The 57671-nt window shown below is 66.4% G+C and carries 48 protein-coding genes (2 of these 48 cut by a window edge); 20 read left to right on the top strand and 28 right to left on the bottom strand.

All coding sequences use genetic code 11. The features are described from left to right. Positions 1-528, bottom strand: partial view of a M20 metallopeptidase family protein gene (locus BLJ79_RS11085; protein ID WP_071214788.1) — the beginning only. The gene continues 705 nt to the left of window position 1, outside the view; only the first 528 of its 1233 coding nucleotides appear in the window; its start codon is at positions 526-528; its stop codon lies off the left edge, out of view. Positions 529-687: 159 nt separating this feature from the next. Here BLJ79_RS11085 and BLJ79_RS11080 point away from each other — a divergent pair, with 159 nt between their 5' ends. Next, the gene (locus tag BLJ79_RS11080; protein WP_083411212.1) at positions 688-1674 is read left to right on the top strand and encodes an Lrp/AsnC family transcriptional regulator; all 987 of its coding nucleotides are present in this window, start codon (positions 688-690) and stop codon (positions 1672-1674) included. Between the two features lie 186 nt (positions 1675-1860). Here BLJ79_RS11080 and BLJ79_RS11075 read toward each other — a convergent pair whose 3' ends face one another. Then, on the bottom strand, positions 1861-3297 hold the full coding sequence (locus tag BLJ79_RS11075; protein ID WP_071214906.1) for an MDR family MFS transporter: 1437 nt from the start codon (positions 3295-3297) through the stop codon (positions 1861-1863). A gap of 163 nt (positions 3298-3460) precedes the next feature. On the opposite strand from BLJ79_RS11075, the gene BLJ79_RS11070 reads away from it, so the two are divergent. Further along, positions 3461-4000 (top strand): NUDIX hydrolase family protein, encoded by a 540-nt coding sequence (locus BLJ79_RS11070; protein WP_071214786.1) that lies wholly within the window; start codon positions 3461-3463, stop codon positions 3998-4000. Between the two features lie 15 nt (positions 4001-4015). On the opposite strand, the gene BLJ79_RS11065 is transcribed toward BLJ79_RS11070, so the two are convergent. After that, positions 4016-4636 carry a maleylpyruvate isomerase family mycothiol-dependent enzyme gene (locus tag BLJ79_RS11065; RefSeq protein ID WP_071214785.1) on the bottom strand — a complete coding sequence of 207 codons (621 nt, stop codon included), beginning with the start codon at positions 4634-4636 and terminating at the stop codon, positions 4016-4018. 52 nt (positions 4637-4688) lie between these two features. Further along, positions 4689-5762 (bottom strand): FUSC family protein, encoded by a 1074-nt coding sequence (locus tag BLJ79_RS11060; protein WP_071214784.1) that lies wholly within the window; start codon positions 5760-5762, stop codon positions 4689-4691. A gap of 176 nt (positions 5763-5938) precedes the next feature. Between BLJ79_RS11060 and tgt the strand changes: the two genes are divergently transcribed. Further along, positions 5939-7240, top strand: coding sequence for a tRNA guanosine(34) transglycosylase Tgt (gene tgt / locus BLJ79_RS11055; RefSeq protein WP_071214783.1), 1302 nt, complete (start codon positions 5939-5941; stop codon positions 7238-7240). Between the two features lie 16 nt (positions 7241-7256). Here the strand turns inward: tgt and BLJ79_RS11050 are convergent, their stop codons facing one another. The 4 genes from BLJ79_RS11050 to BLJ79_RS11035 form a co-directional block, all read right to left on the bottom strand. Then, entirely contained in the window at positions 7257-7847 is a 591-nt protein-coding gene (locus tag BLJ79_RS11050; protein WP_071214782.1) for a DUF4126 domain-containing protein, read from the bottom strand. Between the two features lie 68 nt (positions 7848-7915). Then, on the bottom strand, positions 7916-9589 hold the full coding sequence (locus BLJ79_RS11045; RefSeq protein WP_071214781.1) for a DUF6297 family protein: 1674 nt from the start codon (positions 9587-9589) through the stop codon (positions 7916-7918). 7 nt (positions 9590-9596) lie between these two features. Beyond that, a complete protein-coding gene (locus BLJ79_RS11040) occupies positions 9597-10289 on the bottom strand; it encodes an ABC transporter ATP-binding protein (RefSeq protein WP_071214780.1) in 693 nt (230 codons plus the stop codon). Positions 10290-10452: 163 nt separating this feature from the next. Beyond that, positions 10453-11178: a queuosine precursor transporter gene (locus tag BLJ79_RS11035; RefSeq protein WP_071214779.1), complete on the bottom strand. Its 726-nt coding sequence runs from the start codon at positions 11176-11178 to the stop codon at positions 10453-10455. Between the two features lie 292 nt (positions 11179-11470). Here BLJ79_RS11035 and BLJ79_RS11030 point away from each other — a divergent pair, with 292 nt between their 5' ends. The 5 genes from BLJ79_RS11030 to BLJ79_RS11010 all read left to right on the top strand — a co-directional run bounded on the left by BLJ79_RS11030 (position 11471) and on the right by BLJ79_RS11010 (position 18701). Beyond that, a complete protein-coding gene (locus BLJ79_RS11030; RefSeq protein WP_175475463.1) occupies positions 11471-12118 on the top strand; it encodes a TetR/AcrR family transcriptional regulator in 648 nt (215 codons plus the stop codon). A 184-nt stretch (positions 12119-12302) separates the two neighbouring features. Beyond that, positions 12303-12959, top strand: a complete 657-nt coding sequence (locus tag BLJ79_RS11025) for a hypothetical protein (protein WP_071214777.1) — start codon at positions 12303-12305, stop codon at positions 12957-12959. A gap of 91 nt (positions 12960-13050) precedes the next feature. After that, the gene (gene thiD / locus BLJ79_RS11020) at positions 13051-13875 is read left to right on the top strand and encodes a bifunctional hydroxymethylpyrimidine kinase/phosphomethylpyrimidine kinase (RefSeq protein WP_071214776.1); all 825 of its coding nucleotides are present in this window, start codon (positions 13051-13053) and stop codon (positions 13873-13875) included. A 497-nt stretch (positions 13876-14372) separates the two neighbouring features. Next, a complete protein-coding gene (locus BLJ79_RS11015; RefSeq protein ID WP_071214775.1) occupies positions 14373-17660 on the top strand; it encodes a S8 family serine peptidase in 3288 nt (1095 codons plus the stop codon). A gap of 141 nt (positions 17661-17801) precedes the next feature. Further along, positions 17802-18701 carry a serine hydrolase domain-containing protein gene (locus BLJ79_RS11010; RefSeq protein ID WP_175475462.1) on the top strand — a complete coding sequence of 300 codons (900 nt, stop codon included), beginning with the start codon at positions 17802-17804 and terminating at the stop codon, positions 18699-18701. 6 nt (positions 18702-18707) lie between these two features. Here BLJ79_RS11010 and BLJ79_RS11005 read toward each other — a convergent pair whose 3' ends face one another. Continuing rightward, the gene (locus BLJ79_RS11005; RefSeq protein WP_286135351.1) at positions 18708-19718 is read right to left on the bottom strand and encodes a glycoside hydrolase family 3 N-terminal domain-containing protein; all 1011 of its coding nucleotides are present in this window, start codon (positions 19716-19718) and stop codon (positions 18708-18710) included. Positions 19719-20205: 487 nt separating this feature from the next. Here BLJ79_RS11005 and BLJ79_RS11000 point away from each other — a divergent pair, with 487 nt between their 5' ends. Continuing rightward, positions 20206-20586 carry a hypothetical protein gene (locus BLJ79_RS11000; protein WP_071214773.1) on the top strand — a complete coding sequence of 127 codons (381 nt, stop codon included), beginning with the start codon at positions 20206-20208 and terminating at the stop codon, positions 20584-20586. Here BLJ79_RS11000 and BLJ79_RS10995 read toward each other — a convergent pair. From BLJ79_RS10995 to BLJ79_RS10955, 9 genes are all read right to left on the bottom strand, one after another. Then, complete coding sequence (locus tag BLJ79_RS10995) at positions 20583-21857, bottom strand: Y-family DNA polymerase (RefSeq protein ID WP_071214772.1); 1275 nt, start codon at positions 21855-21857, stop codon at positions 20583-20585. The genes BLJ79_RS11000 and BLJ79_RS10995 overlap by 4 nt on opposite strands. Before the next feature lie 84 nt (positions 21858-21941). Further along, positions 21942-22229 carry a hypothetical protein gene (locus BLJ79_RS10990; protein WP_071214771.1) on the bottom strand — a complete coding sequence of 96 codons (288 nt, stop codon included), beginning with the start codon at positions 22227-22229 and terminating at the stop codon, positions 21942-21944. 107 nt (positions 22230-22336) lie between these two features. After that, complete coding sequence (locus BLJ79_RS10985; RefSeq protein WP_373458083.1) at positions 22337-22723, bottom strand: LexA family protein; 387 nt, start codon at positions 22721-22723, stop codon at positions 22337-22339. A gap of 108 nt (positions 22724-22831) precedes the next feature. Continuing rightward, positions 22832-23725: a cytochrome c biogenesis CcdA family protein gene (locus BLJ79_RS10980; protein ID WP_071214769.1), complete on the bottom strand. Its 894-nt coding sequence runs from the start codon at positions 23723-23725 to the stop codon at positions 22832-22834. An 18-nt stretch (positions 23726-23743) separates the two neighbouring features. Beyond that, positions 23744-24487 (bottom strand): DsbA family protein, encoded by a 744-nt coding sequence (locus BLJ79_RS10975; protein ID WP_071214768.1) that lies wholly within the window; start codon positions 24485-24487, stop codon positions 23744-23746. 239 nt (positions 24488-24726) lie between these two features. Further along, positions 24727-25548, bottom strand: coding sequence for a MerR family transcriptional regulator (locus BLJ79_RS10970; RefSeq protein ID WP_071214767.1), 822 nt, complete (start codon positions 25546-25548; stop codon positions 24727-24729). Positions 25549-25601: 53 nt separating this feature from the next. Further along, positions 25602-27209, bottom strand: coding sequence for an SH3 domain-containing protein (locus tag BLJ79_RS10965; protein ID WP_175475461.1), 1608 nt, complete (start codon positions 27207-27209; stop codon positions 25602-25604). Positions 27210-27402: 193 nt separating this feature from the next. Then, positions 27403-28992, bottom strand: a complete 1590-nt coding sequence (locus BLJ79_RS10960; protein WP_071214765.1) for a long-chain-fatty-acid--CoA ligase — start codon at positions 28990-28992, stop codon at positions 27403-27405. A 147-nt stretch (positions 28993-29139) separates the two neighbouring features. Continuing rightward, positions 29140-29652 carry a nucleoside deaminase gene (locus tag BLJ79_RS10955; protein ID WP_071214764.1) on the bottom strand — a complete coding sequence of 171 codons (513 nt, stop codon included), beginning with the start codon at positions 29650-29652 and terminating at the stop codon, positions 29140-29142. A 113-nt stretch (positions 29653-29765) separates the two neighbouring features. On the opposite strand from BLJ79_RS10955, the gene BLJ79_RS10950 reads away from it, so the two are divergent. Beyond that, positions 29766-30395, top strand: coding sequence for a uracil-DNA glycosylase family protein (locus BLJ79_RS10950; protein ID WP_071214763.1), 630 nt, complete (start codon positions 29766-29768; stop codon positions 30393-30395). Beyond that, a complete protein-coding gene (locus BLJ79_RS10945; protein WP_071214762.1) occupies positions 30392-31246 on the top strand; it encodes an NAD-dependent epimerase/dehydratase family protein in 855 nt (284 codons plus the stop codon). The genes BLJ79_RS10950 and BLJ79_RS10945 overlap by 4 nt, the downstream gene beginning before the upstream one ends. Before the next feature lie 278 nt (positions 31247-31524). Here BLJ79_RS10945 and BLJ79_RS10940 read toward each other — a convergent pair whose 3' ends face one another. The 3 genes from BLJ79_RS10940 to BLJ79_RS10935 all read right to left on the bottom strand — a co-directional run bounded on the left by BLJ79_RS10940 (position 31525) and on the right by BLJ79_RS10935 (position 33610). Further along, the gene (locus BLJ79_RS10940; protein ID WP_071214761.1) at positions 31525-32802 is read right to left on the bottom strand and encodes an NAD(P)/FAD-dependent oxidoreductase; all 1278 of its coding nucleotides are present in this window, start codon (positions 32800-32802) and stop codon (positions 31525-31527) included. After that, entirely contained in the window at positions 32780-32947 is a 168-nt protein-coding gene (locus BLJ79_RS23360; RefSeq protein ID WP_175475460.1) for a hypothetical protein, read from the bottom strand. The genes BLJ79_RS10940 and BLJ79_RS23360 overlap by 23 nt, the downstream gene beginning before the upstream one ends. A gap of 90 nt (positions 32948-33037) precedes the next feature. Beyond that, entirely contained in the window at positions 33038-33610 is a 573-nt protein-coding gene (locus BLJ79_RS10935; protein WP_071214760.1) for a metallophosphoesterase family protein, read from the bottom strand. 111 nt (positions 33611-33721) lie between these two features. On the opposite strand from BLJ79_RS10935, the gene BLJ79_RS10930 reads away from it, so the two are divergent. Then, positions 33722-37093 carry a DEAD/DEAH box helicase gene (locus BLJ79_RS10930; protein WP_071214759.1) on the top strand — a complete coding sequence of 1124 codons (3372 nt, stop codon included), beginning with the start codon at positions 33722-33724 and terminating at the stop codon, positions 37091-37093. Positions 37094-37162: 69 nt separating this feature from the next. After that, entirely contained in the window at positions 37163-38329 is a 1167-nt protein-coding gene (locus BLJ79_RS10925; protein ID WP_071214758.1) for a hypothetical protein, read from the top strand. 87 nt (positions 38330-38416) lie between these two features. Here the strand turns inward: BLJ79_RS10925 and BLJ79_RS10920 are convergent, their stop codons facing one another. Then, positions 38417-39040 (bottom strand): malonic semialdehyde reductase, encoded by a 624-nt coding sequence (locus BLJ79_RS10920; protein ID WP_071214757.1) that lies wholly within the window; start codon positions 39038-39040, stop codon positions 38417-38419. Between the two features lie 444 nt (positions 39041-39484). Next, positions 39485-40744 (bottom strand): sensor histidine kinase, encoded by a 1260-nt coding sequence (locus BLJ79_RS22405; RefSeq protein ID WP_175475459.1) that lies wholly within the window; start codon positions 40742-40744, stop codon positions 39485-39487. A 369-nt stretch (positions 40745-41113) separates the two neighbouring features. Between BLJ79_RS22405 and BLJ79_RS10910 the strand changes: the two genes are divergently transcribed. Together BLJ79_RS10910 and BLJ79_RS10905 are read left to right on the top strand one after the other, a co-directional pair. Beyond that, the gene (locus tag BLJ79_RS10910; protein ID WP_139194827.1) at positions 41114-41785 is read left to right on the top strand and encodes a response regulator; all 672 of its coding nucleotides are present in this window, start codon (positions 41114-41116) and stop codon (positions 41783-41785) included. A 227-nt stretch (positions 41786-42012) separates the two neighbouring features. Further along, positions 42013-43794 (top strand): BCCT family transporter, encoded by a 1782-nt coding sequence (locus BLJ79_RS10905; protein ID WP_083411205.1) that lies wholly within the window; start codon positions 42013-42015, stop codon positions 43792-43794. Positions 43795-43898: 104 nt separating this feature from the next. Here BLJ79_RS10905 and ctaD read toward each other — a convergent pair whose 3' ends face one another. Next, complete coding sequence (gene ctaD / locus BLJ79_RS10900; RefSeq protein ID WP_071214754.1) at positions 43899-45629, bottom strand: aa3-type cytochrome oxidase subunit I; 1731 nt, start codon at positions 45627-45629, stop codon at positions 43899-43901. A 186-nt stretch (positions 45630-45815) separates the two neighbouring features. Further along, a complete protein-coding gene (locus tag BLJ79_RS10895) occupies positions 45816-47069 on the bottom strand; it encodes an APC family permease (RefSeq protein ID WP_071214753.1) in 1254 nt (417 codons plus the stop codon). Positions 47070-47217: 148 nt separating this feature from the next. Between BLJ79_RS10895 and BLJ79_RS10890 the strand changes: the two genes are divergently transcribed. Further along, a complete protein-coding gene (locus tag BLJ79_RS10890; protein WP_286135350.1) occupies positions 47218-48444 on the top strand; it encodes a 3'-5' exonuclease in 1227 nt (408 codons plus the stop codon). A 123-nt stretch (positions 48445-48567) separates the two neighbouring features. Beyond that, positions 48568-49812, top strand: coding sequence for a hypothetical protein (locus BLJ79_RS10885; RefSeq protein ID WP_071214751.1), 1245 nt, complete (start codon positions 48568-48570; stop codon positions 49810-49812). A gap of 21 nt (positions 49813-49833) precedes the next feature. Here BLJ79_RS10885 and lhgD read toward each other — a convergent pair whose 3' ends face one another. Then, the gene (gene lhgD, locus BLJ79_RS10880) at positions 49834-51033 is read right to left on the bottom strand and encodes an L-2-hydroxyglutarate dehydrogenase (RefSeq protein ID WP_071214750.1); all 1200 of its coding nucleotides are present in this window, start codon (positions 51031-51033) and stop codon (positions 49834-49836) included. Between the two features lie 121 nt (positions 51034-51154). Further along, positions 51155-51724 carry a histidine phosphatase family protein gene (locus BLJ79_RS10875; protein WP_071214749.1) on the bottom strand — a complete coding sequence of 190 codons (570 nt, stop codon included), beginning with the start codon at positions 51722-51724 and terminating at the stop codon, positions 51155-51157. Positions 51725-51879: 155 nt separating this feature from the next. Between BLJ79_RS10875 and BLJ79_RS10870 the strand changes: the two genes are divergently transcribed. The 3 genes from BLJ79_RS10870 (at position 51880) to BLJ79_RS10860 (ending at position 57466) form a co-directional block, all read left to right on the top strand. Continuing rightward, positions 51880-53040 (top strand): helix-turn-helix domain-containing protein, encoded by a 1161-nt coding sequence (locus BLJ79_RS10870; RefSeq protein ID WP_071214748.1) that lies wholly within the window; start codon positions 51880-51882, stop codon positions 53038-53040. Between the two features lie 97 nt (positions 53041-53137). Continuing rightward, positions 53138-54928 (top strand): flavin-containing monooxygenase, encoded by a 1791-nt coding sequence (locus BLJ79_RS10865; RefSeq protein ID WP_071214747.1) that lies wholly within the window; start codon positions 53138-53140, stop codon positions 54926-54928. 60 nt (positions 54929-54988) lie between these two features. Then, entirely contained in the window at positions 54989-57466 is a 2478-nt protein-coding gene (locus BLJ79_RS10860; RefSeq protein ID WP_286135349.1) for a DEAD/DEAH box helicase, read from the top strand. Here the strand turns inward: BLJ79_RS10860 and BLJ79_RS10855 are convergent. Beyond that, positions 57444-57671, bottom strand: the 3' end of a protein-coding gene (locus tag BLJ79_RS10855; RefSeq protein WP_071214746.1) for a sialidase family protein. The gene runs 1371 nt beyond the window's last position; only the last 228 of its 1599 coding nucleotides appear in the window; its start codon lies beyond the right edge, outside the window; the stop codon is at positions 57444-57446. The genes BLJ79_RS10860 and BLJ79_RS10855 overlap by 23 nt on opposite strands.

Here is a 57671-nt window from a genome sequence, read left to right as displayed (position 1 = left end):
CACGTGCAGGCCGAAGGCCGCATCGACCTTCCTGCCGCTGGCCTCCAGCACGCCTTCGCGGACCATGTGGCCCGCACCGTCCCAGCCTTCCTCGCCGGGCTGGAACATCAGAACCACGTCCCCGGGCAGGGACTCGCGGCGCTCGGCGAGCAGGGTGGCCGCGCCGGCCAGCATCGCGGTGTGCAGGTCGTGGCCGCAGGCGTGCATGGTGTCCCCGGTCTGCGAAGCGAACTCGACACCCGATTTCTCGGTCAGCGGCAGCCCGTCCATGTCCCCCCGCAGCAGCACCGCGGGGCGCTCGCCGGCGGGGGCGTTCGATGCCCCGCCGCGCAGCACCGCTGCCACCGAGGTGAGGTCCTGGCCCAGGGAAATCTCGAAGCCGAGGGGCTCGAGCCACTGCAGGACCCGTTCCTGGGTGCGCGGCACTTGCAGCCCGACCTCGGGCTCGCGGTGCAGCGCGTGGCGCAGGCGGACGATCTCGGGGGCGAGTTCCCGTGCGTCCTGCAGGATGGCGGTGGTGGTGCTCATGCCCTGTGGTCCCTTCCTTCATTCCGTCGCCCACCCGGTGGTGAGTTGTGTCACTTTCGATAGTGGGGCCCGGGAAGGATAATGGATGAAGATTCAAAGATAATTGCGCAGGATGGCCTTCAAACTGCGAAAATGTGCACGGTTGAAAAAAGGGGTTCCATGGAGCTGCCGGTCGAGGACCTGCAATTGGTGAACGCGCTGCAGATCGCACCGCGGGCAAGCTGGGCCGAGCTGGGGACGATCCTTGGCCGGCACCCGGCGACGCTGTCGGCGCGTTGGAACCGGCTGCGGGAGGACCGCATGGCCTGGGTGCTGGGGCACCTGGGCGGCCACCCGGAACAACATTGCACGGCATTCATCGAGGTCGTGGCCGACCCGGCCCTTGTTCAGGAGGCTCGGCAGGACCTCTGCGCCATCTCGGAGGTGCTCACCGTGGATGACGCGACTAGCAGCGCCGACTTCCGGCTCACCTGCCTGGCCGCGGATTGGCTGGGCATGGCCCGGGAGGTGCTTCCGCGCATCCGCGCCGCCCGCGGCGTCAGGCGCACCAAGGTCTCGCTGTGCACCAAGCTTTACGCGACAGGAAACGTGTGGCGCCTGGATGTGCTTTCCACCGCACAGCAGGCGCAGCTGCAGCGCCTGAGCCATCCGCCCTCGGCCGCCCCGACGCTGATTCCCGACACGTTCTGGCCCATGCTGCGGGTGCTGATGCGCGACGGCCGGGCCACCGCCTCGGAGATCGCCCAGGCCACCGGACAGCATCCCTCGACCACGGGCCGGGCCCTGAAGACCGCCTTGGAAACCGGGATGGTGACGTTGCGCTGCGAACTGGCCAGCCACTACACCGGCTACCCGCTCACGGTCCAGTGGTTTGCGAAGGTCCCGGCCGGCGCCGCGGATGCCGTGGCAGCGTTCCTGCGCGAACAGCGAACGCTGCGGCTCTGCGCCTCCACCACGGGGGCAGCGAACATGACGTTCATGATGCAGCTGCGCACCGCGGCGGACATCGCCGATGTGGAGGCCCGGTTGGCCCAAGCGGTGCCCGGGGTCGACATCATCGAGGCATGCGTGGGCGTGCACTCGTTCAAGCGCATGGGCTGGATGCTCGATCCCGATGGCAGGCCCACCGGGGAGGTCGTCACCTGAGGTTCGGCGCGTTGGGATCCGGTGCCGTTCCGCGGCGCCGGTGAACACGGCCATGGGGCCGGGCAAGCCCGCGGCCCGGCATCACACGCCATCGGCGGGGCAGTCACCATGGACACCCCCACAAACAACAATGCCTCCGAATCCGGGTAGCAGCCGCGGATCGAAGGCACGTCGATGGAGCAGGGTCTAGTGCGCGTGCACCTCGACCTCGGCCGGGTCCTTGGCCTTGGTCAGGAAGAGGGCAAGGACGACCATGCCCGCGGCGCAGATCGAGGCCACCGTGAATCCGGCGGAGAACCCGTTGATCTGGGCCTGGATCGGATCGATCCCGGCCTCGGCCCCGGCGCCGATGCGCGAGGCCAGGACCCCGACCAGCAGGGCCGTGCCTGCTGCTCCGCCGAGCTGCTGCAGGGTGGACAGCACGGCCGAACCGTGGGAGTGCAGTGAATGCGGCAGCGGGTTCAGCGCGGTGGTGAAGGCCGGGGTGAAGATCAGGGCCAGGGCCAGCGACATGGTCAGGTGCAACCCGATGATCACGCCGATGGCCGTCTCGGCGCCCAACAGGCGCGAGTAGCCAAAGAGCACCCCGGTCAGGATCACGGTGCCGGGGATCATCAGCGGGCGCGGACCCACCTTGTCGAAGAGCCGCCCCACGAACGGCGCCAGCAGGCCCATGAGCAGCCCGCCGGGCAGCAGCATCAACCCGGTGGCCAGGGTGTCGAGCCCGCGCACGTTCTGCAGGTACAGGGGCAGCAGGATGATGACCCCGAACAGCGCCACCATCGCCAGCACCATCAGCGACAACGACAGCGTGAACGGCCGGTAGGTGAAGGTGCGCAGGTCAAGCAGCGCATGGTCCTTCTTTTGCAGGCGCAGCTGCAGCATCGTGAAGACCACCAGGGCCATCACCGCAATGACGAGGACGACCAGCGTCTCGGCATCCAGCCCGTTGGCCGAGAGCCTGCTGAGCCCGAAGACCAGGCCGCCGAAGGCCGGGACGGACAGGATCACCGAGGGGACCGACAGCGGCATCTTCGAGGCCTCTGCGACCTTGTTCAATCGCGGCGCACCGATGAACAGGGCGGCCAGCGCGATGGGGGCGACGATGAGGAACATGTAGCGCCACGACAGCGAATGCAGGATCAGCCCGGAGATCGTCGGACCGATGGCCGGGGCCACGGAAATCACGATCGACACGTTGCCCATGATGACCCCGCGCCTGTTGGCCGGCACCAGGTCAAGGATGGTGGTCATCAGCAGCGGCATCATGATCGCGGTGCCGGAGGCCTGGATCACGCGGGCGGCGAGCAGCAGGGAAAAGCCCGGGGCCGCGGCGGCAAGGAGCGTACCCAGGGAGAACAGGCCCATGGCCAGCATGAACACCCCGCGGGTGCTGAAGCGCTGGAGCAGGAAGCCTGTGGCGGGGATGACCACGGCCATGGTGAGCATGAAGATCGTCGCAAGCCACTGGATGGCTTCCTCGCTGACCTGGAACTCGTGCATGAGCACCGGCAGCGCCACGTTCATGATGGTTTCGTTCAGGATCACCACGAAAGCGGAAACGATCAGCACCGTGATGGTGGCCAAATCCTTGGGGTTGAGTTTGGTGCTGGTCTCGGTCACGGGCGTGGCCTCTTCCATGGGTGTTGGAATGGTATTTTTCAGAACATTTCATTCTAGCGTCAGGGAACGTCAGATGATTCCCTGAAAACGAAAACATGTCCGGGATTACACAACACGGCCGCCGACGTGGCCCGGCGGCGTCTCGATGGGCGAAGATGGGAACATGAACGTTCGCACTCCGGATCCCTATCCCGGCTGGTTGTCCGATGAAGACCTCTACGAGGCCCGCGCCCGGTTGCCCATGCTTTACATCGAAGCCATCCCGGTGCGCCTGGATCCGCTCGGCTATGTCACGGAGATCGGCCTGCTGCTCACCGCCGATCCCGAGGGCAGGATGCTGCGCACCTTCGTCTCGGGCCGGGTGATGTACCGCGAGACCATCCGTGCGGCACTGACCCGCCACATCGAGAAGGACCTGGGGCCCATGGCGATGCCGCAGCTGCCGCCCAGCCCAGCCCCCTTCACCGTGGCCGAATATTTCCCGTCCCCGTCGGAGACCGGGTTGACCGACGAACGGCAGCACGCCGTGGCACTGGCCTACATCGTGCCGGTCCGCGGGGAGTGCTCCCCGCGCCAGGACGCACTGGAACTGACCTGGTTGACGCCCGAGGAGGCGCTGAGCCCGAACATCCAGGAGGAGTTCGCCGGGGGCCGGGAGAACCTGGTCCGCCAGGCCCTGGCCCATGTGGGGCACGTCGGCTAAAGTGCAGCACCGTCCCTAGCGGCGTTCGAGTCGGCCGGCCAGGATCGCCTGGCCGGGTCCGATCAGTTCCGCGGTGATGCCGCGGCGCCCCGCCATCGCCATGAGCAGCGCCTCGCCGGTGCCCGCCAACTCGGGGCCCTTGCCATGGGCGAAATCCAGGTCGGTTGCCACGAGGCGCAAGCCGCGGATCCATCGCCAGGGCGCGAGCCGCGGGTTGCCCGGGGTCATTGCGAGCACCCGCAGCAGCCGTTCCTCGGGGATCTGCCGTTCCATCCCCAACGGTCGCCTGATGTCTTGGTGGTGGATCATGCCGTCGGACAGTCCGATCTTCCCGCCCAGGCCGGCGGCCAAACCGCTCGGGCGGGCATGGGCGCGGAGGTTGGCCAGCAGCTCGGCGGTGGTGGCGTCCTTCATGGCGTCGACTCCAACCTGGTTGGCGCGCACCACCCGGCCCTTGGCGAAGCGTCGCAGCAAGCCCAGGGCACCGAGGTCGTCGTAGGAAACCACGTGCGCCACCACGTCGCGCACGCGCCAACCGGTACACGAGCTCGGCGCGTCCCATTGATCGTCGGCAAGGCCTTCCAGGAAATCGGCGAGGTCGGTTCTTTCGGCCTGGGCCAGGTCCATGTCGTTCATGGGGCCATTCTTCCACCACTCCGGCGACGGCTGGAACGGCGCAGGGAGCCTGCTACGCCTTCTCGGGCATCAGCCTGCGCCGCAGCCAGGATCCGTAAAGCGCACCGAGCAGCACCACCAGCATCCCCACGAGGGCGCCGATGATGGTCTCCAGCATCCGGTCGTAGAGGAGCACCGTGTTGAGCCCGGTCCCGAAGGAAACGCCTACCAAGGCCAGCGGAGTGACGAAGATCTGGGCCAGGAAATAGTTGCGGGCGATGAACATCTCGGCCGCAAACTGCAGCAGCCCGATCATCGCCAGCAGCACCCACACGGGAGGCGCGAAGGCGATCACGGCCGCCATCAGCACCAGCCCGGTCAGGGTCCCGAGGATACGGTGGACGCCGCGGCGCACACGGTGCCGGGTGGTGTGCCCCACCAGCGGAACCACGGCCGCCACCATGGCCCAGTAGCTGTGCCCGGTGGACAGCGCCGGGGCCAACAGGTTCGCGATGGCACCGGCCAGCCCCGCGGCGAGCAGGTACATCAGCGCCTCGATCCAGATGGCCAGGCGCACCGGTTTCGAAAGCGGCGCCGGGGCCGTGTACCGGCCCCACGACGCCCCCTTGACGAACACGATTCCGGAGAAACCCAGCACAATCGACAGCAGCACCGCGGCGGTGGCCGCTGCCATCGATTCCGCCGGCGGCGGCTGGTGCGGCATCGAGGCAATGGCGGCGAAAGCGAAGATGTGGAAGAGCGAGCCGCCGGGACGCAATTGCAGGTACCCGGTGACGACCGAGCAGATCCCCGACACCACGGTGGTGAGCCCCACGACCATCCACGCGCTCGCCGCCACGTCGTCGTGGTCGACGAGGTAGTGCGAGGCAAGTGCCGCGGCCAGGATCACCACCAGGAACAGGCCCCCGGCCTTTGCCTGGGCCGCCAGCCGGTTCGCGTAGCCCGGCACCCGGCCATAGACCCCGGTGAAGGCGCCGAAGATCACGAACACCATCAAATCCAGCCGGTCGATGGCCAGCAAGCCGAAGAGCGGGACGAAGATCCCCACGGCCGTGCGCAGCGCGATCCACTGGTCGTTGTTGGCCGGGCCCAGCGTCAACAGGCTTCCGAAATTGTTGGTGCCCATGGTTTCCTTTGGTCGTTGCTTGCGTTGCTTGTGGCCCCGAGCCGCTGCCGGCCGGATGCCGAGATCGGCACCCACGGATTAACGCTACGCCTTGTCACGCGGCGCTGCCCGGTCCTATGAGCCATCCCACGCGGGCATTTTGCCGGGGCCACGGGTGCATGCGGCACACTGGATAGGTGCCCCACGAATCTTTTGACCCCACAGCGCCCCATCCCCGCCAGTCCGACTTTTCCTTTGAGGTCGGCACCCGCCTGAACAACCCCGACGGTTCGGTGTCCAACGGACGCACCGGCGTGATCACCACCCCGCACGGGCAAATCAAGACCCCGGCCTTCATTGCCGTGGGCACCAAGGCCACCGTCAAGGCCATCCTGCCCGAAGCCGTGGAGCAGCTCGGAGCCCAGGCGGTGCTGGCCAATGCCTACCACCTGTACCTGCAGCCGGGCTCCGACATCCTGGACGCGGCCGGCGGACTGGGCCGGTTCATGAACTGGTCCGGGCCCACCTTCACCGATTCGGGCGGATTCCAGGTCATGAGCCTGGGCTCGGGATTCAAGAAGGTCATCGACATGAAGTCCGTGGACCAGTCCGGCCCGGACGACGCGGTGGCCCCGGGCAAGGAGCGCCTGGCCAACGTGGACGACGACGGGGTCTGGTTCAAGAGCCACATCGACGGCACCAAGCACCGCTTCTCCCCGGAGATCTCCATGCGGGTCCAGCACGAGATCGGCGCGGACATCATGTTTGCGTTCGACGAGCTGACCACGCTGCAGAATTCCCGCGGCTACCAGGTCGAATCCCTGGAGCGAACCCGGCTCTGGGCCGAACGCTGCGTGGCCGAGCACTTCAACCTGACCGACGATCGCGTCGGCAAGGACTACCAGGCGCTCTTCGGAGTCATCCAGGGCGCCCAGTACGAAGACCTGCGCCGCAAGGCCTGCCGGGATCTCGGGGCCATGGCCTTTGACGGCTTCGGCATCGGCGGGGCGCTGGAGAAGGAGAACCTGGGCACCATCGTGGGCTGGTGCGCGCAGGAGCTTCCGGAGAACAAGCCGCGCCACCTGTTGGGCATCTCCGAACCCGACGACATCTTCACGGCAATCGAAAACGGGGCCGACACCTTCGACTGCGTCTCCCCCACCCGGGTGGCCCGCAACTCCGCGTTCTACACCCCGCACGGCCGCTTCAACCTGTCGGGCACCCGCTACAAGCGGGATTTCACCCCGCTTTCCGAGGACTGCGACTGCTATACCTGCGAGCACTACACCCGGGCCTACATCCACCACCTGTTCAAGTCGAAGGAGCTGGTCAGCCACACGCTGATCTCCATCCACAACGAACGCTTCGTGGTGAAGATGGTCGACGACGCCCGCCAGGCCATTGAGGACGGCACCTTCTTCGAACTCAAGGAGAAGGTCATGTCCAGCTACTACGCCGGGGAACCGGATCCGCAGGGCCTGGCAACCCTCGCCGTCTGACCCGCGGCGGCGATTGCTAGGCCGTGGTGCCCGAACGCCGGGGCCGCAGCCTGCGCACGCCGACGAAGAGCAGCACCGCCAGGGCCGCCGCGGCCAGGAGCACCAGCACCGGTAGCACCACGGCCAGCAGGCTCAGGCCCAGCGCCGCCCCGTCTTCCGCGGTGCTCACCACCGGGGCGGCGACCCCGGCGGTGCCCAAGTTCAGCAGCGGCCTGGCCCCGGATTTCAGCAGATGGAAGACCAGGGCGATCCCCGCGCCGATGAGCAACGGCACCCACGCCGTGCTGCCGAACGTGTTCCCGGGATCCGCCACCGCAACGGTCTGGGCACCCACTCCGGAGGCAAAGACGAGCCCTCCGGAAGCCGGGCGCACCACCGTTTGCAGCGCGTCGTTGACCGAGTCGATGACGGGGATCTTGTCGGCGACCACCTCGATAAGCAGCAGCACCGCAAGGATGCCCATCGCCCAGCCGTTGGACAGCCAGCCCCAGCCCTCGGGCAGCGCCACCCACGAGGTGAAGCGGTTCAGCAGCCCCAGCACCAGCAGGGGGATATAGGCGTTCAGGCCCGCGGCCGAACTCAGCCCGGCGGCCGTGAGTAGTTCCATGGCTTCAGCGTAAGTGCCGCGGCGGTGCAATCACCGCATTGGTGGCGGTGCCGCGCGCGGAACACCTGCTACCGCTGCGAACGGTGGACGTTGGACCCGATCGAGGTCGAGGTGCCCACGCCCCAGGCCACGGCGGCCACCACCGCGCCAAGCAGCAACACCACCGGCGGGATCGGCGCCAGCAGCAGGCCTGCAACCAGCGCGACGACCGACACGGCCATCACCTCGTACCCGTAGGTGAAATGCAGGACCATGGGGCCGGCGGCCTTGCCCATGGCAGCCATGAGCATCACCGACCCCCAGTCGATTGCCGGCCGAAACGCCATGCGCACTGCACCCGCGGCAAGCCCCGCACCGGCCAGTGCACCCAGGCCGAGCAGCACCGGGATCTGTGCCGCGTCGATTCCCACGGCCCACCCCAGGAATCCGGCCAGGCACACGCCCCACGGAACCAGCAGCAGCGCCGCCACCAACGCGTGGGTTTGCCGCACACCCACACGGCCCAGCGGGATGATCGCATCCAGCGACGGCACGTCCGCTGCCTGCGCGGCCGCCTTGGATGCCGCCCGTGCGGCCAGCACCGAGCCGACGAGCACCAAGACGGCCAGGACCAGAGGTTGACCGCCGGGCACGGCGAAGACCCCGGCGGCCGGGACGTACCAGCCGGCCAGCATCCCGCGCCAGGTCTTGGGCGTGCGCAGCAGCACCAGCAGCTCGGCACGCACCAGCGCCGCATGGGGGCCGCGGACCCAGCGGGCCGGAAGCATGCGCGCGAAGGAATCCGAACCGCGGGCCCGGACCCGTTCCCGCCTGGCCCGGGCACGCTTGCCTTCCCGGGCGCCCGCGACATCCAGCGCGCTGCCCAGTGCCTTGTCATCCAGCAACGCCAGTGCCGCTCCCGCGTGCTCGCTCGCGGCCCCGCTCGAAATCAATTCCCTGCCGGGAATACGTTGCAATTGACCCGCCAGGGCGGCAAACCCTCCCGCGCAGAGCACCGCCAGCACCGCCGGAACCCACCAGGCCCCGGCCTGGGCCAGCAACGGCAGGGAGGACGGCAGCCACACCCACAGTGGCTCGAGGCTGCCCCGACCGGTGATGCGCAGCAGCACGTCGAACAGGTACGCCAGCAACACCGCGATGGCCGCGGCATCCAGGGCGGCGCGGAAGCGCCCAGCCGCCTGGCGGGTCTGGAACCATGCCGCCAGCAGCGAAAGCCCCACGAACAACAGTCCCAGGGCCGCGGCACCCAACAGCACCCCGGCGAACGACCCCCGGGCCAATCCGCCGAGCACGGTTCCGTAGCCGATGGGCAGCCACAGGAAGGCCCCATACAAGAAGGTGCTCACCAGGCGTTGGCCCAGCAAGCGTGCCAGGAAGCCGGTGCGTGCCACCGGAAGGCTTAGCCACCAGAATCCCTGGGCCCGGTCCACCGCCGTCGGGCCAAGCTTGGAAATCAGCAGCAGGGCCCCGAGCATTCCGAGCATCACCAGGGCGGAGGCCGCCGAGGAGCCGGGAACCACGCCGACACCGGCGCGCACGATGCCCGACCCGGGACCGCCCCGGAGGTTGTCGAAGAAGGCCAGAGCAAGCCCGGCCGCATAGCCAAAGACGATGGCGGCGGCCAACAGGGCGATGTAGGCATCGCCCATGCGTTCCCAGAAGTCCTCTCGCTTGGCGCGTTTCTCGACCACGCGGTTTCGCGCCCACGGATCAAAGTCGACCGGCTCGTTGTCCAACGGCATGCTCGGATCAACCGTGCGCAATGGCCGCAGCCCCCTGGGCGACGCTGGCCGGGATGACCTGCCCGCCGGAAACCAGCAGCACGGAGTCCGCAACGGTCGCGAGGAAGACCGGGTCGTGGGTGACGACCAGCAGGGCGGTTCCCGCGGTGGCCAGTGAACGCAGGCGGGCGGCCAGGGCCACCCGCATCACCGGGTCGAGCCGCTGTTCGGGTTCGTCGAGGACCAGCAGGCTGCAGGGGCGCAGCAGGGCGGCGGCCAGCAGCAGGCGGCGGCGCTGCCCGGAGGAAAGCCGGTGCGGATATTCCGTGCGGGCCGCTTCCAGCTCGAAGAAGGCCAGCTCATGCTCGACGGCAGCCTGCGGTTCGGGCATCCCGTGCCCGCCGGCGATGAGCTGGAGGTGTTCCTCGACGCTCAGCGAGGGGAAGAAGGCGTCCTCGTCGAAGACGACGGATACGGCCTTGCGGTAGATGAAGCTCGAGTCGTCGGTGAAGGATCCAAGGATCACTGATTCCCCCGCCACGGGTTCCTGGTAGCCGACAAGGGTGCGCAGCAGCGTGGATTTGCCGGCGGCGTTGAAGCCAACGATCCCCAGCGCCTGGCCAGGTTCCAGCAACAGGTCCAGCGGCCCGCACACGTCCTGACCGCCGTAGCCGGCGACAAGTCCCGTGGCCCTGAGCAGTTCGCGGTTCATGGTGTCCATGGTTTTGACGCTACCAACCGGCACCGCCGGCGCACCTCAGCATTGCGGATGACATCGCACCCTCGTGCGGATGGACTGGGTGCGGGAACAAGAAGGCGGTGGCCGGCTTCGCCAAGTGCAGACGAAGCCGGCCACCGCCCACGGAATGTTTCGCGGCTGCCCCCTATGCGGCGGTGCCCTCAGCCTGCGGCCCGAAGGCGTAGCTGGGTTCGCGGCGCTTGAACCAGCGGATGACCAGCGTGGTCACCGGCACGAAGAGGAATTCCACGGCCGTCTTGTAGACGAAGCCGACCAGCACGTAATTGATGAACGTGGGCATGTCGGTGATGCCGATGACCGTGGCGGCGATGGAACAGAAGATCAGGGTGTCGGCGAATTCGCCCACCCCGGTAGAGCCCATCAGGCGGCCCACCAGGCCGCGTTCGCCGAAGCGTTCCTTCATCTTCACCAGCACCCAGGAGTTCAGGGTCTGTCCGACCAGGAAGCCGAGCAGCGAGGCCAGGACGATGAGCCAGACCGGACCCAGGGTGCGTTCGAGGGCTTCCTGCCCGTCGTACCATTCGGCCGCGGGCAGGTGGATCATGATCCAGAAGCAGGCAGTGGAGAAGGCCGCCAGCGCGAAGGTGGTGATGATGGCCCGGCGGGCGACCTTGAATCCGTAGACCTCGGAAATGACGTCGCCGATGATGTAGGCCAGCGGGAAGAGGAAGAATCCGCCGTCGGTGACGATGGAACCGAAGGTGACGCCCTTGGCGGCACCGATGTTGGAGAGGATGACCACGACGGCCATCAGTGCGAGCACGGTGGAGAAGTAGGGGCTTCCTGCGGACGCAAAAACGGCGCGCGAGGCCTGTGAACGTGATGAAATGGAGGCGGTTTTTTCGCCCATGGTGGTTCCCAATCGAAGAAGTGGTTCGCCAAGCCGGTCCCGGGGGCCTCGATTCCGGCTCCGCGCAAACGGGACGGGGCGGTCGAGGCGGGTGGGACCGCTCGCTGTATTAGCACTTGAGGTTCAAGTATCCCACGACGGCTTCCCAACCACTTTGCGGTTTCCCCCTCGCAAAGCCCGCTTCTCTCCGCGGCAATGGCCGTACCGCCGCTTTCTGCTTGGAATTATCAATTTTTGAACATGTTCAAAATTGGTTATCATGGAGACCAGGCCAACAATGGAGGCAAGTGCCATGAGGACACCAACCGCCAAGAGTTCCCAGACCCGCCAGCTGCTGCTGGACACGGCACTGGAACTTTTCGCCACGAAGGGCTTCTCCGGGACAACGATGCGCGCGATTGCCGCGGAATCCGGGCTTTCGCTGGGCAACGCCTACTACTATTTCGAGTCCAAGGACGCCATCGTCCACGAGCTTTTCCGCAACCTGCTCGAAAGACACCGGACCGCCACCTGGCCGCTGCTGGTGCCGGGAAACAACCTCGAGACCAACCTGCGCATTGCCCTTGACCAGGCGCTGGAAATCATGGCGCCGTTCCACGAGTTCGGACCTGCATTTATCCGCACCGCATTTGCCGGCGCCCACACCGAGCTCGGCGACATCCACCGCGCCCTCGAATTCGGGCTGTGGCGCCAGGTCGTGGCAGCCAGCAGGCCGCTACCCCCGCTGGCCATCCGCAACGACCTGCCGGAACTGCTGTGGCTGATACAGCGCGGGATCTTCCTCTTCTGGGCCTACGACTCCTCCCCCGGGGCCGCTCGCAGCCACCGGCTCATCAAGAATGTCGCCCCCGTGACGGCCCGTCTCGTCGTGCTCTCCCGCATGCCGGTGGTCCGCAGCATTCTCGACGACGTGCTTTCACTGGTTCGCACCGCGTCCTGAGCCGGGCAGGTCCCCGGATCCCGCGCATCGCGCTGTCGCCCAACTTGGAATCGGCCGCCGCAGGCGTAGAGTCGGTAATGAACCGTCAAAGGGACGCGAAGGCACACCGTCACCGGTGATCAGTCATGCATTTGCGCCCCCGAAGAGGTTCTTCATTGACCGTCCTTGGAACAGGAGCCGCCAGATGCCATTCGAACCTTCAAGCCTTCCGCGCTGGGTCCACGCCTTTGCCCTGCTGCGGGACCGCACCGTGACCTGTGAAGATTCCGGCCGGCTGCACAGCGTCGCCGAAGACGGGAGCAACTACGAGATCACCTGCGCCTGGCCTGGCCCCGGCGGCCTTGCCTCCCTGCTGGGCGACGCCGATGGTTCATCCCACCAAGGCCAAACAAGGCTCACGTTCCTGGGCACCCCGGACGAGTCCGCCGGCCGTGAGCTCGTTGGCCGGGGCTGGAGCCTCAGCGACCGGCGCGTGCTGCTTGCCGCGCTGGCCAACGATGTGGAACAAGTGGTCTCGCTGCCGGAAACGGCCACGCTGTTCGAAGCCCCGATGGCCGAATACGACGTGGTTGAAATCGCCGATTTCGACTCGACCGCAGGCCGCGGCCGGATCCGCTTTGGCGAGGACTTCGCACTGCTCGGCGACCCGAGCATCACCGCAACCTCGAACACCGAGCAGTTCCGCGCCGCGATCCTGGCCAACCTGGCCGCGGCTGCGGCACGCCAGGGGCTGTCGGTGCTGTTCATGGTCACCAGCGCCGACACAGCCACCGGATTGCGCGCCGAACGCGCCGCCGGCTGGTCCAACGCAACCCAACTGACCACCTTCACCCGGGCCTGATCCGGGTTGCGGTGCCCCGACCGGCACCGAGGAGTGGCAGCGCCCGCCCGGGTGGAAACGGCGGGCAGGAAAACCACCCTAAAATGGATGCATGACTTCTGCCACCACCGGGACCCGTCCCGCCATCACCTTGACCATCGCCGGTTCCGAAGCAACCGGCGGAGCCGGCGCCCAGGCCGACCTGAAGACCTTCCAGGAACTGGGCACCTACGGCATCGTTGCCCTGACCTGCATCGTTTCCTTCGACCCGAACGACAACTGGAACCACCGTTTCGTCCCGGTTGAGCCGCAGGTCATCGCCGACCAGCTCGAAGCTGTCCAGACCTGCTATGCAGCGGACCTGAAGACCGTCAAGCTCGGCATGATGGGCTCCCCGGCCACCATCAACACCGTTGCCGCCGCGCTGAAGAACCAGGCATGGGACAACGTCGTCCTGGACCCGGTATTGATCTGCAAGGGCCAGGAACCGGGCCACGCCCTGGACACCGACGAAGCACTGAAGGCGAACCTGCTGCCGCTGGCCACCTTCGTCACCCCCAACCACTTCGAGGCCGAGTCGCTGTCCGGGATGAGCATCAACAACGTCGAGGACCTGGCCGAGGCCGCAAGGAAGATCCACGCACTTTCCGGCGCGGCCGTGCTGGCCAAGGGCGGGGTCCGCCTGGCCGGCTCCGAGGCCGTGGACGTGTTCTACGACGGCGAAACCCTTGAGATCCTCTCGGCCCCGAAGGTCGGGGAAGTTGCCGTGTCGGGTGCCGGTTGCTCGCTGGCCGCCGCCATCACCGCCGAGCTGGCCAAGGGCGAGAGCCCGCTGCAGGCTGCACGCAATGCCAAGATCTTTGTCACCGAGGGCATCAAGAACCGCGTGGCATCCGCCGCCCCGTTCGACGCCCTGTGGCAAGGCGGAACACGGTAAGGCCGCCGCAACCCGAAGACCTTCCAGGCAGAACGCTGGTCCCATGCACGCATGGGACCAGCGTTTTTGCGTTTCCCCCCAGAAACGCCGCCGCCTCGTCGGCGCGCGGACAAACAGGTTCGCGGCAGCGGCGTCCTTGCCCGATGCCAGCCGTCGCTTCCCCGTCCGTCCCGCGCCCGCGGTGCGGGCGGTGGTTCCTCCCCAAGAGGCCCACCGACTGCCCAAAGGCTATCGGCGACCTCCGACACTTTGCCGGGCCCGGGTCCTGGTCTTCCCTCCAGCGTCTGCGGGCACTGAACCAAAACGGTTTCCCGGGTCCGGATCCCCCCTCCCCGGATCCGGCCAATTCCCCGCGACATTTTCCAAGGAATCTCAAACAACCCCTTGATATGTGCCGCGCCTCACATAGGATGTGGCGTGGGACGGTGCCCATCAATCCGCTCGCGGGAATCCGTCCTCATCACTCCCAGTCACTCCCACCGGATTCAAGGAGAACCATGTCCAACCCGCGTCGTCACAGACTTGCGCGGACGATCTTGGCGTCGGCTTCGGGGCTCGCCCTGGCCGTCACCATGTCCGTCCCATCCCTTGCGGCACCGCCGACGATCGACCCGGCACCGGGTGCCGATTCGCCGTCCCTCGGCGGAACCGTCCCCAAGTCGCTGAAAAACCTGAAGGTCTCCGGCCCGCTGGCCGCGGCCCAGGGCGATGTCTCCGTTTTCGTCCAGTTCGATGGAGAAGGCGCCTTCGAAGCGACCCAGCCGGACAGCGCCAAGTCGCCACGCGGCAAGTCGGTCAAGAACCCCGACAAGGTCAAGAAGATCCGCGACGGCATCAAGGCCCAGGGCAAGTCCGCCGCCAAGGCCGCCAAGGCCGAGGTCATCTACACGACCACCAACTCCCTGCCGGGCGTGGCCCTGCGCGGAGACGCCGACGCCTTGCGCGCCCTGGCCTCGCGCCCCGACGTCAAGAAAATCACCGCGATCGTCCCCAAGACCCCCGACAACAAGGGCTCGGACATCGACACCCGCGCCCTCCAGGCCTGGAACACCCTGCAGGAGACCGGCGAGGGCATCACCATCGCCGTGCTGGACACCGGCATCGACTACACGCACGCCGGCTTCGGCGGCCCGGGCACCCTCGAGGCCTACGCAACCGCACAGGCCTCCAAGGACCTGCCGTCCAAGACCTCGGGGCTGTACGACCCCGAGAAGTTCATCGGCGGCTGGGACCTGGTGGGCGACGACTACAACGCGGACCCCAGCGCGCCGAGCTACCAGCCGGTTCCCAAGCCGGACTCGAACCCGCTTGACTGCGCCTCGGCCGGACACGGCTCCCACGTCTCGGGCACCGCTGCCGGATACGGAGTGAAGGCCGACGGCACCACCTTCACCGGCGACTACACCAAGCTGACCGCAGACGAGGTGGGCTCCATGCTCATCGGCCCGGGCTCCGCCCCGGAGGCATCGCTGGTCGGCATCCGCGTCTTTGGCTGCGAGGGTTCCTCCTCCGTGGTCGGACAGGCACTGGACTACGTCCTGGACCCGAACAACGACGGCGACTTCTCCGACCGCGCCCAGATCGTGAACATGTCCCTGGGCTCGGACCACTCGCCGGTCGAAGACCCCGAGAACGACATCGTCAACACCCTCACCGGCCTGGGAATCCTCTCGGTGGTCGCCTCCGGCAACGCCGGGGACGTCACCGACGTCGGCGGCTCGCCGGGCAACGCCCGCTCCTCCTTGACCGTGGCCAACTCCGTGGGCACCAAGGTCACCCTCGACGGCATCAAGGTCAACGCACCGGCCGACGTCGCGGGAACCGCGGCAGGCCAGTACTCGGCCAACTTCAACTACACCACCGCCGACCCGGCCACGCTGACCGGGGATGTCGTCATGGCACCGGCAGCCAACGCCTTCGGTTGCGCCCCGTTTGAGCCCGGCTCGCTGGCCGGCAAGTGGGTCTGGCTGCAGTGGAGCGAGAACCTCCAGTTCCCCTGCGGCTCTGGCACGCGCTTCAACAACGCCGAAGCCGCCGGAGCCACCGGTGTCATCCTGGACTCCGAGGTGGCGGTCTTCGAGGCCGGCATCGCCGGCAACGCCACGATCCCCGGCGCCCAGTTCACCAAGGCCTTCTCGGACCAGTTGCGCCCCGCGGCCCAAGACGGCACGCTGAACGTCACCCTGGATCCGAAGCTGGTCGGCACCGCCTCGGTCGAGTCGGGAATCGGGGACACCCTGAACTCCTCGTCCTCGCGCGGTGTGCATGGCTCGGAGGGCATCGTCAAGCCGGACGTGGCCGCACCGGGCACGCTCATCGGTTCGGTGGGCGTGGGCACGGGCAACGGCCCGGCCGTCATGTCCGGCACCTCCATGGCAACCCCGCACACCGCGGGCATTGCCGCACTGGTGGCAGGCAGCGGAAAATACACCGCATTGCAGGTCAAGTCCCTGATGATGAACACCGCCACGGTGGACATCCTGGCCGCCAACGGCGAGGCCTACGGGCCAAACCGCGTGGGTTCCGGGCGCGTCATTGCCGATGCGGCGATTAATTCCCCCGCCTACGCCTTCGCCACCGCGGACCCGGAGCTGGTCTCCGTGACCTTCGGCGTCATCGAGGTCGACAAGACCAAGTACAAGGCCGCCAAGTCCATCACCGTGGTCAACAAGTCCGACAAGACCCAGACCTACAAGGTGAAGTACCTGCCAGCCACGCAGATCCCGGGTGCGGGCTACTCCCTGGACAAGAAGACCGTGACGCTCGCGGCCGGGGCAAGCACCCAGGTCAAGGTCACCCTTGACGTGGATGCACGCAAGTACGCCAAGACCATCGATCCGACCATGGACCGCACACAGCTTGGCCTGCCGCGCGCCTGGGTCGCCGATGTCTCCGGCCGCGTGGAGCTTTCCAGCTCCACCGCACCGACGCTGCGCGTCCCGGTCCAGGCGGCACCGAAGCTGGTTGCCGACATGGGCGCCAAGAAGATCAAGCTCGACGCCGGCGCCACCTCCGGCACCGTCGACCTGGCCGGCGACGACATCCGGGCCGGTTCCGCCGACACCCAGGTGGTATCGCTGCTCTCCGCGTTCGAGCTCGGGGCCTCCTCGGGCAAGCTGCCCGGCAGCGCCGACGCGATCCCGGGCGCACGCTCCATGGACCTGCAGCACGTCGGTGCCTCCTCCACCGCCCCCACCACGGGCGCGGCCGACGGTCTGCTGAACTTCGGTGTGAGCACCTGGGGCAATTGGGCCCACCTGGCCGGAGCCACGGAGATCGACGTCGAAATCGACACCAACGGCGACGGCGCGGCGGACTTCGTCACCTTCAACAGCTACTTCGACGAGTTGGATGCCGACCTGGCCGCGACCTTCGATCTGCGCACCGGTTCGCAGGTCGACCTGCAGTTCCTCAACGGGCTGGGCGGCGATGTCGACACCAACACCTTCGACACCAACGTGGCATCCCTCCCGGTGTCGCTCGCGGCGCTGGGCCTGAGCGGTTCCAGTGCACCGATCAGCTACCGCGTGAGCACGTACTCCGTGTACAACGCCGATGAATCCGGTGCCCTGGCCCCGGTGGATGAAACCGATTGGATCGCCTTCAATGCGATCGCCCCGGGATTGTCCTTCGTTGGCGGCGGAACCGCGTTCGCGGACCTGGACAAGGCCAAGCTGACCGCGGCCGTCGCCTCGGACGGCACCGATGCCAAGGCGCTGTTCCTGCACCTGCACAACGCCTCGGGCAACCGCGCCCAGGTAGTGGATGTGGAGGTGCGCAAGTAGCACTGCGGCCTGGTGCAGCAACAGGCACCGGCGGCGCGGCCCGTCGGATGGCGGTGAAGTGGTTTCCACCGCGCATCCGGCGGGCCGCGCCGTTTCCGCATACCGGCAACCGGCGGGCTTAAGCTCGAAACCATGGATGGAATGCCACTCCCCGCTTCCCTGGGCCGGATGCTGCCCCCGGGTGCCGCCGCCGCCTGTCGCGGAGGCGAGGGAGCCATGCAGGTTTTCGGTACGTCGGAGCCCCTGCCGGTCTTCAGCGTAACCAAGATGTTCATAGCCGCAGGCGTCCTGCGTGCTGTCGATGCGGACCGCTTCACGCTCGCGGATCCGCTGGCTTCCCGGCTGCCCGGCGCCCCGGCCGGCCGCACGATTTCCCAGGTGCTCACGCACACCGCGGGGATGGGCAATTACGCCTCAAACCCCGGCTACCTGGCTGCCGTCCGGGACCGGCCAGCGGACCCGTGGTCGCTTCAGGACATTGCCGCCGCCGGCGACCTGACCGGGCCCGGGCCCTTCGCCTACAGCAACACCGGCTACTGGTACCTGGGTGCGCTGCTCGAGGAGGTCTCCGGGATGTCGCTGGGCCAGTACCTGCATCGGGAAATCTTCGAACCGGCGGACATGGCCTCGACCCGCTACCCGGATCCGGAAACCGCAGTGACGGATTCGGGCTACTCGACGCTGTGGGCCGGGCCCGCCGGGGCCGCGTTCTCCACGCCGGCCGACCTGCTGCGCTTCGGCGACCTGGTGACGGAGCGCAACCCGCTCTTCCCCTCGTCCCTGTCCCCCGCCATGCGTGCCGCGTTCATGGACTCGGTTCCCGTGGCTGCGCCGGCCCCGTGGCGTGCACCGCGCTACGGGGCCGGGGTCATGATCGACACGGACCTGCAACTGTGGGGGCACGGCGGCGCCGGGCCCGGGTACCGCGCCGCGGTCTTCACCTCCCGGGCGACCGGGATCTCGGCCGCGGCGATTGCCCCGGAATCCAGCGGTTTCAGCCCGGAGGAGGCCTTGGTGTCGCTGCTGGGGCCCCGGGGCTGACTCCGCTCAGCGCCGTTCGTCCTTGACCCGCAGCACGTGCAGCGCCGCGGCGTCGATGAGGCGGGCGAAGGCGGGGTCCTTGCTGGCCTTGGCATGCAGGGCGTTGGCGATCGCCGGCATCTTCGGCGCGTCCACGCAGAGCATCATGGTCCCGCCGGCCTCGAAGAAGCGCAGGGCCCGGGTGCCCAGGCCCCAGGGCGCCAGCTGCTCGGCGTCGCACATGTCGTCCGAGACGATGATGCCGTTGAACCCCAGGTCCTCACGGAGCATCGAACGCATGATGGTCGAGGAGAACGGGGCGATGTTCTTCGCGTCGATCCTGGAGTAGTAGGCGTTGGAAACCATGACCCAGTCGTCGCCCGCGGCAACGCCGTCGCTGAAGGGCTTGAGGTAGGCATCATGCCGGGTGGTCTTGGTGTCGGTGACGTTCCGGGAGATGTCGGTGTTCTTGGTGACGCGTCCGAGCCCCGGGAAGTGCTTGATGACCGGGTCCACGCCCGCGGCCAGCATGCCGGAGGAGAAGGCCCGCGTTGCGGCCGAGACCGTTGCCGGGTCGTACCCGTATTCGCGCTTCCAGTAGCCGATGGGCGCATTCGACGGGGCGAAGGACGCCGAGGGGACGGTGTCGGCCACCGGGGCGAGGTTGACGTTGATCCCGGCCCCGGCCAGTTGCCTGCCCCAGGCCTCGGCGCGCCCGCGCAGCGTCGCGGTGCCCCAGCTGCCCTGGACCAGCGCCGTGGGCAGGGTGGAGAAGCCGCTGCCCTTCAGGACCTGGACGTAGCCGCCCTCCTGGTCCGTGGCCACAAACGCGTCGACGTCCACCGACAACGACTTCGAGATGGTTGACTCGACCCGCTGGACCGCGCTGGCCGTGCCGGCAGTCCCGGCGCTGCTGCGGCCCTTCAGGAAGAAGTTCCCCAGCTCGTGGGTGGAAATGGTGGACCTGTCGGCAATGCTGCTGCCAGTTGCCGGGACGCCCACCATCAGGACCTGCCCGATTCGTTCCTTCAGGCTCATGGCGGCCAGCGTTTTTTCGGCCGGGCTGGGCGGCGCGGTCGGGCCGGGCTTGGTGCTGTGCGTCGGCGTTGCGCCGGGTTTGTGGCTCGGGGCCACCGACGGCGACTGGCTTGCGGACGACGGGCTCGAGGACGGTGCCGAGGTAACCGACGGTGCGGGGGCGCTCGAGGTCGTTGCGCTTGGCGGCGGGGGCGCCGGCGTCGGGGCGCAACCGGCCAGGACCATAGTGGGTAGAACCAGCAGGGGAAGGACCACCCGATGCCCAAAATTCCTTGCTCGCGAATTGTTCATGGTCCACAGCCTCTTTTCTCCACCACATCCAGCGTGCCAGAGATTCGGGCGCCCGGAAGCCAATGGGACCGAAATCGTGACCTGTGTATCAGTTGTCCATCGTTGCGTGGCACATGGGCCCGCGCGGTCGCAGGAACTGCGGAACCTGTCGGTGGGCGCACCTAAGCTGGGCACAGGACTATTGAAGGAGGATCCCATGGCATCGGAAGGTCCTTGTGACACCGAGTTAGTTCCCGAGGTCTGGACCATGCCGTCCCGCGGCATCGAGTGGTGCGACTGCGGGCGCCACCATGTGCTGGACCGGGGCATCGTGCTCGGTTTTGCCCAGGATCTGGTTGAAGACCCGGACTGGATGACGCACGACGAGGTCATCGACACCGCCATGGACCTGTGGAACTACGTGTCGGTTTGCGAGTTCTTCCTGTTGGCCATCCGGCGCTCGGCGAGCGCCGTGAACGGCGGGCCGGCACCCAGGTACCGCTTTGAGCGCGGGCTGGAAATCGTGGCCTATTTTTCCAAGACCTGGCAGGGGTGCCCGGAGGAAATCTGTTCCCCGTTGCGCGACCGCGAGGACTAGGCCTTCACCACCGGGATGTCGGCCCAATCGGTGGTGAACTTGGGCGAGGAGTAGTCCCGCTTCATCGACCATCCCGGTTCCACGGCCAGTCCGCCCGAGCCCAGCCCAATGGACTTGTTCCCGAATTTGGCCTTGACCGCGCCCAGCACGTCCCCGACGTGCGTTTCGGCCATTTCCTCTTCAAAGATCCCGAAGGCTGCCTGCCCGGGTTCGGGCTGCAAGCCGGAAAGCACGACCCCTCCGCGGACGTACGAGGCCCCGGGGTGCATGATTTCACGCATGGCCCCGACCGCGAGGCGGGTGAGCAGGATCGGGTCCTGGGTGGGCGAGGGCAATTTGAGCGTGATCGAGGGAAACGAGGCCTCCCCGGAGGCGAAGCGGCTGGTTCCCGCGGTGACGGTCAGCAGGGTGGCCCACAGTCCGTCGGACATCAGCCTGGCGGCCCCGCGCTGCGCATAGATGGACATGACCTCGACCATGTCCTCGATGGTTGTCACCGGGTTGGAGAAGGACCGCGAGTACATGATCTGTTGCTTGTCGGCGCGTTCCTCGTTGTGGGGAATGCACGGGGTCCCGTTCAGCTCAAGGACCGTGCGCTGGAGCACCACGGAGAACTTCTTGCGGATGTCGGTCACGTCGGCCGCCTTGAGGTCGGCGATGGTGGAGAYGCCCATGCCCGACAGCCTTGCTCCGGTGCGGGCCCCGACACCCCACAGGTCGGTGACGGGAACCCTGGACTGGATGTCCCCAACCACATGCGGGTCCATGGAATCCAAGGAGCACACACCTTCCAGGTGCGCATTGCGCTTGGCGACGTGGTTGGCGAACTTGGCCAGGGTCTTGGTCGGTGCCACGCCCACGCAGACCGGGACCCCGACGCTGCGGCCGACCGCGGAACGGATGCGAGTGGCCAGTTCGCCGAGTTGTCCGGGGTTCCCCTGGACGCCGATGAAGGACTCGTCGATGGAGTAGACCTCCTGCCAGGTGCCAAAGCGCGAGAGCACCTCCATGACCCGGGCGCTCATGTCCCCGTAAAGTTCGTAGTTGCTCGAGCGCACGGCCATGCCGTGGCTTTGGATGAACTGCTTGACCTTGAAGAAGGGTGCGCCGGTGGTGATCCCCAGGTCCTTGGCCTCCTGCGAGCGCGCCACCACGCAGCCGTCGTTGTTGGACAGGACGACCACGGGCCTGCCGATGAGCTTCGGGTCGAAGACCCGCTCGCAGGACACGTAGAAGTTGTTCACGTCCACCAGCGCGATCCGCTCCGTCATGGCGTCTCCTCCGGGTGGCGCAGCCGCAAACCGGCGGCCGGGGACGTGCGCGGTTCCGCAAGCAGGACGCTCAAGTTCCCTGGTTCAGAGCGGCCGCCCGTAGGGATAGTCCACCCACTGCCCGGTTCCCTCCTCGGGGCATTGCTGCTCGGCACCGTGGCGCACGCACCATGCGTCGGCGGGGTAGCGCCACCCTTGAAGCGCGGTGTCGATCTTGACGTCTTGTTCTTCCCGGCCATCGGCGAATCGTGCATCGTACTGGATGCTCCTGTACCGGGTCCTGGGCCAGTGGCGCCGGCGCTTCCAGGTGGCACTGGCTCGAACGGCGACGGGCAGCTCGGCGTTTTCATCCCGTTCCTGCTGTGGTTTCATGCGGGGAGGTCCTCGTGTCGATGGCCGGTGTTCCCAGGTGCGGCGCTTTTCGTTCCCGGGCTTGCCGCAGCACCGGCGGTTCCTGCATAAAGATGCTGTTCCGGAGTTTACACATGGTGCAGGCAGCGGGTGACGACGCCCCAGATGGTGGTTTCCTCGGTGATCGCCTCGGCCCGCTCCACCGGTTGCTCGTCGCTGGACAGGACCATGGCGCCCCGGCGGGACACAAGCCGTCGGATGACCAGTTCCCCGTCCTGGACGGCGATGACCACCGAACCGTCGCGCGGGGCCACTGCGCGGTCCACGATGACCTCGTCGCCGTGGCTGATCCCGGATGATGCCATCGAGTTGCCCGAAACCCGCATGAGGAAGGTCGAGGTCCGGTCCCTGATCAGCAGGCGGTTCAAGTCGATTCCGCCGCCATAGTAGTCCCGCGCCGGGGAAGGGAAGCCCATGGCTTCCACCGCGCCGACCGGCCCCTGGGATTCCGGCATCGGGGCGGGTGGCTGCGGCAGGTCCATACCAAACATGAGCCCCCGACTTTCATAGAACATAGATTCGATGCCAAGCCTACCAGCGGAGACCGCGGGTGCGGGGTCCGGCTACCGTTTTTCGGAGACGTTCGCTTCCCGTGGCATCTGGTCGGATGCGGGGTCCTCCGCTGGTGCAGCCGGTGCTATGCCCGCGGTGCGGCGCACGGCCGCGCGGAGCCACCAGGCCAGAAGCAAGGCGCAGACCAGGGCGGTCCAGGCCCACGATGGAACCACCGCATCCAGTTGCCGTCCCAGGTTTTCGACCGCAGCAACCACACGCGGGGGCAACAGCTCGGGGACGGCCGCCATGCCGTTGGTGAAGATCATCAGCCACCCAACGGCCGCGGTGATTGCTCCCATCAGCAGCGCGGTCGTGTGCAGGCGCAACCTTCCCACTTTGAGCCGGCGGCCCCGCAGCCAGCGCACGGAGCGGTGGCCGAGCCTGCGGATCACCATCGCGATGAGCATGATCGGCAGGACCATCCCCACCCCGTAGAGCCCCAGCAGCGCYCCGCCGCGGGCCGGGCTCGCGGAGGTCAGCGCCAGCGTGAGGATCGCGCCCAGCACCGGGCCGGTGCAGAAGCCCGCCACCCCGGATACCGCGCCGAGGGCAAAGGTGCCGGCCAGCGAGCCGGCCACGGGCCGGGGCTTGCCCGGGAGGAACCGGGCGAAATCGATGCCGCCGCCAAGTGCGGTCAACACGCCCAGGGCAATGAGCACCCACCCGGCACCGCTGAGCAGGAGCCCGCGGTCCAGGACGATGGTTGCACCCAGCCACCCCAGTCCCAGGCCGAGCGGGACCAGGGTGAGGAGCAATCCGGCCAGGAAGACGGAGCCCAGGCTCAGCMGCCTGGCACGGGAGGTGGAGATGGTGGCAAAGAGCGCAGGCAGCAGCAAGGCGTTGCAGGGGCTGAAGACCCCCAGCATTCCGCCGACCAGTGCGTATCCGAGCCCGATGTCCACCGGTTTCCCCCTCCGGCCCTAGCGGGCCAGTTCCTCGTCAATGGTTTGCACGAAGACTTCCAGCGGCTGGGCGCCGATCAGCGGGCGTCCGTTGACGATGAAGGTCGGGGTTCCGGTGACTCCCAGGGCGCCGGCCTCGTCGTGGTTCTTCTGCACCAGGGCCGCGGTGTCGGCGTGCGCTGCGTCCGCGGTGAACTGCTTGGCGTCGACCCCGATGCGTTCGGCCAGTGCCGCGATGCCCTTGGCGGAGTAGTCGGCATCCTTGGCGGTGGCACCCTTGGCGAAGATCGCGTCGTGGAATTCCTGGTACTTGCCCTGCTTGCCGGCCGCAACGGCCAGCTCGGCGCTTTGCCGCGAGTTTTCGCCGAAGAACATGATGTCGCGGTACTCGATGCGCAGCTGTCCCCCGGCGACATAGCTGTCCAGGATGGTCGGCAACGATTCGGAAGCCCACTTGGCGCAGTAGCCGCATTGGTAGTCGGAATAGGTGACCATGACAACCGGTGCGTCGAGTTCGCCGACCGCCGTGGGGTCGTTGGCATCGCGCCGCTCCACGTTGATCCGTTGCTGGGATTCCGAGGGTGCTGGCTGGCTCGGGCCCGGGCTTTCCTGGGTCGCCGCGGCCGCCGGGGACGGGGCTGCCTCCCCGGGTGCGGCAATTTGCAGGCCAATCACGATGCCCAATCCGAGGGCCACCGGAATCGGGAGAATCCAGAACCACGGCAGTTTTGCCTTGGTTGGTGCTGCAGGGGATTCCGTCATGTCCGAGACACCGGTTCCTTCCCGGTTGGGCCCTCGTGCCCCCGTGGCGCTTCGGCGTCCCCACGGGGAGGGGAAGGCCGGTTGGCGCGGAGGCTGGGCGGGGGTGTTTTCCTCCCTTGAACGTATCGAAGTGAAGTGCGGTTGGCGAATTGGCGTCGGGGCACCGCCGCGGAGGCCGGCATATCTGCATGCGGCCCGCCGCGGCGGCTCCCCCTGCATCGAACGGCCTAGGCTTGCTCCTACGCGTAGGGCCAGGCCACCGTCATATCCGCCGGTTCGTCGGCCCACGGCAGCACATGCCAGATTTCGTGCGGTGGTCCCACCATGGTGGCACCGGCCTCCTCGACCCAGCTGCAGGTCTGGTCATAGGCCGCCAGGATCGCCGGGAAGGCCGTCTCGGCACCGGAGACACGGATGCTGGCGTAGCGGCCTCCGGCCAGTCGGTAGCTGCGCACCGGTGCGTCGTTGGCGCCGGCGGCGAGTCTGTCCACCGGAAGGCACACTTCCAGCGGCCCGTCGGAGTCCGGGGTGATTTCCTGGTGGAAGATGCCAAACGGGTCGCCGGTGACGGCCAGCCCTTCGGCATCGGCGAAGGCCTGCAGTTGTTCCAGGCTTTGCTTCATCCCGGTGTCAAGGCCGTCGACGAAGGTGTGCAGCATGATGGAGACCAGGCGTCGCTCTGGTTCCAGCACGGTATTGACGTTATCCATGTCCTGTCCTTTGAGGTGCGCCCGCACGGCGGCGAGCAGGGTGGAAGTCGATTCGGTGTTGTTCCGGAGTGCGGATTCGTAGGCGGCAAGCTGCTCCAGCGCGCCTTCGGGGTCCACCGAGCCAAGATCCAGCAACCTCGAGATGCCCTCGAGCGGCATGGACGCCGCGCGCAACATCGCGATGATGCGGCCCCGGCTGCGTTGGTCCGGATCATAATAGCGGTATCCGGTGAATCGGTCCACGGACACCGGCACCAAAAGCCCACGGTCGCCATAGAGCCGCAGGGCCTTGGGTGAGAGCATGGTCGCCTGGGCAAAGGCGCCGATGCCTAAGAGCTTTTCGTGGTTCATGGCTTCAGTCTTTTCCTTGGCCCTGGGTCAAGGTCAACCGCCATGGGCCATGGTTATTTGTTGGCCCGGGCAGACGAGATTTCCGCGTGGATGTGGTCCATGTGCAAGGTGGTCGCGTTCCATCCGCGCGAGGATTCCAGGTGCTTTCCCCAGCCGCCGGTCGAGTACGGTCCCCACTGGCCGTCCTCGGCAAGCCAGAGCTTGTCCCGCCAGATCAGGTAGCTGATCCGCAGCCGTTCGTGGTTTTCCACCAGGTACTCGGCGATCCGGTCCCCGGCCTTGATGCCGGCGGCCGAGGAATAGTCCTTGATCATGAAGTCCGCGGCCAGCCCCGAGCTGTGCCCGATGGATCCGGCGCGCGAGCCGCCGACGCTGCTGATGCCGGCACCGAATCGCTCCTGCACGTCCTGGATCATGGCCCGGGTCATGGGCTGCAGCGCCTTGGGCGCCCGGTATTCGACGCTGGTCAGCAGGGTGTTCTTGATCCAGCCCGTGCCCTTGGTGGTCTTGACCCGCGACCATCCGTCGGAGGTCTTCAGGTAGGCCATCTTTTCGTTTGCGGGCAGGATCCCCAGGGAGCTGAAGGAGGTCGAGGGGCCGGTTCGGACGTTTGCGGCGTAGGCGGTCCAGCGATACGAGGTGGAGTTGTTGTTCGGTTCGCTGGTGGCCAGCGACGAGCTCGGGATCCAGCCTTGGCCGGCCGGCGTATCGATATATGACCAGTTTCCTGCGGTCTTGACCAGCCGGACCTTGGTGCCGTCTGTTTGCACGGCCAGGCGGCTGGAGGACAGCGAGGCCTTCGCGTACATCGGTTGCGTGCCGTCCACCCAACGGTTGGCGCCGGCGACCGGATTGGAATCGGGTGCCTGTCCGGAGGCCTTCACCAGGTAGTGGGAGCTCACCCAGCCGGTCCGGGACCCGGCCTTCACCTCCCACCAGGCGCCACTGGCCTTGCCCGTGCGGGCGACAGCGGTGCCCTTCGCCAGCACCACCAGCGACTTGAAGTGGGTGCCGGGGTGTTGGCGCAGGTTCAGGTTCGCACTGGTCCGATGGGTTGCGGTGGGCGCGGGCGCCGGTGCGGGTGCCGTGCCATCGGACTTCACCAGGTAGTTGGAGCTCACCCACCCGGTCCGCGACCCGGCCTTCACTTCCCACCAGACGCCGCTGGCCTTTCCGGTCCTAGCGACGGCGGTGCCCTTTGCCAGGACCACCAGCGACTTGTGGTGGGTGCCGGGATTCTGCCGCAGGTTCAGGTTCGCATTGGTTCGATAGCCACTTGTGACCTGGGGCGCGGGAGCGGCAACGGTGCTCTTGGCCAGGTAGTGCGAGCTTACCCACCCGGTACGCGAACCGGCCCGCACCTCCCACCAGGCCCCGCTGGACTTGCCCGTCCGGGTCACCGCGGTGCCCTTTTTGAGCACGGCCAGCGAGTCGAAATGGGCACCGGGGTTTTGCCGCAGGTTCAGGTTCGCGGTCGTTCGAATGATCGTGGTGGTTTGTGCACGCGGCGCTACCGGCTTCTTCGCCAGAACCAGATGTGTCTGGGGCGTCATCGCGGGTGCCGGCGCTGCCATCACCGCGGGGGACAGTGCTCCGACCGCCATCGTGGCACCGAACGTTGCAGCCGCAAGACGCAGGGATAGAAGTGGTTGTGTGCCCATGGTGCAGACTCCTTCAAAAGGGAATTGACCGTGAGGCATCAATCCCTGTGGATCGGTTCGCGCTTGGGTACACCTTATGTGGCCAGAGTTGCAATTGTCACGGTTGGGACACGAGTGAATACATGTTGGACGGTCTTTCAGGGACGATTTCCCGGGAAGACCGACCATGGAAACACACCAAGGCGCTGCGGCGCTAGGCCTGTTGCCGCAGCACGTTCTTTTGCACCTTTCCGGTGGAGGTCCGGGGCAGGTCCTGCGGGAAGTGGATGGTCTTGGGAACCTTGAAGCCCGCCAGTTGCGTGCGGGCGTGGGCCTGCAGCGCCGACGCGTCGACCTGCGAGCCGCTGGCCCGGATCACGTAGGCCACCGGGGTTTCGCCCCACTTCTCGTCCGGCACGCCGACCACGGCCACGTCAAGGACCTCCGGGTGGCTGGCGAACGCCTGCTCGACCTCGATGGTCGAGATGTTCTCCCCGCCGGAAATGATGATGTCCTTGGCGCGGTCCTTGAGCTGGATGTAGCCGTCGGGGTGCATCACGCCCAGGTCCCCGGTGTGGAACCAGCCTCCGGCGAACGCCGCGGCGGTGGCTTCCTCGTCCCGGTAGTAGCCGATCATCACGTTGTTGCCGCGCAGCACGATTTCGCCCATGGTTTCACCGTCGGCGGGCACGTCGTTCATCTCCGCATCCACGATGCGCGCCGATTCCGCCTGGACCATGCCCACGCCCTGCCGCGAGACCCTTTCGGCCTTGGCCTCGTCGTCCAGATCGTCCCAGGCGTCCTGGTATTCGCAGATCGTGTATGGCCCGTAGACCTCGGTGAGGCCGTAGACGTGGACGACCTCGATGCCCAGCCTTTGCAGTTTCCGGATGATCGCCGGCGAGGGAGGGGCCCCGGCGGTGGTGATCCTGATGCCGCGCTCCAGCTCGTGGGCCCGGGGCGAGTCGGCGATGATCGAGCAGACCGTCGGGGCGCCGCACAGGTGGGTGACCCCGAGTTTGTCAATCGCGTCCCAGACCGGCTCCTCGCGGACCGCCCGCAGGCACAGGTGCGTGCCGCCGGCCGCGGTGACGGCCCAAGGCGTGCACCAGCCGTTGCAATGGAACATCGGCAGGGTCCACAGGTAACGGGTGTGCGCGTCGAAGCCCTGGTGGAAGGCCTCCCCCATCGAGTTCAGGTAGCTCCCGCGCTGCGAATACAGCACGCCCTTGGGCTTGCCGGTGGTCCCCGAGGTGTAGTTCAACGTAATCGGCGCCCGTTCGTCGGGGATCGCGAAGCCAAGATCCGCCCCGGCGCCGGTGGCCATGAACTCCGCGTAGGTGCCATCCACCCGGATATCTGGCCTCTCTCCGGTGAATTCGGCGTCCTGGATCTCGATGAGCGCCTCGAGGGTCGGGACCTCGGCGCGCAGCGCCGCGGCGGCGCCGAGGAGCTCCGAGTCGGCAAAGAGCAGCTTCGTGGCCGAGTGCTCCATGATGTAGCCGAGCTCGCGGGCCGCAAGCCGGGTGTTCAGGGCCACGAGCACGCCCCCGGCCAGCGGGACGGCATAGTGGGCAATCAGCATTTCGGGGATGTTCGGCGCCAGCACCGCAACCCGGTCCCCGGGCTCGATGCGCGCGGCCAGGGCCTTGGCGAATTGCTGCACCTCCGCCCCGAACTGGGCATAGGTGTAGGTTCGCGCCCCGTGCACGATGGCTTCCTTAGTCGGATACACCTCCACGGAGCGCTGCAGGAATCGCAGTGGTGTCAGCTCCGAGTGGTTGGCCAGTGGTTGCGCACCCATGTGCTCCTCATTCCGGTCGTCAGCTATGTGTCCGGCCACGGTCGCCAAGGCGACATGTGACGCGGGCTACCTTTACCCCGCACCAGACTAAGGCCTTGGAATCAAGTTTCACAATCCGGCATCGAGTTCCAATTTCCGTATTGGCACTCAGGCCCCCGCGGCAGAAGCCGTTCCGCGCTGGGATTCCTGGAACGACTGGAAATGCAGGTAGCGCAACCGCGGCACCAGTTCGTCGGCCGGCCCGTCCACCCGGATGCCGGGCACCACCAGGTTGATGGGCAGGGCTGCCACCGCCCCGGGAGCGGCACCCCACTCCCGGCGCCAGGAATCCAGCATGGCCGCCGAGGCGGCAAAGACGATGCGCCCCAGCCCGGCCCAACCATGGGCGCCGGCGCACATCGGGCAATGCTCCCCGGAGGTGTACACCGTGGACGCCGCCCGGCGCTCCGGCTCCAGGTTGCCCAGCGCCCACTGCGCAATGGCCAGCTCGGGATGCGCGGTGGAATCCCCTCCGGCCACGTGGTTGCGGCCCTCGTAAAGAACGACCCCGTCCGCATCGACGAGTATCGAGCCGAAAGGCTCGTCGCCGGCTTCCAGGCCCTCTTCGGCCAGTTCAACACAGCGGGTCAAATGGTCAATGTCCAAGCGAGTCAGTTCCATGGCCCCATCATGCGACATGGGCGTCGTTTTGCCCACAGGGGCATGCCGCGTGGGCGCGGAATGCACCAAAGCCATATTCGGCGTAGGCTCAACGGGAGGGCGAAAGGTGAATAATGAGCCAATCCGAGTACTTTGAAGAACAGCTGAGCAAGGTGGAGGACGATTCCGTCGCCGAGCTCACGGCATTATGTCGCAAGCTGCAAGACCAACAGCCCGGTTCCCGGGTTCCGCTCATCGATCCGGTGCACGATGTCGATGAGGCTCGGGTCATTTCCTTGCAAATCGCGCCGGGCCCCGGAACATCTTCGGGCTTCCTGTCCTTGCGCAACGACGATCCCACCGCGGCACGGCTTGCTGCAGTCTATGAGGCTGCCGGGCTGGAGCCGCGTTTTGGCATCCCGTKGAACGTCTTTCCCTGGGAGCTGCCCGACGGCGGCACCAAGCTGACCCCGGACCAGGTCAAGGCCGGCATCCGCCCGCTGAAGGAGCTCATGCGCATCGCGTACCGCACCTCGGCGATCGTGGCCCACGGAACCGAGGCCAAGCGCCTGGTGCAGGCCTGGATCAAGGCCGGCGGCCAGCAGGTCATCAACCAGCGCGGCATCAAGATCTATGAGGTGCGTTCCACCGCGGACCGCGCCTTCCTGGGATCGGCCGAAAAGCAGCAGGCCTGGTTCGATGAAATGGTTGCCGCCTACACCGACGCCATGGCGCGGGCCGGATTGCGGCCAGCGGGCAAGTGAAGATCCTCGTTATCGGTGCCGGGGATCTCGGCACCGAGGCGGGGCTCCGCTTCATTGCGGCCGGCCACCGGGTCACCGCGTGGCGCCGCCGCCCCGAGCTCCTGCCTGCCTCCTTCGGCACCCGCCGGGTCGACCTCGGCGATGCCGGCACCGAGTTGCCGACCATCGATGCCGACACGGACATCGTGGTTTTCACTCCCGCCGCGCCCGAGCGTAGCGAAGACGCCTACCGGCGCACCTATCTTTCGGCCGCGCGTCGCGTGTTCGACGCGCTGGCACGCGACGGCGTTGACCCGCAACGCTTCCTGCTGGTCTCCTCCACCGCGGTCTACGGCGACGCGGCCGGCGGCTGGGTCGACGAGGACACCCCGATCACCCCGCGCACCGCAACCGCGCGGATCCTGGCCGACACCGAGGCGCTGGTGTGCAAGCGCGCCTCAGCGCCCATCGTCCTGCGCCTGGCCGGCATCTACGGGCCCGGCCGCAACCACCTGATCACCCAGGTGCGCGACGGGGCAGCCCGTGTCTCGGGAAAAACCGTGTGGACCAACCGGATCCACCGCGATGATGCAGCCTCGGCCATCGTCCACCTGTGCAGCGCGGTGCCGGCACCGGATCCGCTGTACCTGGGTGTCGATCTCGAACCGGTGGACCTGGCCGAGGTGCAGCGCTTCATTGCCGCCTCGCTGGACGTGCCGGCACCCGGGCCCGGGGACGCCCAGGTGAACCGCGGAGGCGACAGGCGCCTGTCCAATGCGCGGCTGCTGGCCACGGGGTTCCGTTTCGCGTTCCCGACCTACCGCGAGGGCTATGCAAGCGTGCTGTCCGGCGAGGGTGCCCGGCACCCCTGAGGGTCACCGCCGCCCGGCCTCGGCCCAGTGTCCCGCCGGCAAAGACCAGCATCATCACGATGCAGGCGCCGAGTTGCAGCCCCCGGTAGTCGGCAGCGCTCTATTTCAGCGTCTTGCACTGGGCGGCGGTCATCTCGCCGCGATCGTCACCCATTCCCGCATGGTTTCACGATTGGAGTGGCCTCCCTCCCGTGAAAAAGCCCCGGGGGCCGGCACGGAACCACTGGTCCGTGCCGGCCCCCGGGGCCTGAAAGCAAGCCGGCTTGCCCGTTGTGGGCCTAGAAGCCCTTGCGCAGCGGATCGAAGTGGCGCGCCACGGACGGCTTTTCCTTGCCGAGGATGCCGGCGGCGATCATCTTGCCGGTCAGCGGGCCAAGGGCCACGCCCCACATGCCGTGTCCGCCGCCAACGTGCACGCGCGGGGAACGGGTGGCGCCGACCAGCGGCATGCCGTCGGCGGTGCAAGGGCGTCCGCCGACCCATTCCTCCTTGCGATTCTCCCAGTTGATGCCCTTGTAGACCGGGGCCGCTGCGGCGACGATGGCCTCGATGCGCTTGGGCTCCAACGGGTGGTTGGCGTCGCGGAACTCCATGGTTCCTGCGATGCGGAAGCGGTCTCCGAGCGGGGTGCAGGCCACGCGCTGGGACGGGAAGTAGATCGGGTGGGTCGGCATGACCTCGGGCTGGACGGTGAAGGAGTAGCCGCGGCCCGCCTGGACGACGACGTTCACGCCGAACTTCTTGGTCATGTCGTTGAGCCAGGCGCCGGTGGCCATGACCACGTGGTCGGCGGTGATCGAACGCCCCTCGGAGCCGATGACGGTGACCGAGCTGCCGTTGTCCCGGATGTCGGTGACGTTGTAGGAACCCACGATGTCGCCGCCGCGGGCGATGACGGACTCGGCAAGGGACTCCATGTACTTCGGCGGGTTCAGGAAGCGCTGGTTCTTGATGGCCACGCCGGCAGCCACGGAATCGGAGAGGGTCGGCTCGATGGCGCGCAGCTCGTCTCCGGTGAGCAGGTCGAACTCGACGTTGCCGCCGGTCTTGCGGATCATGTCGAACTCGTGGAGCAGTCCGTCGCGGTCCTTGAGCGACTTGAAGCCGGTCAGGAACGGGTTGGCCGGCTTGGTCTTCTCGATCACGCCCGGGCCCGCGTTGGTGCCCTCGGCGATCTCGTCGAAGGCGTCGAGCCCGGTGGTGCCGAGCTCGGAGTAGATGCGCATGGCCTCCTGCCACTTCTTCGGGGTGCTGTGCCAGGTGAACCCGATCAGGAAGCGAAGCAGCTTGGCGTTGGCCTTGAGTGGAATGTACAGCGGCGATGCCGGGTCCATCATCATCTTCAGGCCGCTGGAGAAGATGGAGGGTTCCGCGATCGGCAGGGTCAGCGCGGGGGTCAGCCAGCCGGCATTGCCCCACGAAGCGCCGGAGGCCACGCCGCCGCGGTCAACGACCGTGACCTTGACACCTTCTTCCTGCAGGTACCAGGCGGTGGACAGGCCGACGAACCCGGCGCCGACGATGACAACATGCTCAGGCGTCGTTACGCTGGCCATGGTTCACACTCCATTCAAGATTTTTCCAACACTTGGGCTCAACTTTGGCGCGGAATGCGGCGCGAAGCAACGGGACTTCGTTTTTCATCGGTGACGCAGACCACAACACCTTCTTGTTTGCATTAAATGCGGTAAAGGCGATCATTTTTTATTTTTTCTGCGTCGAGTCGTTCGGAGGACGGGTTTCTGACCCGTCATGCGGTGTCTGGCCTCCCTTCATCCTCGATCGAATCGATCACTTGCGCCAGCGCCTGGGCACCGACGGGGCGAAGCCATGCACATCGACCCCGACGTTGATGCCGCGGCCCGAGACCAGGAAGGCATTGTGGACGTGTCCGTGCAGCAACCAGGCCCCCTCGTCACGCAACCGGAACTGCGCATAGCGGTCACCGCCATGGGAGTCCCCCGCGTACGGGAAATGGCTGAGCAACACCTTGCGCCCCGGCGCATTGTTCACCGTGGCGGGGAGCTTGACCCGTGCAAAAGCCTGCACGGAGGCGAAGCCCGCATCGAGGAACTGCCGGAGGTGGCGCTGCGCTCCGATGCGCCCGGGCCAGCAGGCGTCGTGATTGCCGGCCACCAGGTGCTTGGTGCCGTGCAGTTCGGAGACGATCTCGAGCCCGCGGGCCTTGTCACCCAGGGCCCAGTCCCCCAGCACCCAGACGATGTCCGCGGCACCCACCACCTGGTTCCACCTCCGGATGATCTCGGCATCCATGTCGGCGGCGTCGGCAAAGGGCCTGTGGCAGGACTCGATGATGCGGGCATGTCCGAAGTGGGTATCCGAGGTAAACCAGGTGCTTCCCATTGTTTCCGCCTCTTTCCCCGCCACCCGGACGTTTCCGGCGGGTTTCAGCCCGCAGGCCCACTGCGGCCATTTTGGCTCCGTGGCGTGGGTGCCCGCCTTTAGACTATTGACATGTCTTCCGTTGCACCACTGCTCAACTCCACCACACTGATCAGTGAGCTTGTCGGCCCGCTCAGCCTGGATCGCGGGGCGGCCTACGCAAGCCAGGGCAGGGTGCTGGACGTCAACTGGGTCGAGCCCATGGGCATCGTGCGCGCTTCGGTGTTGGGCTCCGGCGGCATGGTCTACCGCACCGCTGTCCACTCCCAGGTGCGCCACGGGCTGCTCATGCCCCAGCTGGGGATCTGCACCTGCCCCGTGGGCTCGAACTGCAAGCACGCGGCGGCCGCGCTTTTCGCCTATATGTGGGACGAGACAAACTACGAGGACCCCGATCCGCGTGCCCCGTGGGAGCGCACGCTGGACTCCCTTATCGGGGACGGCGGTGACCCCGGACAGGAAACCGAGCAGCGCACCCTGGGCATCCAGTTCGAGCTGCGTCCGAAGACCCTGCAGCGCTACCAGGCCTCGGCCATGGCGAAGATCAAGGACGGGAACATTCCGCACACCTCCAAGCTGGAGCTGCTGCTGCGCCCGGTCCAGCTCAACGACAAGGGCCGCTGGGTCTCGGGCAACCTGGCCTGGCAGCATTTCCGCTACACCCGCACCGGCGGCATCCCGACCCTGCCCTTCGACTACTCCTACGACCCGGAGCAGGTCGAGTGGTTCTGCACGCTGCTGCAGCTGAACTCCTTTGTCGCGTGGAACGGGACCCACCTGTCGGCCAGCGATTTCCTGACCCCGATGGTGTGGAACCACCTGACCCGGGCCGCGGCGCTGGGCATCGAACTGCGCGGCCAGTCGGCAAAATCCTCGGTCCGGGTGCACGATCCGGTCGCGGTCCGCACCGACATCGCCTCCGAGGGCAAGAAGCTGCGGATCCGTCCCTCGGTCGATGTGCTGCCGCCGGGCTTCGACAGCGACTTCCTCGGCGCCGTGGCCGACCACGGGGTCTTCTGGTGGGACGCAACCGAGGGCATGAAGAACGTGGACCTGCACCTGGCGCCTTCCCGCTCCAAGCTCCCCTCATTGGTCACGGGCTTGCTGGCCACCGACAAGAAGGTCACCGTCCCGGCCAACGGGCGGGAAAGCTTTGAGCAGCAATACCTGCCCAAGCTCGCCAAGGCCTTCGAGCTCTCCTCCGTCGACCACTCCGTCGAGGTGCCGACCTCGCTTGAACCGGTCATGCTGCTGCGCGTCGAGCACTTCGCCGGCCAGCAGAACCCGGTCCGCAAGCAAAAAAAGGACGAAACCTCGGTCCCGGGCATCAACCTGCATTGGGGCTATTCCTACGGCAACCACCAGGTGCCCCTGGAACTGGTGGCGGGAACCGAACGCAACCCCAAGGCCGAGCTGGCCATGCAACGCGAAGTCGCCGCGGCGATCGCATCCTTCCCCCAGGCCTATGCCGATGCCTTCGCCAATCCGCAACGCAACGTTGCCGCCACCAGGGTCGCGCCGCGCCTGCATGGCGTCGCGGCGGCACGATTCATCACCGATGCGCTGCCGGCATTGCAGGCCGTGGAAAACCTGCGGGTGCACATCGATGGCGAACAGCCGGAGTTCGAGGAACTCACCGCCAACCCGCTGATCACCATCTCGACCGAGAACACCGAAACGAACGATTGGTTCGACCTGGGCGTCGAAGTCGCGATCGACGGCAACAAGGTCCCGTTCACCGAGCTCTTCCAGGCACTGGCGCACGGCGATGAATACCTGATGCTGCCCGACGGCAAGTACTTTGCCCTGGACCGCCCGGAATACGAGCAGCTGCGCCGGCTCATCGAGGAGGCCCGGGCACTGTCGGATGCCACAAGCGACGGCACCATCCGGATTTCCAAGCACCAGGCCTCGCTCTGGGAAGACCTCAAGGACATCGCCACCAACGTCGAGGCGTCGGCCGCGTGGAAACACTCCACCGAGGGACTGAGCAACATCCTCGAGGTCGACCACGCCCCGCTGCCGGCCGGTATCGATGCGACATTGCGCCCCTACCAGCTCGAGGGCTTCGAGTGGCTCTCCTTCCTCTACGACAACGGGCTGGGCGGGGTGCTCGCCGACGACATGGGACTGGGCAAGACGCTGCAGACCCTGGCGCTGATCCAGCACGCCAAGGACAACCACGACGAGTCGACCGGAAAGATGCCGCCGTTCCTGGTGGTGGCCCCGACCTCCGTGGTCTCCAACTGGACCGCCGAGGCGGCACGCTTCGCCCCGAACCTGCGCAGCGTCTACATGACCGAGACCGTGCGCCGCGGCGGGGTCCCCGCCCACGAGATCGCCGCGGAGGTCGACATCATGATCACCTCCTACGGCCTGTTCCGCATCGACCAGGACGAATACGCAGCCACCAGGTTCTCCGGGCTGATCCTGGACGAGGCGCAATTCGTGAAGAATCCCGCCACGCAGGCCTCCAAGCAGGCCCGCGACTTCCCGACGCCCTTCAAGCTCGCGATCACCGGCACCCCCATGGAGAACAACCTCTCCGAGCTCTGGTCGATGTTCGCCATTGCCGCCCCGGGGCTCTTCCCCGCACTCAAGCGCTTTGACGAGACCTACCGCAAGCCCATCGAGAAGGACGGCGACAACGAGGCGCTGGGACGCCTGCGTCGCCGGATCCGCCCGCTGATGCTGCGCCGCACCAAGGAACTGGTGGCCACGGACCTGCCCGAGAAGCACGAGCAGGTCCTGGAACTCGACCTGGCGCCCAAGCACCGGGTCATCTACCAGCGCCACCTGCAGCGCGAACGCCAGAAGGTGCTGGGCATGCTCGAGGACATGGACAAGAACCGCTTCGCGGTGTTCTCCTCGCTGACCAAGCTGCGCCAGCTGGCCCTGGACGCCTCGCTCATCGACGAGGAGTACGCCTCGGTGCCCAGCAGCAAGCTCGACGCCCTGCTCGAGCAGCTCGAGGACCTCACCGCCGAGGGCCACAACGCCCTGGTCTTCAGCCAGTTCACCTCGTTCCTGTCCAAGGCCAGCGACCGGCTGACCGAGGCCGGGATCGAGCACGCCTACCTGGACGGCTCGACCACCAAGCGCGCCAAGGTCATCGAATCCTTCACCTCCGGCAAGGTCAAGGTGTTCCTGATTTCGCTCAAGGCCGGCGGGTTCGGCCTGAACCTCACCCAGGCCGATTACTGCTTCCTCATGGATCCATGGTGGAACCCGGCCTCGGAGAACCAGGCCGTCGACCGTGCGCACCGCATCGGGCAGAAGCGCAACGTCATGGTCTACCGGATGGTTTCCAAGCACACCATCGAGGAAAAGGTCATGGCGCTGAAGGACAAGAAGGCCAAGCTCTTCACCGCTGTCCTCGATGACGATGCGGCCTTTGCCTCGGCGATCAGCGCCGACGACGTTCGCTCGCTCTTCGCGGATTAGCACGGAGCCGGAAGGCACCACCCAAGCAGCACCCAAGATTTTCCAAGCCCAGAGGGGGACGACACCAACATGTCGAAATCGAAATCCGCCGGCAAGCCACGCAGCGGGCACCCGGGACGCAATCCAAGCGCCGGCGCCTCCAAGTTCGAGGACCAGGTCCGCACGGCCATGCGGCCCTACACCGCGCAATTGCGGGCCTTCTTCAACCAGCGCCACACCCCGGACGACTCGGAGGCCGGCATCGAGGGCCTGGTGACCCTGCTGACGGTCCATGCCCGGCTGCGCGGGAAGGTGGCGGTGTCCGAGCTTGACCATGACGCGCTGGCCATCCAGTTCACGGACCTGCGCGAGCTTGGCGACGAGGTCGCCGTCGCGTGCGCCGCCATGCTGCGCGAGTTCATGCTCTTTTTGGCCGAAACCGGCCGTTGGAGCGGAGAGGTGGAGGAATTCAAGGCCGTCTTCGACCTGCTGTCGGCCCAGGGTGGCCAATCCCCCGTTGTGGTCCCCGAGCTTGACGAGGCCAGCGCGGACGAACGCTGGGCCAAGCTGCCGATGGTGGCCACGGCCCGGGCCTTGCTGGCCTGGCTGGGCGAAGGCCGCGAGGTGGCAGAGGACGGATTGCTGCTGCCGACCGACCTGGTTTCGGCCGCCGCGGCCGTCGGGCTCGAGGTCCGCCTGGACCCGGAATCCGAGGTTGCACGGCCGGGTTGGGCGCCCGAGACCGGATCCTCGGTTGCCACATTGGCTCAGCTTCCGAAACTGGGCACCTATTGGGATGCGCTGTTGCGTGCCGGGGTGCTGAGCTTCCAAGAGGGAAGGGCACTTCCCAACCCCGTGGTGGCCGAGGCTTTGAACGCCGATTCGGGATTCAGCGCCCGCGGGGCGAAGGACCTGGTGGCCGAGGGAATCTACGCCCACATCCTGCTCAATGCCGTGGGTCCGGATGCGGACCACACCGTCACGCAGATGGCCGCCGCGTTGCTGGCCAAGGCCGGATCGGCGAATCCCCCGCGCACCGAGGCAGCCTTTTCGATTCCCGCGCCCGGGGAGCTGGAGCCGGAACAGGCCCACCTGCAGCCGCTCTTCGCAAAGACCGTGCCGGCCGCCGAGGCCCTGCTGCGTGCCGCCGAGGCCGAGGGACTCGTGCGCATCGGCAAGCACATCCGCGTGCCGCGCGTGCTTCGTGCCCCGCTGGAACGTGCGCTGACCCGCGTGGCCGAAGAGGTCTTGTCCTAGGTTCCAATGCTTAACTCCGTGGGGCGGTGAAGATGCCTGGCATCCTCACCGCCCCACGGCGTTTTTGCTTCGGACTTGGCCGGACGTCTAGATGCTGGTGGTTGCCACGTCGATGTCGAGGCGCGGCAAGCGATCGAACCACGGGTTCTCTCCCGGGGCGCCCACGTTGACGATCAGGAACGCGTGGTTGGACGAATCCGCGTTGATGACCGAATCCACTCCGGCAGCGTCGAAGCCGCCCATCGGGCCGGCGTGCAGCCCGGCGGCGCGAACGGCCATGATGAAGTAGCCGGCCTGCATCCAAGCGTTGTTCTTGGCGATTTCGGCGCGCGAGGCGGCGTCCTGGTCGAACATGGCCTTGCGCTCGGGAGCGTGGGGGAAGAACACCGGGAACTGTTCGTGCCAGTCGGCGTCGTAGCTAAGCACCGCAAGCGCCGGGGCGGCCAGGGACTTGGCCCGGTTCCCTTCCATCATCTTGGCGACGACTGCCTCGCGGGCCTCGGCGCTCTTGACCCAGGTGATGCGCAGCGGCTGGTTGTTCATCATCGTCGGGCCCATTTTGGTGAGCTCGTAGATGGCATCGAGAGCCTCGTCGGCGACGGCTTCCTCGGAGAAGGTGTTGGCGGTGCGGGCTTCAAGGAAAAGCTTGTCTGCGGTGTCGGCATCGATCGACAGCTGGTCGTACACGGTTGCGGCGGTTTCAACGCTCATCTGGGGTGTTCTCCTTGCGGTTCTTCGGCGGTTTCCTACCAGAGAGAACCGCCACGGCCACGGGGAGCATTCCCCCGGGGCCTGTGAAGCGCGTCACCCGCCGGGCCTAATCACCGGTAAATCGGGGCAACCAAGCGCTTAAACATCAGCACGCCCGACGACGCCGATGGTGGCTTCTCTTGGGGTAGAAGCGACCGAGGAACCTACAATGCCAAATGCTCCTTGGGGGAAAGCATTTGACGCGATTCCTGTGGCGCGAACCAACTTGGGGGCTCGGTTCGCGGGGCTGGCGTCGTCTGGCGTGCTGGAAATGGGATCTGGAAACGCCACTCGCAAAACGTTCCTAGTTCCCATCAATCGGCTATTCCGCCGATGTAGTACCTACTCTATCCACTCGGGCGAGCGCTGCACATTAGACCTTTGACCATACTTGGTGAGGTAACCTCACAATTGGCCCGAGGCTTCGGAGGTGTCCTCGGGAGCCTTGAGGTCTTGGTCGATGGTGGTGGCCGGAAGTTCGGCACGCACCACCCAATCGTCGCGGACTCGCTTGGCGGAGAGGGTGCCGCCGAAGGCCGCCATCCGGTCGGACATGCCGACGATGCCGGAGCTGTGCCCGCCAATGTCGAAGCCTTGGTCCATGACGTGGCGGGGTAGCGAGTTGGCGATTTCCAGCCATACCCGGTCCCCGACCACGAGTGCCTCAATGCGGCATGCGGCATGCGGCTCCGCATGCTTGACGATATTCGTCGTGGATTCCTGCAGAACCCTATACAGCGCGGCCTGCGCGGACTGCGGCAAGCCGGCAAGCCTCGGATCGGCCATGGTCTTCGTCGGATGGCCGAGGTCAATCAGCCTCTCGGCAAACACCTCGACACCGATGAGGATCTCCAGGCTGCTGGCTGCATTTCCCGCGGAGTCAACGAGCGATCCGTCCACGCGGGTCGCTGGCCCGTCCGATCGCAGGACGTTGAGCATGACGCGGAGGTCCTGCAGCGCTTCCTTCGAGGTGTTTCCGATGACCTTGAGTGCGGCCTGGGCGACGGCGGGGTCCCCCGAAAAACCTGCGGCCTTGGCCTGCATGGAAATCACGGTGATGTCATGGGCGACGATGTCATGCAGGTCCCTGGCGATGGCCTTGCGCTCGGCCTCCACGGCTTCTTGCTGCTTGCGGCGCAGATCCTCTATGCGCTTCCTGTCCGATTCACGCTGTTCTTGGTACTTCCGTGCAAACAGTGCCACGAAATATGCGATTGCGATCAGTGGCACGAGGAGAATCAAGAAACCTACGTCGTAGGACCGTACGACGACGATCGAGATTGCCCAAAGGAGCGTGACGCAAAGATAACGGAAGGAAAATTTTCGTGTCTGCGTCAGTGTGACCAAACCGAGGAGCAGTGGTACGACGAGCAGCGAGAAGAGATATGCGCCAGTGACAAGTGCCAAAATCATGGCAAGAACCGAAACAACGACCGCTGCCCTTGCACGGAACCACAAGAGCCCAAGGGACAGAGCGAAAAACACACTGACGATAGTCGCAGCTGCGCGTTCTAGAAATCTGCCAGGGTCACCCTCGCCGATCAAAGTCACGATGTCAGTAACAAGTAGCAGGGCCACGATCCCGCTGGCAATGAGAAGAATCGTCCGCCCCAGCGGGGTGGACGATCTGACATCAGTGGCAGGCACTAAAGATGAACGGGTCATGGCCCCATTCTCCTCGATGTCAGGGCTCACTGACGTGAGCCCTGACATTTACGAAGGGCTAACGACCACATAGAGCGCCGAGGTTACGGCAAACCCAATCATTGAATGCATCGGAGGCACCAGCAGGCGATGCCACCGGGTATGAGATGCTTTTGGATATGGGTCCTGAGACAACGGCAGCCTGTGCAGGGATGGCGGCCGGCAGCAACAGGGCCGCGGACATGGTTACAGCAGCGAAGATACGAGTTTTACGAGTCATGTTGCTCATTCTTGCACTTATTCCCATAAGTCAACAGGTGTTTTCCCAAAAGTTCATGTTGTTATCCATCAAAGACGCTGAATACCCAAAAGATCACTAGACTCAAGACTGTGACCGACATCCGAGTTCTTGTGGTTGATAATGAACCACTCATGCGCCAAGCCCTCAAGATCATCCTTGAAGCCGCCCCGGGGTTTCAGTGGCTTGGAGAAGCGACTAACGGCATTGAAGCCGTCGACTTCTGCGTGGGCAACAACCCGGATGTAATCCTCATGGACATGCAAATGCCCCGCATGGACGGCGTTGAAGCAACCAGCATCATCACCACAAATTACCCGGGCATTGGCGTACTTGCCATCACCGCTTTTTCCTCGGAAGAATACCTGGTCCCGGCTCTTCGCGCAGGAGCCGCTGGTTACTTGGTCAAGGACGCCGAGCCCACGGAAATCCTCGCAGCCATTCAGGCAGTACAAGACGGAAGCGCGGCTATCTCCGCGTCGGTGTCGCAGGACCTTATTCGCGCAATTCGCGAGGCCCACGATGTGAAGCCCAGCAGTTCCATCGGGCCGAACCCCATGGCATTGTCCGAGCGGGAGCAGGAAGTTCTCCAACTACTCGCACGGGGCAGAAACAATCCGGAGATGGCCGCAGAATTGCATATTTCCGAGGCAACCGTGAAAGCCCACCTGAGTCGAGTCATGGCAAAATTCGGCGTTCGCGACAGGGTCCAGGCCCTGATTCGGGCCGCGCAGTACGGTCTGGTCGAGCTTCATATGGACTAACCATTCGGCGAACGGCGCTGGGGTGCTTCGAGCGCTTCACCACCAACGCCTTGTGCGGTTCCGAATCCGACGCCTGTACCGTACGCAGGGGGCTTACCTTTATCTGGAAAACCTTGTAGTTTTTCCTCAGGTGAACCCCAATCCATAGATTCTCAAAGTTTCGCAAATTTGGTGGTGAATACCACCTTTCTTGTTGGTCGCCCCCTGCTACCCCTTAGGCTCGGAAAATGACAACCGAACAGACAAAGACGAGTACATCGCCGCGTGTACACCGGTGGGTCTTCTGGCCCGCGGCCATCATCACCATTGTTTTTGCCACGTTCGCCATGACCATGCCCGGTACGGCAGAGTCCTTCTTCTCATCCATCCAGACGAAGATCATCGGATACTTCAACTGGTACTACGTCCTGATTGCAACGGGCTTTGTGGTGTTCAGCCTCTGGCTGGGATTCGGGAAATTCGGCGAGATCAAGCTCGGCAAGGACGAAGACGAACCGGAATTCTCCCTCGGTTCCTGGTTCTCGCTGCTCTTTGCCGCAGGGATGGGCATCGGCCTGGTTTTCTACGGCGTCTCCGAGCCGCTGAGCCACTTTGCCTCACCCAAGCCCGGTGCTTCGGGGTCCCCGGCAGATCTTGCCCAGCAGGCCCAGGCCCAAACGTTCCTGCACTGGGGCGTCCATGCGTGGTCGATCTACGTTGTCATCGGACTGGCCCTGGCCTATGCGATCCACCGGCGAGGCCGACCCATTTCGATCCGCTGGACCCTCGAACCATTGCTGGGTCGCAAGGTCCATGGCGGCCTCGGCAACCTCATTGACGTTGTAGCCCTGGTTGGCACGATCTTCGGTGTGGCCACCTCGCTGGGCTTGGGCGTCCTGCAGATCAGTGCCGGCCTGGAAAGCGCCGGCATGTTCAAGGCTTCCCAGTTCGTCGACCTCGTCATCATTGCCGTCGTCACCTGCATGGTGCTCTTCTCCGTGCTTTCGGGCGTTGGCAAGGGCATGAAGTGGCTCTCGAACACCAACCTGATCTTGGCCGGGGTGTTCGTCGCCTTCCTGCTGATTGTTGGTCCCACGCAATTCCTTCTGCGCAACTTCGTGCAGTCGATCGGCAACTACCTGCAAAACTTCCTTGCCATGTCCTTCAACGTCAGTGCCTTCACCGGTGCCGAAGGCGAAGCCTGGCAGGGCATGTGGACCACGTTCTACTGGGGCTGGTGGATTTCCTGGGCCCCGTTCGTGGGCATCTTCATCGCCAGGATCTCCCGCGGCCGCACGGTGCGCCAGTTCGTTGGCGGAGTCATCCTGGTCCCGACGGTTGTCACCATGCTGTGGTTCGCCGTCCTGGGCGGAACCGCGATCTACGGCCAGCTGCAAGGCACCGGGAACCTCGTGGCTGAGGACCGTTCGATCGACACCGAAGGCGCCTTGTTCGCCATGCTGGACACCTTGCCGGCCGGTTCCGTGCTGACGATCGGGGCAATCATCATGATTGTCATCTTCTTCGTCACCTCGGCCGACTCGGGGGCACTGGTCATGGGCATGATCGCCACCGGCGGAGACGTGGAACCAAAGAACTGGATCCGCATCTTCTTCACACTGGCCACCTCCCTGCTGGCCGCTTCACTGCTCCTGTCCGGAGGCCTCGAAGCGCTCAAGACCGCAGCCATCGTCATCGCGTTGCCCTTCAGCATTGTCTTGATCATGATCTGCTGGGCGACGTACCGGGCGTTCTCCCGCGAAGTGAAGGTCTACGAGAAGGCCCGTCGGATGGCGTTCGTGGACCACATCGGTGACTTCTACGGGTTGGAAGTTGAAGGCCCTAACCGGGATTCGCAGCTGCTCAATCTCCAGAACCTGACGGCAAGGCTGCGCCGGGCCGTTCCCCAGGGTCGTCGAGCCGATGCCACGGTTCCGGCTCTCTCGGTTGGCGCGGCAGCTGTCCATGGCGCAGACGCACCCAAGACCGATGGCGGACAGCCCGGAGTGCAACCCAAGTCCACCGACTAACACGCACGGCAAACGAACGTGGGGTGGTGGTTCCCGTCCAAGGACGGGAACCACCACCCCACGTTCGTTTAGACCCGCATTCCTGTCGCTGCGGGAAACCGGAATCAGCCCGATTCGTCGGTGTCCTTCTGCTGCGCCGGGCCAAAGACCTTGGCCACGGGGCCCCGCGGGGTTGTCCGTGCGCCGAGCTCCGGATGGTGGAGGTCAAGGGCCGGGCGCTCGGAACGGATGCGCGGGATCGAGCTGAAGTTGTGGCGCGGCGGCGGGCAGGAGGTTGCCCATTCCAGCGACCCGCCGAAGCCCCACGGATCGTCCACGACCACCTTCTTACCGTTCCGGTGCGTGATCCACACGTTCCAGAAGAACGGGATCATCGAGGCTCCCAGGATGAAGGAGAACACCGAGGAGAATTGGTTCATCGTTGTGAACCCGTCTTCCGGAAGGTAATCCGCATAGCGACGCGGCATCCCCATGACGCCCAGCCAATGCTGGATCAGGAACGTTCCGTGGAAGCCCACGAACAGCATCCAGAAGTGGATCTTGCCCAATCGCTCGTTGAGCATCTTGCCGGTCCACTTCGCCCACCAGAAGTAGAAGCCCGCGAACATCGCGAACACCACGGTTCCGAAGACGACGTAGTGGAAATGGGCGACGACGAAGTAGGTGTCTGTCACATGGAAGTCCAGGCCCGGTGCCGACAGGACGATGCCGGTCAGGCCGCCGAAGAGGAAGGTCACCAGGAATCCGATGCTCCAGAGCATCGGGGTTTCGAAGGTGACAGAGCCTCGCCAGAGGGTGCCGATCCAGTTGAAGAACTTCACGCCCGTGGGCACCGCGATCAGCATGGTCATGAAGGCGAAGAACGGCAGCATGACCTGGCCGGTGGCGTACATGTGGTGGGCCCAGACGGAAATCGAAAGCGCAGCGATCGAGATGGTGGCAAAGATCAGGCCCTTGTAGCCGAAGATCGGCTTGCGGGAGAACACCGGGAAGATCTCCGTGACGATGCCAAAGAACGGCAACGCAATGATGTAGACCTCGGGGTGCCCGAAGAACCAGAACAGGTGCTGCCACAGCATCGGGCCGCCCGCTTCCGGATCATACACATGCGCACCGAACCGCCTGTCCGCACCCAGGGCGAACAGCGCCGCCGCCAGCGGCGGGAACGCCATCAGGATCATGATCGCGGTGATCAGCGTGTTCCACGTGAAAATGGGCATGCGCCACATGGTCATGCCAGGTGCACGCAGGCAGATGATCGTGGTGATGAAGTTGACCGCGCCCAGGATGGTGCCGAAGCCCGACAGCGCCAGGCCGAAGACCCAGAGGTCACCGCCGATGCCGGGGCTGAAGGTGGTGTTCGACAACGGTGCGTACCCGGTCCAGCCGAACGCCGCCGCGCCCTGCGGGGCCAGGAAGCCCGAGATCGCGATGGTCGAGCCAAAGAGGAAGAACCAGAAGGCCAGGGCGTTGAGCCTGGGAAACGCGACGTCGGGCGCCCCGATCTGCAGCGGCATCATCACGTTGGCGAAACCGGCAAAAAGCGGCGTCGCGAACATCAGCAACATCAACGTGCCATGCATGGTGAACAGCTGGTTGTATTGTTCCTTGGTCTGCACGATCTGCAGGCCGGGGTCGAACAATTCGGCCCTCATCAGCATCGCCATCACGCCGGCCAGGCAGAAGAAGGTGAACGAGGCAATCAGGTACATGTACCCGATCTTCTTGTGGTCGGTGGTCGTGAGCCAGCCGACGATCATCCGCCCCTTGCTCAGCGGGACTGCCCGTGGCTGGTCGCGGGTCAGTTCATCTGTTGCGTATTCATAGGTTGCCATTTTTCATCTCACGGTTTCCCCAAACGACGCGGCAGGCACCCGACGTTCCCCGGCCGGGCATCCGATCCACGAAGTTTCTGTGGTTCGAAATGTGTGGTTCTTCCCCAGCATGCTCTTCTTTGGGCCAAGTTGCTAGGGCTGGCCGACGGCTGGCACCGGTGCCGGCAGCCACGTCCGGGGCAGGACTCAGCCGCCGAACCGAAGCCTTGTCGCGCGGTATCCCAGTCCCACGGCGAACATGACCAGTCCGCCGATGACGGCGGAGGCCGGAAGCGTGGCGACGAGCACCGCGCAGCCCGCGGTCCCGGCGACACCCAGCCACACGGGCGCCAACCGCTCGTTCTTTGGTTGCTTCGCGGCCGAGATGTTGGCGATCAGGTAGTAGACCAGGACCCCGAACGACGAGAAGCCAATGGCCGTGCCCAGGTCGAAGAACGCGATGAGCGCCAGGATCGCGGCACCGACGACGAGTTCGGCCCTCAGGGGTGTGGAAAACCGCGGGTGCACGGCTGAAAGGGCCCGAGGCAGGTCGTTCTCCCTGGCCATGGCCATGGCGGTGCGTCCGATCCCTGCCACCAGGGCCAGCAAGGCACCCAGGGAGGCCAGCGCCGCCGCAACCTGGACCAGCGGAAGCGCCCAGGAGTCCCCCACCGCGGTCGCCAGCGGCTTGGGGCTTTGGGCAATGCCGGCCGTCCCCAGGACATTGATCAGCACCAGAGCCACCGCGGCATAGAGGACCACCACGATGCCGAGCCCGATTCCGATGGCCCTCGGAATGCTCTTGGACGGGTTCCGCACTTCTTCCCCCAGGGTCGCGATGCGCGCATAACCGGCAAACGCGAAGAACAACAACCCCGCTCCCTGCAAGACGCCAAAAACCCCGTGGTCGGTACCGGCAACGTATTCCGGCGGAGCATGTCCTCCCGCCAGGATCACGATCAGGACCACGGCCAGAAGCGCCAGGACCGCGGTGACGATGATTCTGGCCGCGGCCGCCGTGCGGGTAACGCCCAGGCAGTTGACGCCCACGAGCACCGCCACAGCCACAGCGGCCACCGGTTTCACCCAGGGTCCGGGGACCGTGTAGGTGGCAAAGGTCAATGCCATGGCTGCCGCGGATGCAGTCTTGCCCACCACGAACCCCCACCCGGCAATGAAACCGGGCCACGGCCCCAGCACCTCCCGCCCATAGGCGTAGGTGCCGCCGGAAGTCGGGTAGCGTGCCGCGAGCTGCGCGCTGGAACGAGCATTGGCATAGGCAATCGCGGAGGCAAGAACGAGGGAGACCAAGAGCGCGGAGCCGGCCGCGGAGGCCGCGGGCGTGAAGGCCGAAAACAGGCCCGCCCCGATCATCGCCCCCAGCCCGATCATGACCGCGGCAAAGGTGCCCAACCGTCGCTGAAGACCTGGTACCACTTTTTCCCCATCCTGAGTTCGCATGCACAAGATCTACTACACGAAAGTTAACTCCCGGTGGGCCCCAAACACCGGACCCGAGTCCCACGGCCCTGCCGGTTGGCCTAGGATCAAAACACATCGTCGGATACGGGCAGGGAGCGGGGCCTCCATGGCACAAGGATATTTTGCCGTGATTGACACGGAAACCACGGGACTTTTCCCGGGAAACCACGACCGCATTGCGGAAATTGCCGTCATCACACTCGACCGCTCGGGCACCGTCCTGGATCGGTGGGAAACGCTGGTCAACCCCGAACGGGACCTGGGCAAGCAATCGATCCACGGGATCCGTGCCAAGGACATCCTCGAGGCACCGCGCTTCGTCGACATCGCCCAGGAGCTTGACTGGCGGCTGTCCGGAACCATCGTCGTCGCGCACAACCTCGGCTTCGACGCCCGCTTCCTCGGCGCCGAATTCCAGCGCGCGGGGCTGGCCCTGCCGGACTTCTACCTGCCCCGAGGCCTGTGCACCATGCAAATGGCCCACGAATACCTGCCCGGCGCCGGGCGTTCCCTGCAGGACTGCTGCGATTCGTTCAGCATCGAGCTGCGCCATGCGCACAGCGCCGGGGACGACGCGGAGGCCACCGCCGTGCTCTTGTCCCGGTACATGGAGCTTGACCCGGATCTGGACGACTGGGACTACCTGCTGGAGCAGGCAGCGGCCACCAGCTGGAACGTAGATACTCCTCCCGCGCTGTTTGCACCCGTGCACCGCTCCACGGAGGGAACCAGGGAAACCCACTTCGTCGACCGGATCGTGGTTCGCCTGCCCGAAATCACCGGGCCCGCCCAGCACCAGGAATACCTGGCGTTGCTCGACCGCGCACTGCTTGACAGGTATCTCTCGGCCCACGAGCAATCCGCCCTGGTGGCGATGGCCGACGAGCTCGAATTGAGCAGGGCCACCGTCATCGAACTGCACCGCCAATATTTCTCCTCGATCGCCGACACCGCTTGGGCCGACGGTGTCCTCACCCACGACGAGCTGCACGACCTGGCAACCATCGCCCAGCTGCTTGGCATCCCTTCCGCACAACTCGATGCCGCCACGCTGGCCAGGCCGGCCGGCCCGCCGCAGGCCCCCTTGCCGCAGCGGACGGCATCCTCGTTCCTGGAACCCGGGGACCTCGTCGTGCTCACCGGGGACATGACCCGGCCCCGGAGCGCCATCGAGGCCGAACTGGAATCCGCCGGGTTCAAGTCGCACCCGGCGGTGACGAAAAAGGTGAAGCTGTTGGTGGCCGCCGACCCGGACAGCCTCTCGGGCAAGGCCCGCAAGGCCAGGTCATACGGCATCCCGGTCGTTGGCGAAGATTACCTGTGGAACCAGGTCCTCCACCCGGCCGGGCGCTGAGGCGGCCGAGAAAATCTTCGTTCGCAGTACTAACGGCCCCGGCTCGCTAGTATGCTCAAATCGAAAGCGGCCCTGCCGTCACCATGAGGCATTGCCACGAATCCCGACACGTGTGGAATGAAGATGTCTCACAAGGACCCGGAAACAGCCAAGAACGCCGAACCGGCGCCACGGGAATCCCGCGGGCCGGCCATCGTCAGCATCGGTGAATATCGCATACGGCGCGAGATTCCACGTGTGCTCCCGGCGTTCGAAGCTTGGTGCCGCGAGAAGAATTTTGACGTCCGCGGAGACGCGCTCAAGGCACGAATCACCGCCTTTCTCGGACACTACGCACGCCTCAACAGGGACAGCGACATCACCTTCCTGAATGTCCAGGCCTTCGCGGCAACACTGGATGAGCTGATGTTCTTCGGGAAAACCAACGATTTCCTGGACATGACCCACGTCTTTGGCGCCTACCTCGAGTTCCTGCACGCCACCGGCACCTGGGGCGGAACCCACGAGCAATTCGTGCAGCTCGACACCTACTTCAAGTGCTTCAGCTTTCCCGGCTTCGAGCCGTCCTACTCCCCGATCCCCGAGCTTCAAGCCGCCATCATCACCGTCCCCAAGCTCTCCGAGGACGAGCTTGCCGAAGCCATCGGAAGGCTGCCGGTGGCCAGGCGGGTGCTCTCGTTCCTGCAATGGCTCGGGCCAAGGCGCGAGATCACCAGCTTGAAGGTGCTCAACAAGAAGCACGTCCAAGAGGCCGCCGCGGCCCTGGACGTCGACGCCGTGCCCGTCTCCGGCGCCCTTCCGGTCGGAGGGCAACCCACGAACGGTCCGGTCTTGTTCAAGAGCGCTACAGGCATCGGCCGGCTTGAACTTTATTGGGGCGCGCTGGTCGGTGCCGGATTGATCGAGCTCAGTGCCAGCCGGGCCTACCCGAGCCCCGAGGCAATCGGCTTCCTCGAGGACCCCTCCGCGAACCTTGTCGAGGTCGTTCGCACCCTCGCCCGGAACATGTACGGGGCGTTCTCAAAGGAGGTCAGCGACCGCTACCAGGAGATGGAAATGGGGTACCTGACCAGGTATTTCCTGTTGGAGGCGGCCGTGGAACCGATCAACACCGAGGTGCTCAAGCACCCGGTCCGCGGCCTACCCGACCTTGATCCGCGGGGAGACGCCGACATCATTGCGATTGCCTGGCGACGGCTGGAACGGCTGTGCGACGAGGGCCTGGTCGAGATTGGTTCAACCCTTTCCATCCCGCCCGCCTTGCTCAAGCCCTTGGTCCTTGAACTCGCGAAGGCCTCCGAGGTTGCGGTCCGTTTCAAGGACCCGGCCGACGAGGCCCCGGCCGTCGACGGATACCCTCCGGCTTGAACCCGGCGAACCGCGGCGGAGCTAGGTCCGGATTCCCAGGTGGTTCGCCAGGATGTGTTCGGCAATGGCCATGGCCGAGGTTGCCGCCGGCGAGGGCGCGTTGCGCAGCAGCGTGACCGGCCCGACCTGGTCCACGGCAAAGTCATCAAGCAGGGAACCGTCCCTGGACCATGCCTGGGCGCGAACTCCCGCGGTGGTCTTGTGCCGCAGGTCAGAGGGCAGCAGCTCCGGGATGAAGGCCTGGGCAGCCTTGAAATACAGCGGCTTGAAGAGCGACGCGGCAATTTCCTTTCCACCCATTTTCCAGTGGGCCTTGGCCAGGGCTCCGGCCCCGGGCCACCGCAGGGATTCGACGGTGTCGCGGACCGAGATCCTGCCCCACGAATACCCCTCCCGGGCGAGTGCCGGTACGGCGTTGGGCCCCACATGCGTTTCGCCATAGACCCCGCGGGTGAAGTGGACCCCGAGGAACGGGAATGCGGGATCCGGAACCGGGTAGATCATGCCCTTGACCAGGTCGTTGCGCTCGGGGGCCAGGGACCAGTACTCGCCGCGGAACGGCAGTATCCGTGGCGAGTCCGAGGCCCCGACCAGCTTGGCGACGACATCCGAATGCAGGCCGGCGCAGACCACCATCCGGTCGAAGACGTGGGTGGTGCCGGAGGTTGAAACGCGGCAGCTGCCGGGCGAGGATTCAACGGCCTGGACCTTTTGGTTAAGCAGCACCCTGCCGCCGGCCCGCCTCACCTGGTGGGCCATGGTTTCGGCAATCACCGCATAGTCGACGACCGCGGTATGCGGGGAATGCAACGCGGCGACCCCCGCCGCATGCGGCTCGATCTCGCGCAGCCGCGCCATGGAAACGCGGGCCAGGCCGGGGACCGCGTTCAGGGCGGAGCGCCGCTGGATCTCCTCGAGCCGCGGGACCTCTTCGACATTCAGGGCCACCACGAGTTTCCCGGCCTCGCGGTACGGAAGGGAATGCTCCTGGCAGTATTCGCGGGTCATCGCCCGCCCCTTGGCGCAGAGTTCGGCCTTGAGCGAGCCGGGTTGGTAGTACAGCCCGGCGTGCACGACCCCGGAGTTGTGGCCGGTTTGGTGCATGGCCACACGGGATTCCTTCTCCAGCACCGTCACGTCGAAGTCCCCCGTGCGGGACAGCGCCTGGGCGATGGCCAGGCCCACGATCCCGGCGCCAACGATCCCGATGCGTTCGACCATGATTTTCCGCCCTCCCTGCGCACAAATGGTGGTGTCCCCAAAAACCCCAGGGGACCTTCGCATCGTCTCACGACACCGCCGGGATGGGTATGGCTCCTCGGGGACGACGCCATCCACCCGGCTACCGGATGAGCGGGGTGTCCACGGCCTGCCCGTTGACGCTGCGCACCTTCCAGGGTCCCTCGTCGTTGTCCAGCAGCGAGACCGAGCCGTTGAGGATGCTGTCGAACGTGCATCCGGCGAGCGCGGAGAGCGTGTAGCGGATGATCGTCCCGTGGCACACCACCGCGACGTTCCTGCCCGGGAGGTCCGCGGCGATCTTCTCGATCGCCGCTCTTCCGCGGGCGACCACTGAGTCCAGGGCCTCGATGCCGCCGCCGACCTTGTTGGGCCAGAGCTTTTCCCATTCCTCGTCCGTCATGCCCTCGGCCTGGCTGTAGTCGCGCTCGATGAGTTCGTCATAGCTGCGGCCAAGTTCGATGCCCAGGCCGGCGGCGATGATTTCGGCCGTTTCACGCGCCCGGGAGAGCGGGGAGCTGACGATGGCGTCCCACGTTCCGGCGCCAAGCACCGCCACGGCGTCACGGGCCTGCTGGCGTCCGACGTCGTTGAGCGGGATGTCGCTGGAGCCCTGCAGGCGGCCTTCGGCGTTCCAGTTGGTCTGTCCATGGCGAATGAATCCAAGTTTCATGCTTTCATTCTCCCGGTTCCCGCTCTCCGCCGCCCACCTTGTGACGAAGCAGGGCAGCCGTCCCCCGGGTGCGACACGGAGGGCAGGGGCATGCACCCGCCCCTTCCGCGGATTGAGCTTCCGTGCGATCCTCTAATGGGCGAGAGGCGGGAGACATGAAGGTGCAACGGCTGGAAGCCGCACTGGCCGCATTCGAGGACCCGGCGGCCAAGGCACGCTCGCTGGTGCCCCTGTACCGGGCGTGGGCCAGCACCGAGGCCATCCCCGCACCGGTGCGCCCCGTGGTGGCCAGGTCCTGGCAGCGGCAGTCGCTGAAGAACCCTGCCGTCCGGCCGCTGGGTTCGGCGGGGATCGGGGACCGCAGGGAACGCGCGGCGGTGCTTTCCGGCCTGGTGCCGATGCTCGAGGACCGCCTGCTGCCCCTGGCGGCGGATGCCGGCAACGAGCTGGTCATCAGCGACGACGAGGGCTACGTCCTGTGGGTTGCCGGGCCCTCCCCCATCCGCCGGCGCAGCGAGGACATCGGATTCGTCGCCGGCGCGCGCTGGCGGGAAACCGACGTCGGCACCAACGGGCTGGGCGCCGCCATGGCCGAACGCACCCCGGTGCAGATCTTTGGCCCGGAGCACGCCCGCGAGGAACAGCACACCTGGGTGTGCACCAGCGCCCCGATCATCGAGGAACGCTCCGGCCAGGTGCTTGGCGCCATCACGCTCTCCGGCTCCTACCGCACCGCCCACCCGCACACCCTGGCGCTGGTCAGCGCGACGGCGCGGGAGGCCACCGGCCTGCTGGCGGCGCGGCACGAGGGCGCGCTGCACCTGCTGGCCGGCTCGGTTCCCGTCCCTTCCGGCCGGCACGTGCTGGTCGATGCGCAGGGCTGGGTGGCGCATGCGGCGGGCTTCGGGGTGGGGAACCGCCTGCGGCTTCCGGGCGGCCTGTGCGCCGGCGGGGCGTGGGTGCCCGAGCTCGGTGCGGTGGTGGCCGAAGAGGTCCCCGGGGGCTGGCTGCTGCACGGTGGCGACCGTGCGTCCGACGCCCGGCTGGAATTCTCCCCGGCCCCCGTGCCGGTGGCCGCCATCATCCAGGACGGGCAGCGGACCGAGATCCGGCTCAGCGAGCGGCACGGGCAGATCCTGGCGCTGCTGGTGGCCAACCCCGAGGGACTTGACGCCCACGCACTCATGGAACGGCTGCCCGGGACCACCACCACCGTCACGGTGCGCGCCGAGCTGTCGAGGCTGCGCGCCCGGCTCGGCGGGCTGGTCGAGTCCCGGCCCTACCGCCTGGGCCTGCCGGCGGACTTCCGCCCCTGAACCGCGGCGGGCATTGCAACCTTCTGCAACCCTCGCGGCACTGTGACCCAGCTCATAGCATCGTCTCCATCGCAACACGCTTTCGAAGGAGAAGGACATGACTGAAGTGAACGCCGGCGCCGCGGCGGAACAATGGCTCGGGGAACTGGAACGCGCCCTGGGAGCGGGCAACACCGAAGCGGCCGCGGCCCTCTTCGGCGAGGAATCCTACTGGCGGGACCTGTCCGCGCTGACCTGGAACCTGCACACCTCCGAGGGCCGCGGGGAAATCAAGGACATGCTGGACGGGGTCGGGCCCGACGCCTGGCCGCGGAACCTCGCCCTGGCCTCCGCCACCGAGGGCGACGGCGTGGTCGAGGCCTGGTACACCTTCACCAACAAGTCCATCGACGGCAAGGGGCTGTTGCGGCTGCGCGAGGGAAAATGCTGGACGCTGCTCTCCACCGCCCAGGGACTGCGCGACTTCCCGGAACCCGCGGGGGCGCTGCGCGAACGCGGGGCCGAGCACGGCAGCGAAATGTCCTCGGAGAACTGGCTGGACAAGCGCACCCGCCGCGAGGCCGAATTCGGCATCACCGAACAGCCCTACGTGCTGGTCATCGGCGGCGGGCAGGGAGGCATCGGGCTGGCGGCGCGCCTCAAGCGCCTGGGCGTCCCGGCGCTGGTCATCGACAAGCACCCGCGCCCGGGCGACCAGTGGCGCTCGCGCTACCACTCGCTGTGCCTGCACGACCCCGTCTGGTATGACCACATGCCCTACATCCCGTTCCCCGACCACTGGCCGGTGTTCACCCCCAAGGACAAGATGGGCGACTGGCTGGAGCACTACACCCGGCTGATGGAACTGGACTATTGGTCCAACACCGAGGCCACCTCCGCCACCCACGACCCGGACACCGGCAGCTGGACGGTGCAGCTGACCCGCGAGGGGAAGGCGCACACGCTCCACCCCGCGCACGTGGTCATCGCCACCGGCATGTCCGGGATCCCCAACATCCCCTCCTTCGAGGGCCGGGATGTCTTCGCCGGGGAACAGAATCATTCCTCGACCCACCTGGGCGGCGAGGCGTACCGCGGCAAGGACGTGGTGGTCATCGGCGCCAACAACTCCGCCCACGACATCTGTGCGGACCTGGTGCAGAACGGTGCCAGGCCCGTGATGGTGCAACGCTCCAGCACCCACATCGTGCGCTCCGAGTCCCTGATGAACACCGTGCTCGGCCCGCTGTACTCGGAGGAGGCGCTGGCCAACGGCATCGACCACGAGACCGCGGACCTGATCTTCGCCTCCATCCCGTACAAGGTGCTGCCCGAATTCCACCGCCCGGCCTTCGAGAAGATCCGCGCCGACGACGCGGACTTCTACCAGGGGCTCGCCGACGCCGGGTTCGACCTGGACTTCGGCGACGACGACTCCGGGTTGTTCCTCAAATACCTGCGCCGCGGCTCGGGCTACTACATCAACATCGGCGCCTCGGAGCTGGTCGCCGACGGGTCCATCGCCCTGGCCCACGGCGACGTGGCGCAGCTGACCGAGGACTCGGTGGTGCTCGACGACGGCACGGTGCTGCCGGCGGACGCGGTCATCTACGCGACCGGCTACGGGTCCATGAACGGCTGGGCCGCAAAGCTCATCTCCCAGGATGTGGCCGACGCCGTGGGCAAGTGCTGGGGCCTGGGCTCGGACACCACCAAGGACCCCGGTCCGTGGCAGGGCGAGCTGCGGAACATGTGGAAGCCGACCCGGCAGGAGAACCTGTGGTTCCACGGCGGGAACCTGCACCAGTCCCGGCACTATTCCAAGTACCTGGCGCTGCAGCTCAAGGCCCGCTTCGAGGGCATCGACACCCCGGTCTACGCGCTGGCCGAAACCCACCACGCCTCCTGACGGCGGTCGCCGCGCCCCGGATTCCGGCGTATTGTCGGGGCTTCGGGGCACAATGGTGGTGTGAGTCCCGCACGCCACGATCCTGCCCAGACGCAGCTTCCCCTGGATGACGAAGCGATCGCCGCGATGGCGCCCGCCCACCCGGAGGTCGAAGACGTGGCCAGCGCCGAGGCGGTTGCCAGCGCCGTGCAGCGCGAGCTCGAGGCGCTGCGCATCGACAACAAACGGCTGCGCAAGCTGCTTGACTTGGGCGCCTCCGAGGCCCGGGCCGCCGCCCCGGACCAGGGGCAGCTTGCGCTGGCGGCGCCCGGCCCGGTGACCGCCGCCTCCCCGGAGGCCGAGAAGATCGCCTTCTACATGGACCTGTTCCGCACCCGGACCGACGTCTTTGCGCTGCGCTGGGAAAATGCCGCGGACGGAAAAGCCGGATGGGTGCCGGCGGTTCCCGGCGGCTGGCGCAAGTGGATGGACCGGGACAACACGAACTACACCCGGCTCACCCCCGCCGAGGTCGAGGCCCACCTCCGGGGCCGGCAGCACATCGGGCTCTACCCGCTCACCGAGGCCGACAGCTGCGCCTTCGTGGCCGCCGACTTCGACGGTGCGGCGGCGATGCTCGATGCCTTGGCCTACCTCAAGGCCGCCCGTTTCCGGGGCATCCCCGCCGCACTGGAAGTCTCGCAATCCGGGCGCGGGGCCCACGTGTGGATCTTCTTCACCCACTTCGTCCCGGCCGAGGCGGCCCGGGCCCTGGCCACGTCGCTGTTGCACGAGGCCATGGGCATCCGCGGCTCGATGTCGCTGCGCAGCTACGACCGGTTGTTCCCCTCCCAGGACCGGCACACCGGCAAGGGCATGGGAAACCTGATCGCCGCCCCGCTTTCCGGGCGGCGCCGGATGCACGGCACCACGCTCTTCCTGGATCCCGCGACGCTGGAACCCTTTGGGGACCAGTGGGCCTACCTCTCGGGGCTGGGCCGGGTGAGCCCCGGGGAGCTGAAGAAACTGCTGCGCTCCCTGCCGCCGCCGGCCACCGGGCGCAAGACCCGCCTGGAGGTCCCGGCCTCCTCCAAGATCTCCCCGCGCCCGGCACCCGTTGTCCAAGCGGTCATCGGGGCACGCATCACCCTGCGCTCCACCGACCTGGGCCCGGCCATGGTCACCGCACTGAAGCACGCCGCGGCCCTGCCCAACCCCGACTTCTACGAGCGCCAGCGCCAGCGCCGCTCCACCTGGGGCATCCCGCGCTTCCTGGCCAGCTACGACGAGAGCCTCGAGGGCGACCTCATCCTGCCACGCGGGCTGCTGCCGATGCTCGAGAAGCTGGTGGAAACCGCCGGCAGCCGCCTGGCGCTCACCGACGAGCGCGTGGGCGGGCAACCCCAGGACTTCGCGTTCACCGCAACCCTGCACCCCGAGCAGGAGCGGGCCTTCAAGGCGCTGGCGAATCGCACCCACGGCGTGCTGGTGGCGGCCCCCGGCAGCGGCAAGACCGTCATGGCCTGCGCCCTGATCGCGGCCAAGTCCGTCTCCACGCTGGTGCTGGTGGACCGCAAGACGCTGGCGGACCAGTGGCGCGGGGAGATCCTGAGGTTCCTGGGCGAGAAGTCCGGGCAGATCGGCGGCGGGAAATCCAAGACCACCGGGCGGATCGACGTGGCGCTGCTGCCCACGCTGGCGCGGCGCAAGAACGTCGCCGAGCTGGCCGCCGGGTATGGGTTCGTGGTCGTCGACGAGTGCCACCACGTCCCCGCCGCCGCGTTCAGCCAGGTCATGAACCAGATCCCTGCCCGCTGCTGGCTCGGGCTCACCGCCACCCCGTACCGGCGCGACGGGCTGGAAGAGCTGATCTTCCACCAGCTCGGCAGCTTCACCCACGAGTTCACCGCACCACGCCACGGGGAATTGCCGCAAAGCGCCGCCGAGTATCCGGCCCCGGCACTGCAACTACGGCTGCACGAGACCGCCTTCGAGTACGACGGGGACATCGATCCGAGCTCGCCGGGCGGCATCACGCAAATCCACAAGATCCTCATCGAGGATCCGGCCCGCGTGGCCCAGGTCGCCGGCGACATCATCGAGGCGCACGCACAGGGCAGGCAGGTCCTGGTGCTTTCGACCTGGAAACGGCACCTGCAGCTGATTTCCGAATCGCTGCGCGCCGCTGGCCTGGATCCGGTCGAGCTCACCGGCTCGCTCAAGGCCGGGGCACGCCGCGCAGCCATGGAGCGGATCAATTCCGCGCCGGCGGACGAACCGCTGCTGGTGCTGGGCACCGGGTCGCTGATCGGCGAGGGCTTCGACTGCCCGCGCCTGGACACGCTCTTTCTGGCGGCCCCGATTTCCTTCCGCGGCAGGCTCCTGCAGTACGCCGGACGCGTCACCCGCCCGTACCCGGGCAAGGCCGATGCCGTGGTGCACGACTATGTCGATGTCCGCACCCCGGTGATCGCCAGGGCCTACGACAAGCGTTCGGCCGGGTACCGGGAGCTGGGGTTCGAGCCGGTGACGGCCGCTACCCCGCGTCCAGCTCCCTGACGGCGCCGGTGGCGGTGTCAGCCCGGAAACCACGTTCCCAGGTTTGCCCGCCGGCATGCACGGCGCAGCGCACCGTTGCGTGCCCGCGGGCCACGTCGGCATCGGTGACGGTGTAGGCGGGGGTGAAATACAGGGCCGATTCCCCGGGCCCCACCGCCGCGGCCGGGAAGGCTGCGGCCACGTCCCCGTCGAAGTTTCCCTCCAG

The sequence above is a fragment of the Arthrobacter sp. UCD-GKA genome (assembly GCF_001863355.1).
Classification (GTDB): Bacteria; Actinomycetota; Actinomycetes; order Actinomycetales; family Micrococcaceae; genus Paeniglutamicibacter.
Note: the sequence above shows the minus strand (reverse complement) of the source record. Positions and strands in the feature narration are given on the sequence as shown.

Excerpts from the sequence above, each read along its gene's own strand:
- BLJ79_RS11080 (WP_083411212.1), top strand. The coding sequence starts at position 688 with ATGGAGCTGCCGGTCGAGGACCTGCAATTGGTGAACGCGCTGCAGATC.
- BLJ79_RS11070 (WP_071214786.1), top strand. The coding sequence starts at position 3,461 with ATGAACGTTCGCACTCCGGATCCCTATCCCGGCTGGTTGTCCGATGAA.
- BLJ79_RS11065 (WP_071214785.1), bottom strand. The coding sequence starts at position 4,636 with ATGAACGACATGGACCTGGCCCAGGCCGAAAGAACCGACCTCGCCGAT.
- BLJ79_RS11060 (WP_071214784.1), bottom strand. The coding sequence starts at position 5,762 with ATGGGCACCAACAATTTCGGAAGCCTGTTGACGCTGGGCCCGGCCAAC.
- BLJ79_RS11050 (WP_071214782.1), bottom strand. The coding sequence starts at position 7,847 with ATGGAACTACTCACGGCCGCCGGGCTGAGTTCGGCCGCGGGCCTGAAC.
- BLJ79_RS11045 (WP_071214781.1), bottom strand. The coding sequence starts at position 9,589 with ATGCCGTTGGACAACGAGCCGGTCGACTTTGATCCGTGGGCGCGAAAC.
- BLJ79_RS11040 (WP_071214780.1), bottom strand. The coding sequence starts at position 10,289 with ATGGACACCATGAACCGCGAACTGCTCAGGGCCACGGGACTTGTCGCC.
- BLJ79_RS11035 (WP_071214779.1), bottom strand. The coding sequence starts at position 11,178 with ATGGGCGAAAAAACCGCCTCCATTTCATCACGTTCACAGGCCTCGCGC.
- BLJ79_RS11030 (WP_175475463.1), top strand. The coding sequence starts at position 11,471 with ATGAGGACACCAACCGCCAAGAGTTCCCAGACCCGCCAGCTGCTGCTG.
- BLJ79_RS11025 (WP_071214777.1), top strand. The coding sequence starts at position 12,303 with ATGCCATTCGAACCTTCAAGCCTTCCGCGCTGGGTCCACGCCTTTGCC.
- thiD (WP_071214776.1), top strand. The coding sequence starts at position 13,051 with ATGACTTCTGCCACCACCGGGACCCGTCCCGCCATCACCTTGACCATC.
- BLJ79_RS11015 (WP_071214775.1), top strand. The coding sequence starts at position 14,373 with ATGTCCAACCCGCGTCGTCACAGACTTGCGCGGACGATCTTGGCGTCG.
- BLJ79_RS11010 (WP_175475462.1), top strand. The coding sequence starts at position 17,802 with ATGCCACTCCCCGCTTCCCTGGGCCGGATGCTGCCCCCGGGTGCCGCC.
- BLJ79_RS11005 (WP_286135351.1), bottom strand. The coding sequence starts at position 19,718 with ATGAGCCTGAAGGAACGAATCGGGCAGGTCCTGATGGTGGGCGTCCCG.
- BLJ79_RS11000 (WP_071214773.1), top strand. The coding sequence starts at position 20,206 with ATGGCATCGGAAGGTCCTTGTGACACCGAGTTAGTTCCCGAGGTCTGG.
- BLJ79_RS10990 (WP_071214771.1), bottom strand. The coding sequence starts at position 22,229 with ATGAAACCACAGCAGGAACGGGATGAAAACGCCGAGCTGCCCGTCGCC.
- BLJ79_RS10985 (WP_373458083.1), bottom strand. The coding sequence starts at position 22,723 with ATGCCGGAATCCCAGGGGCCGGTCGGCGCGGTGGAAGCCATGGGCTTC.
- BLJ79_RS10975 (WP_071214768.1), bottom strand. The coding sequence starts at position 24,487 with ATGACGGAATCCCCTGCAGCACCAACCAAGGCAAAACTGCCGTGGTTC.
- BLJ79_RS10970 (WP_071214767.1), bottom strand. The coding sequence starts at position 25,548 with ATGAACCACGAAAAGCTCTTAGGCATCGGCGCCTTTGCCCAGGCGACC.
- BLJ79_RS10965 (WP_175475461.1), bottom strand. The coding sequence starts at position 27,209 with ATGGGCACACAACCACTTCTATCCCTGCGTCTTGCGGCTGCAACGTTC.
- BLJ79_RS10960 (WP_071214765.1), bottom strand. The coding sequence starts at position 28,992 with ATGGGTGCGCAACCACTGGCCAACCACTCGGAGCTGACACCACTGCGA.
- BLJ79_RS10955 (WP_071214764.1), bottom strand. The coding sequence starts at position 29,652 with ATGGAACTGACTCGCTTGGACATTGACCATTTGACCCGCTGTGTTGAA.
- BLJ79_RS10940 (WP_071214761.1), bottom strand. The coding sequence starts at position 32,802 with ATGGCCAGCGTAACGACGCCTGAGCATGTTGTCATCGTCGGCGCCGGG.
- BLJ79_RS23360 (WP_175475460.1), bottom strand. The coding sequence starts at position 32,947 with ATGATCGCCTTTACCGCATTTAATGCAAACAAGAAGGTGTTGTGGTCT.
- BLJ79_RS10935 (WP_071214760.1), bottom strand. The coding sequence starts at position 33,610 with ATGGGAAGCACCTGGTTTACCTCGGATACCCACTTCGGACATGCCCGC.
- BLJ79_RS10930 (WP_071214759.1), top strand. The coding sequence starts at position 33,722 with ATGTCTTCCGTTGCACCACTGCTCAACTCCACCACACTGATCAGTGAG.
- BLJ79_RS10925 (WP_071214758.1), top strand. The coding sequence starts at position 37,163 with ATGTCGAAATCGAAATCCGCCGGCAAGCCACGCAGCGGGCACCCGGGA.
- BLJ79_RS10920 (WP_071214757.1), bottom strand. The coding sequence starts at position 39,040 with ATGAGCGTTGAAACCGCCGCAACCGTGTACGACCAGCTGTCGATCGAT.
- BLJ79_RS22405 (WP_175475459.1), bottom strand. The coding sequence starts at position 40,744 with ATGACCCGTTCATCTTTAGTGCCTGCCACTGATGTCAGATCGTCCACC.
- BLJ79_RS10905 (WP_083411205.1), top strand. The coding sequence starts at position 42,013 with ATGACAACCGAACAGACAAAGACGAGTACATCGCCGCGTGTACACCGG.
- ctaD (WP_071214754.1), bottom strand. The coding sequence starts at position 45,629 with ATGGCAACCTATGAATACGCAACAGATGAACTGACCCGCGACCAGCCA.
- BLJ79_RS10895 (WP_071214753.1), bottom strand. The coding sequence starts at position 47,069 with ATGCGAACTCAGGATGGGGAAAAAGTGGTACCAGGTCTTCAGCGACGG.
- BLJ79_RS10885 (WP_071214751.1), top strand. The coding sequence starts at position 48,568 with ATGTCTCACAAGGACCCGGAAACAGCCAAGAACGCCGAACCGGCGCCA.
- lhgD (WP_071214750.1), bottom strand. The coding sequence starts at position 51,033 with ATGGTCGAACGCATCGGGATCGTTGGCGCCGGGATCGTGGGCCTGGCC.
- BLJ79_RS10875 (WP_071214749.1), bottom strand. The coding sequence starts at position 51,724 with ATGAAACTTGGATTCATTCGCCATGGACAGACCAACTGGAACGCCGAA.
- BLJ79_RS10870 (WP_071214748.1), top strand. The coding sequence starts at position 51,880 with ATGAAGGTGCAACGGCTGGAAGCCGCACTGGCCGCATTCGAGGACCCG.
- BLJ79_RS10865 (WP_071214747.1), top strand. The coding sequence starts at position 53,138 with ATGACTGAAGTGAACGCCGGCGCCGCGGCGGAACAATGGCTCGGGGAA.